Genomic DNA, 45027 nt, shown 5'->3' with positions numbered 1-45027 from the left:
ACCCAGGTCTACGTTTTGCGATCCGTGAAGGTGGTCGTACTGTAGGTGCTGGTGTTGTTGCGAAAGTAACTGCATAATCACTTTCAGTGAAAAAAAGCGCTCTTTTTAGAGCGCTTTTTTTATACTTAAGCGCACAAAAGTGAATTGTCTAACAATCACTATAAAGGCTGGCCCTAACTGATATTTCAATGTCCTTATTTCCCCTTAATCCTTTTTATTAAATTTGTATGATAAGAATCAAGAAAACGAACAATAAAGTTTGAGTAACTAGGGTTACTTACTAAGGAGCTTTGGGTATGAATGCTAAAGTGAATATTACGAATCGTGCAGGCGCAAGCTTTCCAGTACGTCGTATGAATTTTGACTTTAATGATGTACCAGAATATTGGATGAATGGTTCTGCTGGACTCACACATTTTATGACTGCATTGTCAGCATTGTTTCCGGCTGGTGAGAAATTCTTTATAGATAGTGTACGAGCAGTACGTTATCACCCAGCGATTAAAGATGATGAAGCGCTCCAAAAAGAAATTAGTGCTTTCATTGGGCAAGAGGCAATGCATACTCAAGAGCATGTAAACTTCAATGCTTCTGCTCAAAAGTTTGGTCATGATGTAGAAACGTTAGAGAAATTTACCGATACGGCAATTCAAACAGCCATTAAAACCTTTGTAAAAATTGTCAAACCTTTCGGTATGACAAAAGAAATGGTTGACTTGACTGCTACAACGGCTCTTGAGCATTTTACCGCTACTATTGCGTCGCAATTATTGGTCAATAAGCACATTCAAGAGCTTATGACAGATGAGACAATGTCAACAATGTGGTATTGGCATGCGATTGAAGAAAATGAGCATAAAGCCGTAGCTTATGATGTGTACGAAGGTGTATTTGGTAAAGGTCTAAAAGCCTATGCGTTACGTACAAGTTCTTTAGTATTTGCTATGACTTTAATCTTTTTGATCCAGTCATCTTTTGTGCTTCGTTTATTAAAGCAAGACAACAAGTTGAATTTAGATGAACTATCAGTAATTTATAAATATGGATATAGCCCATCTAAAGGTATTATTAGTGGTATGGCTAAAGAAATGTTAGCTTACTTTAAACCTGGCTTTCATCCAAATGACCTAGATACTGTTGGGCTATTGAAAACATGGAAAGCAAAATTAGGTTTATAGTTTTAATTCATAATTTATAAAGGGCCGATAGTGGCCCTTTTTTTATTTTCTATAACTATTTTAAAGAGATCGTGGGGTAGATATTGCACCTTTATGTATCTATGAATGACCTCATCTGATATTTCTCTGTCCTCATCTGCACTTAATTGGCACATCGAAAGACGTATGATTATAAATATTAAGAAAATAAATAAAGTTATAAGTGAATTAGCTATTCACTTAAAAGGAGTCTGAGATGAATGCTAAGGTAAATATTTCCAATCGTGCTGGCGCTAGTTTCCCTGTGCGTCGTATGGATTTTGAATTTGCTCAGGTCCCACGCTATTGGGCAAATTATGATGCTGCATTAACACATTTTATGACAGCATTATCGGCCCTTTTTCCAGAGGGTGAGCAGTTCTTTGTAAACAGTACGCGTGCTGTTCGAAATGATCCAAAGCTTGCTGATCCAGATCTTCAAAAAGAAATTAGTGCTTTTATTGGTCAAGAAGCAATGCACTCCAAAGAGCATTTAGCATTTAATGCTTCGGCACAGGCTTATGGTTATGACGTGCGCCATATGGAAAAGCAAACAGGAAAAGTCATTAAGATGGGTACAGCTGTTGTAACCAAATTAATGAAACCTTTTGGCTATACCAAAGAAATGATTGATTTGACTGGAACCTGTGCTCTAGAGCATTTCACATCGACCATTGCAGCAGAACTTTTACAAAATCCTGAAATTCAGGCTATGTTCCAAGATGACACTATGTATCATTTGTGGATGTGGCATGCAGTTGAAGAAAATGAACATAAAGCTGTGGCATTTGATGTATATACAAGCATGTATGGACAAGGTCCGAAAGCTTATTTTATGCGTTCAACAGCTTTGATTATTGCAATGGCATTAATCTTCGCGACTCAGTCTTATTTTACTGCAAAGTTACTTAAGACTGATGATAAATTAACTTGGAAGGATACGAATTACATGCTTAAGTTCATGTATGGTCGTAAAGGTTTTATGACTCGTCAAATTCCAGAACTACTTGATTTTTTAAGACCAAAATTTCATCCAAATGATTCGGATACCACAGCATTGTTGGCAACGTGGCGTGAAAAATTAGGTCTTTAAAATTACTTTAAAAAAGGGCAATTCAATTGTCCTTTTTTTTGCTCGTTTTTTCTCAGGAAGTTTTTATAATACGCACTACTTTAGAATCTTCATTGCGTTGAGACTCATGATTCGTATTATGCAAAATACTGATGTTGATATTGTTGTTCAAATTGAAAAATCAGTTCAGACCCATCCGTGGTCAAGACAGCAATTTATTGAATCTTTGAATTCTTATCAATGCACAGTGATTGAGTCACAAGATAAAGTCGTTGGGTTTTGTATTTTACAGCCCGTTTTAGATGAGGCGAATTTATTGCTCATGGCAATTGATCCTAAAATGCAAGGTCAGGGTTTAGGATATGAGTTATTAAATGCATCAATTGAAAAATTAGAAAATCAGCCAGTACAAATCTTTTTAGAAGTTCGTGAAAGTAATAAAGCTGCTATCGGTTTATATGAAAAAACAGGCTTTCACCAAATTGACCTGCGCCGCAATTATTATCCTACCCAAGATGGTGGACGGGAACATGCGGTCATTATGGTAAAAACCTGTACAGATGATTTCGCATCTTTATTTAATGATTAAATTATTCCATTCAGAAGGTAACGTGGTCATAAGAGACGTACCTAGCTGTTGGATTTCCTCTGGTGATAATGACCGATTTAAACGGCGCCATTGTCCATCGAGTAGAAGTTCTAAAGGTGTATATTGCGATTTGTAGTTCATTTTGGCTGAGTGCGGTACCCAATAGCCTAAATAAAGATACTCTAAACCTAACGATTTAACATATTCAATTTGGTTAAGAATAGAGTAAACACCAAGTGATCTGCGGTGCTCATCGGGATCAAAAAACGTATAGACAGCCGATAGCCCATCATCCATTAAATCACAAGTAGAAACGCTAATGAGCCGATTGTCTTTCCAAAGCTCAAGAAAAAAACTATCTGTACAGCTATGTACTAAAAACTTTTCAAACTGATCTAAGCTCGGTGGAAACATATCACCATCAGCATGGCGTTCATTAATATATCGTTCGTATAAATCATAATGAATTTGGGCTGCTTGTCGCGTAGGCAGAACAGTCATGGTGAGATCTTGATTTCGTTTCCATGCTTTTTTTTGCATGCTGTTCATTTGGAAATCGGCCACTGGGACACGACAAGACAAACATTGTCTGCATAAATGGCATTCAGGGCGATAAACAAAGTCACCACTACGGCGAAAGCCTAAACGAGAAAGTTCTGAAAGAGTGACCACATCAATTCGGTGGATGGGATCTAAAAACACCATGCGTGCAGATTTATTTTCTAAGTAGCTGCAATCATGAGGTGGAGTAATATAATACTGCAGATCATTTAAAAGGGACTTCGGGTGATATGATTTCATGATTGGTCCCTCCTGTTATCATTCCATTAATTTTGCATCTAATGCTATTGTTTTACTTGAAAATACACGTTCTTGATACTTTTTCCAATTGATAGAGGGGTGAATAATTACATCTTGTAACGATTTTAAGTAGTCTTGACGAGAAAGTGTACTGGCTCCCAGACTAATTAAGTGACTGTTTACGAGTTGACAGTCTATCCATGGTAGCTGATTTTCTTGTCCTATGAGCATTAATGTATAAAAAGCCATTTTTGAAACATCGGTTTCATTGCTAAACATTGACTCACCAAAACATCCTTTGCCAATCGTAACACCATATAAACCTCCTACAAGCTCCTCTTGTTGCCATACTTCAACGCTATAACCATAACCAGCTTTAAACATCTCACAGTAGCCTTGAATAATATCTTCACTAATCCATGTTTCGTCTGCATAACTTCTTGGCAAAGAGCAAGAGCGAATAACTTGTTCAAAAGCATGGTTAACCGTAATTGCATAGTCATGTTTTTTCATGTTTCTAAGGAGTGACTTGCTTGGCTTGTAGTTTTGAGGGTAGATAACACAACGGGGTTCTGGACTCCACCAACAAATAGGCTCATCTTCATTAAACCAAGGAAAAAGACCATGGGTGTAAGCTTCAAATAGTGTAGAAGGGGAGAGGTCTGCCCCAATACAAATTAAACCATGCCCATCTGGGTCAGCTTCAATCGGGTCAGGAAAAATGAATTGAGAAAGTGGAAGTGTATTCATAAAAATAAAATAAGATGAGCTTTAAGGTTATGCTATAAAAATTAATATATGTCAGCTAGTCATTATTCTAAAAAAAACAGCCGTTATAAGAACGGCTGTTTTAAAACTCTAGAAATCTATTAATTAAAGATTATCTAGATATTTTTCAGCATCTAGAGCCGCCATACAGCCAGACCCGGCAGAAGTAATCGCTTGGCGGTAAATGCTATCTGCGACGTCCCCAGCAGCAAAAACACCAGCTACAGAAGTTGCTGTTGCATTACCAGATGTGCCACTTTGTACTTGGATGTAGCCATCACGTAAGTTTAATTGGCCTTCAAACATTCCAGTGTTTGGCTTGTGACCAATCGCAACGAACAGACCATGAACCTCTACGTCTTGCTTAGAGTCATCTTGAGTTGATTTAAGGCGAACACTAGTTACCCCAGTATTGTCACCCAATACTTCTTCAACTTCGTGATTCCAGATAATGCTGATTTTGCCTTCTTTTTCTTTGGCAAATAAATGATCTTGCAAAATCTTTTCAGAACGTAAAGTATCACGGCGGTGTACTAAAGTTACATGTGAAGCAATATTTGATAAATAAAGTGCTTCTTCAACAGCAGTGTTACCACCACCTACAACCATTACTTTTTGGTTTTTATAGAAGAAACCATCACATGTTGCACATGCGCTTACGCCTTGACCCATAAAGTTTTGTTCAGACTCTAGGCCAAGATATTGAGCTGTAGCACCAGTTGCAATAATTAAAGCGTCACATGTGTACTCTTCCATGTCACCTTTAAGAACGAAAGGACGTACATTTAAGTCCACTTCGTTAATATGGTCATAGACGAGTTCTGTACCAAAGCGTTCAGCATGTGCTTGCATACGATCCATTAATGCAGGACCTGTTAAACCTTCAGGATCGCCCGGCCAGTTGTCAACTTCGGTTGTTGTTGTAAGCTGCCCACCTAGTTGTAAACCTGCAATTAAAGTAGGTTTAAGGTTTGCACGTGCTGCATATACCGCTGCACTATAACCTGCAGGACCAGAACCGAGAATAATTAACCGAGAATGACGAGCACTCATTGAGGGTATCCTTATTTATATCGAGAATTTTGAAAATTATACGTGAATTTGCCGACCAATAGCGTTAAATCAATGTGGATAATATTGATCAGGTCAATCGAATTAAGTTATATAACAATATAGAAGTGCCTTATGTTAACAACAACTGTAAAGAATCATGCACCTTTTTTGTAAGAACAGGTGCATAATATAAAGTTCATTCGTTGAAGATCTAAAATGTAGCTCTTCACATCTCTAAACCAATAATTAAATGGGTTACAGGACAGTATATGACTGCGGTGTCAAGTGTTTATGCACAGCGCTTATTGATGACATTATTCTTGGTTTCTTTTGGTATTTATATGTTTCTGGCAACAGTAACATATACACCATTTGACCCGGGCTGGATGCATATTTCCAGTGATACTCAGCAAGTATCCAATGCAAGTGGTATTGCTGGCGCATGGATTGCAGATTTGCTGTTTGGTTTTTTAGGATGGGCAAGTTTGCTTATTCCAATTTTCCTTTTCATTGAAGCAATTCAGGTTTGGTGGCCACGTAGTTTCCTAAACCGCCCATTTCGTTATGCTGCACAATTCTTCTTAATTTTAGTTGTATCTAGCTTACTATATTTACACTGGAATGTGCCGGCAGATACTTTAGATAATGCAGCTGGGGGAATTATTGGTTATGAGTTAGGTCAAAGCCTATCTCAATTGTTAACAATTTACGGTGCAACCTTATTTTTACTGGTTTTCGGGGTCGTGTTGTTTACTCTTGCATTTGGGGTGCAATGGAGTAAAACATGGGTTACGCTCAAAGCTACACCAAGTTATTTACAAGATTTATTTTATAAGAACGTATCTCCGAATGAATCGGATTATGACTTAACAACTCAACCTGCCAACAAAGCAGCCGCGGTTAAAGTTGCTGACAATGTAGAAACGAATGCTAATGCTTCAGATGAGAAAGAAGCATCAGTTCAATCTGAATCAACTCAACCGCAATCTACCACAACGCGACATGATGCGGTTGCTGAGCGCTTATTTGCAGATGTGCTAGCGAAAGAGCAGAGCCGACCTGAACCTGTTGCAGATACACCAGTTGCAAATACTCAGAACTTTGAGCATACGCTTGAGCAGGCTCATAAACTTGAACGAGATAGCCAACGTTTAGTTGCAACTGGCGAAGTATGGCGTGCTTTACAGCGCGATGATGCGAGTCATAAGCAAGAAATTGATGCGCTTTTAAGAGCTGCTGATGATTCGACAGAAACAGAGCAAGTTCCTGCTCATGAGCAATTCCAGCAAACAATTTCTCAAGTAAATCAAAATCAGCCTTCATCTAAACAAGACTTGCATGGTCTTGATTGGAATGATGATGAGATCTTTGATGAGTTACTTGCTGCGGTTCCAAACAGTAAAACTGCAACAGATGTGCATACACCGTTTGTTCAAGATCACCATGTAGAAACCGAACAAACTTCGCAATCTGTTAATATTGCGAATGAAACATCTTCACCTACCTCTAATTTAAATCAGTCACCTAAAAATTTAGCAAATGAACAAGTCTTTGAAGATTTTGATGATTTATTAATAGATGAAGACATTGCTCCAGCAGAGCCTGTAAGAGCAAGTAGTTATGCGCAATCTTCAGCATTTGTAAAAGCTCCTATTCAAACGACTATTCAGGCTGACAAACTTTCAAAAGAAGAGTTTATTGAGGCTTGGCAGGAGACTGCTGGGAAACCGCAGGAAAATTCTGATTTTGATGAAGATGATTTCGATTTTGATGCGCCATTAACTGATGCATCAGGTCGACCAATGTCTCGTGCAATGCAAGTTGCCAAAAAGCGTTTGGATTTGCCAACGTTACCTGGTCTTGAACTACTCGATAAGGTCGATCCGAATAAGAAAGTCAACTTTACTGAAGAGCAGCTTTCTCGTTTGTCTGAGTTACTTGAAATTAAACTGCAAGAATTTAATGTTAAAGCTCAGGTGGTAGAGGCTCAACCAGGGCCAGTTGTTACTCGTTTTGAGTTAGATTTAGCACCGGGTGTTAAAGCGTCTAAGGTAACAAATATTTCACGTGACTTGGCACGTTCAATGTCGATGGCATCTGTACGTGTGGTGGAAGTCATTCCTGGTAAACCATACATTGGTATTGAAGTGCCAAACAGTGCCCGTGAAATGGTACGCTTGATTGAGTTATTGGAAACACCGACATATCGTGACCCAAGTGCATTAATTAGTATGGCGATGGGTAAAGATATTTCAGGTAATCCTGTACTCACTGATTTGGCGAAAGCACCGCATATGTTAGTTGCTGGTACGACAGGTTCTGGTAAATCGGTTGCAGTCAACTCGATGATTTTATCGATGTTGCTTAAATACACACCTGATCAATTACGTTTAATTTTAATTGATCCAAAACAGCTAGAACTTGCGAACTATAGTGATATTCCACATTTATTAACTCCAGTCGTTACTGACATGAAAGATGCGGTAAGTGCCTTGAACTGGTGTGTGAATGAAATGGAACGCCGTTATAAGCTTATGTCGTTCCTAAAAATTCGTAAATTAAGTGACTACAACCGTAAAGTTGAAGAAGCGATTGCGAATGGTGAAGACTTAATTGATCCGACTTGGAAGCCAAGTGATTCTGCGACACAAGAACGTGCACCTCGTTTAACGCCATTACCATCTATTGTCATTGTTGCGGACGAGTTCGCTGATATGATTATGCAAGTGGGTAAAAAAGCAGAAGAAATGATTACCCGTTTGGCGCAAAAATCTCGTGCTGCTGGTATTCACCTATTGCTTGCAACTCAACGCCCATCTGTTGATGTTATTACGGGTTTAATTAAAGCCAATATTCCAACGCGTGTAGCATTACGTGTAAACAGTAAAATTGACTCACGTACTATTTTGGATGCGGGTGGTGCAGAAGACTTGTTAGGTCATGGTGATATGCTGTTCTTAGGCCCTGGTAAAATTGAGCCAGAACGTGTGCATGGTGCTTTCATTAGTGATGATGAAGTAAACCGTATCTGTGATGCTTGGCGTGAGCGTGGTGAGCCTGATTATATTGATGAAATCTTGACTCCATTTGATGAAGAACCTGCATCACGTGGCTTTGAAGAGGGTGAGGGTGGTTCTGACCGAGATGCACTCTATGATCAATGTGTGTCGTTCGTATTAGAAACTCGAAAAGCGTCTACATCTTCGCTACAGCGTAAATTTAGCCTTGGTTATAACCGTGCTGCTCGTATTATTGATCAAATGGAAGAGAACGGCATTGTGAGCTCAATGGGCCCTAATGGTAAGCGGGATATTCTAGTTTAAGACAATATAATTTAAGCCTCTTCGGAGGCTTTTTTTAAACTTAAATAAAGTGAACCTGTTTATAAATGACTTAAAGATTTTATCGTCTAGTAAAAAATGCTAATGTATTTTCCCTAAACAAATAACAATGAATTAAATCAGGAGGAAGATATGTTATTAGCTCTGATTACTTTAGCCTTTATTCACTTTTGCGCACTTATCACTCCTGGGCCTGATTTTTTTCTTGTATCTCAAACCGCCATTAGTCGTTCTCGTAAAGACGCTATGCTGGTCGTTGCTGGTATAACGGCGGGTGTTATGTTTTGGGCGTGCTTGGCGCTGATGGGGCTAAATCTTATCTTTGAAAAAATGGCTTGGTTAAAGCAAGGGTTGCTTATTGCTGGTGGCTTATATCTATGTTGGTTGGGCTATCAGATGCTACGTTCAGCTTTTTCAAAAAATGAGCAAGAGAGCAATGTTGCTGTTGAGCTCCCTAAAGCACCTTACTTATTTTTTATAAAAGGTCTAATAACTAATCTATCAAATCCGAAAGCTGTTATTTATTTTGGTAGTGTTTTCTCTTTATTTTTAGCTAATCCTCAACTTGATCAAGTTCACTGGCTACTCTTTATTATTGTCACAATCGAGACAATTTTATGGTTCTGCTTTGTGACTTTTATTTTTTCATTACCAAGTTTTAGAGCAGCTTATCGTAATTTTTCAAAATGGATTGATGGTATTTCTGGCGGTATTTTTACCGTATTTGGTATTTTCCTGATTGGTAATCGATAAGTTTAGATAAGAAAAAAGCCTCTTTTAGAGGCTTTTTATTTTTAAGCAAACTTTGCTAGAACTTCTAAAAATGGTGCCGATTGACGCGGAAACTTAGCAATCACGTCATGAATGCGTTGGCCTTCAGGGTCTTTGGCATTAATATCGCGTCCATCCGCAATAAATTGCGTTAAAAGACGCTCATAGTCTGTTGGGCGCATATGTTTGAATGCATGGTAGAGCACATGAAAATCTGCATTCACGCCACTTGGAGGAAGTTGGTTGAGGTAGGCAAAAACACGCTCATCGGACCATTCTTCATTGAAAGTTGCTGGCTGTGATAATGCCATGACAATCTCCTCATTTTAAAAAAGGCAAAATAACTTGCGTTATTTTGCCTTGATTCTGATTTATTGAATAGTCAGAAATAGAATTATCGTTCTTCAGGTAAATTGATATTCATTTCTAACATTTCGATATTAGCTTCAGAGCGAACTTGCATTTGGATATGCTGTTCACCTACACCGCTAACATAACGACTAACCACTTGCATGATTTCTTTTTTCATCTGATCAATTTTGTCTTGGCTTAAACGGCGGCCTAAACCTTGTTCAGAAGCAACAATAACTTTCAAACGATCTTTGGCAGTTTGAGCACTTGATGGTTTTTCTTCGCTGCTAAATAATTTACTCCAGAATCCTGCCATATCTACGCTCCAAATAGTCGTGCTAACCAGCCTTTAGGTTGAGCTGTGATGTGTCGATAAGGACGGTCTTCGCCAAGGAAGCGTGCAACCAAATCATCATACCCCTGACCAGCTTTAGTTTCTGAATACAGAATAACTGGCTTACCTTCGTTTGATGCTTGTAATACACTTGGACATTCTGGAATAACACCTAATGTCGGTACGCGTAAAATATCTTTAGAAATATCATCAATTGTCAGCATTTCCTGACGGTCAGCACGTTCCGGGTTAAAACGTGTAATACATAAATGTTTACGTATACGCCCTTCGTTGTGTTCAACTTTCTTGGTTTTGCTATCTAACATACCAATAATACGGTCAGAGTCACGTACTGAAGAGATTTCAGGGTTTGTTACAATGATTGCTTCATCTGCATGATACATGGCTAAAATCGCGCCACGCTCGATCCCTGCAGGTGAGTCACAAATGATGTAATCAAATTCTTGAGATAGCTCATCAATAACACGAGCAACACCTTCGTCGCTCAACGCATCTTTATCACGTGTTTGTGAAGCCGGTAAAATATAAAGGTTTTCGATATCTTTATCGCGAATAAGGGCTTGCTGCAGACGTGCTTCGTTATTAATAACATTAACAAAATCATAAACAACACGACGCTCACAACCCATAATCAAATCAAGGTTACGTAAGCCTACATCAAAATCAATCACAACAGTTTTATGACCACGAAGGGCTAAACCTGTTGCAAAAGATGCGCTCGTTGTAGTTTTACCTACACCACCTTTGCCTGATGTTACGACAACAATTTTGGCCACCGAATCCACTCCTATTATGGTCATACACCCTTAAAAGGGCTGTTTTTTGGTGATTTGCTTAATAAATTAAAGTTCTAGAGCTTCAAATTCAAGCTCTTGCTTTTCATTTAAATAAATATGTACTGGTTTTTTTACCACATGTTTAGGGATATCATCTGCGACACAATACGTTCCGGCAATGGAAACGAGCTCAGCCTCTAAAGATTGGCAAAAAATGCGTGCAGCTGCGTGCCCGCCCGCACCAGCAATGACTCTACCACGAACTGTGCCATAAATATGTATATTTCCTGAAGCGATCACCTCGGAACCACTATTCATGCCAGCCTTTAAAATAATATCGCCGTTATCTTGTACAAGGGATTGGCCTGTACGCAAAATTTCATCATGATAAGAGGTAATATGAGCGACCGCTATCTTGTTTAGTGGTTTTTTTGTTTCTGCTGAAGACGAGGCAGGAGCTGTAGCAGGTTTTTCCACAATAGCCACTTGTTCAGCTGTCGCTTTAATGCGTTGTAATGGTTGATCTGCGGGTAAAACAGGGAATTGAATAGCGCGAGCCTCATCTCCTAAAATACCGTCGATTACCGCCATTGGTTGTAAACCTAAGCTCACCAGAAGTTGAATCAATGCAATTAACTCTTGCTCAACTGTACTGTCAATAATCACTAAAGTTCCTTGATAGGAACCTTCATTTAAAATATTTGATAATTGCTGGCGGATCACATCATGATCATTGGTATCGAAGGTTATCCTGCTAAAGTTAACCATTCTGCCGGTAATCCGTATATCAGCCATAAGTCTTCCTTCAAGGCGTTAAACGAGCTGTAATATCGTTAAGTTTATTGTAAATAGGGCAAATGCTAGAACAATTCGTGCCAATTCTCTAGCGTGATTCATAAAAAATTAAATAAATGCTTATTCTTTGATTCGATCATACTCCGCAAGGGTTTGTTGCCATTGTTTGACCTTGACTTGTTTACGTACAGACTCCAGTGTCTCGAACACGACAGATTCAACCAATTGCTCAAGCTGACGATTATTAATATTGATTTCACTTACTCTTTGAGAAATTAATTGATAAGTAGGGTTCGGACTATTTGGTGAGCCCTCAATTAAAGGTTCAATTAAACCTGCACTAATATTTTCACCTAATCTTTGACCAATGCTTTGAATTTGCTGTTCAATGCGGCCCCCGACTAAAGGAATTAAGCGTAATAATTGAGTTAGCTCAGGCGTATCAATAATGGCTTGATCTACAATTTTGCCCACACCTTTTGTAATGGCAGGCTTTTGTTCTTTTAAAGCGGTGGCTAAAGATTCTTGTAATAATGCGGTTAGAGCGACAGTAAATTGCTCACGATGATGATTAACCAAATCATGAATAATCTGTTTATGACTAGAACTGGTTTCAAGTTCATATCTAATACCATCAATCACGGTAATTACAACGCGGTCAGATAATTCTTCCATTACGACACGATAATAAAATAGCCCAGTTTTCCGCCAGCTTCCCGGAACAACTGGATAGCCCAACTCATGTAAACGGTAAGCAATAATCCCAGCGCGGAATAAACGTAAAAAACGGAGCTGAGGAATAATAGCTAAAATTTCATACCAGTGAATAAAAGGAAAAAAGAACCAACGCTTATGGTGTTTGTTGATGATCGCAATAGCCCAGCGTACAAGCAGCTCAATAATTAAAAAACCAATAAACCAAGCTTCTGATGTAATCACCCACGGATGTAGTGAAGTACGATAAAAGCTGAGTACTTGGGGCAAGTGAATATGTTCGAAGAACCATGCCCCAATACTGCTCATTAAAAAGAAATTAGTCGCAAGACAGAACAAGTTAAAAATGATAATAAACACCATGAAAATGTCGTAGACCAAAAACAGCTTAAATGAAAGGCTGTTTGGGTCTACATGATGGTATTTCGTTTTTTTCCCAGAACTGTTTTGCATAATAACGGGTGCTTTCTTAAATATTTGCAGTGGTATATTGAGATTTCATTTGCTCAATAAGTTGATCTTTTTCGGTCCAAATGTCATGAACCCATTGCTGAAAACGTTCACGATAAGCCGCATCATCTTCATAATTGCCGCCAAGCACCCACTCTGGAATTTCAATTTTACGTAAGTTAACCGCAATTTTTGAAACATCTCCGAGCCAGAAATCACTATATCCCGGTACACCATCAGGATAGACGATAGTCATATCAACTAGGGCATCGATTTTGTCACCCAAGATATTTAATGCAAGTGCTAAGCCACCTGCTTTGGGTTTTAGCAAATGCTTATAAGGTGATTTTTGCTGATCATGTTTTTCTTGAGTAAAACGAGTCCCTTCCAGATAATTTAATAATGTGAAGGGCTGACTTAAAAGCTGCTCACAGGCTTTACGCGCTTCCATCATGTCACGGTCTTTAAGTTCAGGATTCTTCGCGATCTGTTCTTTGGTGTGACGTTTCATCATTGGGAAGCCTAAAATCTTAAATGCTTGACCAACAAAAGGAATAAAGATGAGTTCCCATTTAGTAAAGAAACGGGTGAGTGGCATACGTGTTAAACCAAAATATTGATTTACAGTCGTGTCTACCCAACTTTGGTGATTACAAGTCATTAGATAACGACCTTGCATATTCAGATCAAGTCCTTCATCAATGGTAATGTCCCATTTTAGATTAGGAAGAACATGGTCAATTAGCCAATTATTTACCCCTAACCAGCTATTTGTAATTTGAATATTAGTTTCATCTATTTTTGATGATTTCTTTAAAAGCTTGGTCAGACCTAATGCAAGAACAGGGGGACCATGAAAAAAAGTACTTCCTGTAATGACTGTACCTACAGTGAGTCCACGTGTAATTTTTTTTAGCGCAGATTGTTTATTGGGTGCAGTTGGCATATAAATGACCCCGAATGTCTCAAATCCATAGAAAAGTTGTTCAACTATAACTGTCATAATATGAAATACAACGATATCTTAGACAACAATGAAGAAATTGTGATGAGGTTGCATCTTAAAGTGCATCAAAATATTACAAAAAAGTAACTAAACTGTTTATTATTAACAAAATATCAATGTTTTATACTTCCTTTTTGTTTCATTATTCATTCAGACAACAAAACACACAAAGTGAGGAGGCATGCAATGCGTGCATTAGTTATTTCAACAGTGGTAGGGGCAGCAGTAGTACTTTCTGGTTGTCAAACAACTGGTAATAATCTTGGTGGCGTTGAATACGATAAAGCCGCATTAGGTACTTTAATTGGTGCAGCAGCTGGTTATGGTATTTCTAAATCAAATGCAAACTCTAGCCGTCAAAACAACCGTGCTGCGGCAATTGGTGCAGTTCTTGGTGCTGCTGGTGGTGTATATCTTGACCAGAAAGAGAAAAAATTACGTCAACAAATGGCGGGTACTGGTGTAGACGTTGGCCGTAACCCAGATGGTTCTGTTCAATTGATCATGCCTGGTAGCATTACTTTCGATACAAACAAATCAAATATCAAGCCAAACTTCTACGCAACTTTAAACAAAGTGGCTCAAACTTTGGCTGAAGATAACAAGAGTGCAATTCTTGTAACTGGTTATACTGATAACACTGGTAATGATTCAATTAACATTCCATTATCACAAGCACGCGCTCAATCAGTACGTAGTTATTTAGCGAGCCAAGGCGTATCTGCTAGCCGTATCGACGCGCAAGGTTATGGTTCATCTAACCCGATCGCAGATAACTCAACTGCATCTGGCCGTGAACAAAACCGTCGTGTAGAAATCAGCATTTATGCAAAACAATAAGATCTAGTTGATTGTTTCAAAAACCACCTTCGGGTGGTTTTTTTATGGATGCAGTACAAGAAATAATCACGACATTCTGCGGCGCATAAATTGCATTATTAGACATCATTTATACATATCCGTAGATTTACTATTGGGATTCTAAAAAAGAGATGACTATAATCATGCTCGAAAAATTAAGAGGTAATACACGATGTCATCTGCCAGTCAATTGAACAACAAGCAAGAAGAAGCCATGAAATATACTCAGGGCCCTTTATTGGTGCTTGCTGGCGCTGGTTCAGGTAAAACATCGGTAATTACGCGTAAAATTGCTTATTTGGTGCAGCATTGCCGTATTCCAGCGCATCGTATAACCGCGATGACCTTCACAAACAAAGCTGCACGTGAAATGAAAGAACGTGTGACCAAGCTTCTGTCACGTGAAGAAGCAAAAGGTCTATCCGTCTCGACCTTCCATACTTTTGGTTTAAACCTTTTACGTTTAGAACTTAAAAATTTACCTTTAAAAGCTAATTTTTCGATTTTAGATGCAGATGACTGTAAACGTATTTTGATGGATCTCATGCATCGTGACAATTTATCGGGTGCAGAGAGTAAAGAATTAATTGCTAAAGCAATGAAGAAAATTTCAGATTGGAAAAACGATCTGATTTTGCCGGAACAAGCACATTCGACTTGTGAAACACCGGAAGATGTCCAGTTTGCTCATCTTTATCAACTTTATGAACGTAATTTACGTGCCTACAATGCTGTCGATTTTGATGACTTGATTGTTATGCCAACACGTTTATTGCAAGAAAATGCAGAAGTACGTGACAAGTGGCAAAACCGCGTTCGCTATTTATTGGTTGATGAATATCAAGATACCAATACGGCCCAATATATTTTGGTCAAACTATTAGTTGGTGTAATGGGGCAGTTCACCGCGGTAGGTGATGATGACCAGTCGATTTACGCATGGCGTGGTGCTAAGCCTGAAAACATGGCATTGCTTAAACAAGACTTCCCAAATCTACATATTATTAAGCTTGAACAAAATTACCGTTCGACCAGCCGTATTTTAAAAGCTGCGAACTGTGTGATTCAAAATAATCCACATATTTTTGACAAGAAATTGTGGAGTGATAAAGGGCATGGGGAAGTCATCCGAATCATCACATGTCGTAATGATGATGATGAAGCAGAACGCGTGGTAAAAGACTTACTGACTCATAAGCTAATGAACGGTAAGAACTGGAAAGATTATGCCGTTTTGTATCGCGGAAACTTTCAGGCACGTGTATTAGAAACCCAACTTCGCCAAATGCAAATTCCGTATAAACTCTCTGGCGGTACATCGTTCTTCGCGCGTGCAGAAATTAAAGATGTAATGAGTTATTTGCGTCTTATTATTAATCCAGAAGATGACAGTGCTTTCTTACGTATTATTAATACACCTAAACGTGCGATTGGCCCAGTTACTCTAGAAAAATTAGGTTTATTTTCACAAGAGAATAATTTGTCTTTACTCGGTGCTTCTGCTGACCAGCGTTTAAGTATGGTGCTGCCTAAAAAGGCGGAAACACAGCTTCATGAATTTGCCGATTTTATCGCGACATTTACTCGTGAATTGTTGGAAGATGATGAGCCTGTGCCTAAAGTCCGTCAAATGATGAATGAAGCAGGTTATATGGATTATGTTCGAGAACAGTCAGCAACACCTGCACAAGAGAAAAGTAAGCTCGATAACATCGAGAACTTATTTACCAGTATTCAAAATCTGATTAATCGTGCTGAAGATGTTGATGAAAAGAATATTGAAAGTGTTATCCGAAAACTAGTTTTGCTCGATCTGTTAGAACAGCAGCAGGAAGAAGAAGATACAGACAAAGTTAACCTTCTTACTTTGCATGCAGCAAAAGGTCTGGAATTCCCATATGTGTACATTATGGGACTTGAAGAAGAACTATTGCCTCACAAGAACTCGATTGCAGCAGAAACCATTGAGGAAGAGCGCCGTCTCATGTATGTGGGAATTACACGTGCACGCCAAGGTTTAACGTTAACTTTAGCGGAACAGCGCAAAAATGGCGGACAGATGAAACAAATGACGCCTAGCCGTTTCCTTGATGAGCTTCCACAAGATGAGCTCGAGTGGTTAGGGCGTAAAAAGAAAATTGCGGCTAATGTTGACCCTAAAGAACAGGCTCAACAATATCTGGCAAATTTAAAAGCTTTATTAAAGCGTTAATTTTTTTAATTTTTAGGAAATCCCATGAAAGTTCAAGTGAAATTGCTCGATCCGCGTTTAGGTAAAGAATGGCCTTTACCTTCATATGCAACAGCAGGTTCAGCGGGTTTAGATTTACGTGCCTGTTTAGATGAAGCAATTGATATTGAACCAGGACAAACTGTTTTAGTTAAAACAGGTATGGCAATTTATATTCATGATGTAAATTTTGCTGGTTTAATTTTACCGCGTTCAGGTTTAGGTCATAAACACGGGATCGTGCTTGGCAACTTAGTTGGTTTGATTGATTCGGATTACCAAGGTGAATTGATGGTTTCCGTTTGGAATCGTGGTCAAACTACATTCCGTTTAGAACCAGGTGAGCGCTTGGCACAGTACGTTTTAGTGCCAGTCGTACAAGCTGAATTTGAGCAAGTAGAAGAATTTGAAGAAACTTTACGTGGTGCTGGTGGCTTTGGTCATACAGGTAAACAGTAAGTTTTTCTAAAATATTAACGAAAATCAAACGCCTGTTGAACAGGCGTTTCTTTTTATATCTTGAATGTTACAATGGATTATATTACAACACGCTTTACTCATATTCTTTTAACTTTTTTAGCAAACAAACCTTTCAAAAATTTTGAATAATCTATGTTTTTGCGATAGATCGAATTGATCTTTAAATAGAAGATACGCTATGAATGTAAGACACTCATTTCCAAAAAGTATTTTTCGTGCTTACGATATTAGAGGCAAACTTTCTTACTTAACCACGGACGTTGTCCGTTCAATTGCCTACGGATTGGCACAACAATACAAACAAGCAAAGCAAACTCAATTAGTGATTGGCTATGATGCCCGTCTCACAAGCCCAGCCTATGCACACTTAATTGAAGAAATTTTAATAGAACAAGGTTTAAAAGTGACTAATATTGGTTGCTGTTCATCACCAATGATGTACTACATTGCACGAGATTTTGGTGGCAATGGCATTATGGTGACAGCAAGCCATAACCCAAAATCTGATAATGGTATTAAGTGGATTTTAAAAGGCGAACCGCCGTCTCCGGAAATGATTCAACAGGTGGGTGAAGAAGCCCAAACTTATGTACCAAGCCATTCAATTTCTGTACTTGAGTTAACCTTACCGCAATTTAAGGCTGAATTTTGCCAGCAATACCAACAAGCCATTTTTAAAGATATTCAGTTAAAACGTCCTTTAAAAGTTGTTTTAGATGGTTTGCATGGTTCAGCTGGGCATTGTTCAAAACTAATCTTAGAAAAAATGGGGTGTGAAGTCATTGCTTTACGCACTAATCCAAATGGAGAGTTTCCAGATCACGCACCAGATCCATCACATGCAGCTCATTTAATTAGCTTGCGAAAAGCCGTGGTCGAGCAGCAGGCTGATATTGGTATTGCTTTGGATGGTGATGGAGACCGTGTTGTTTTAGTTGATGAAAAAGCACAGATATTGACCGCAGACCGCTTATTATCGCTTTTTGCCCAAATGTGCCTTGAGCAGCACCCAGAGCAAGAAATTGTTTTTGATGTGAAATGTTCGCGTATGGTGCAAGAGACCGTCGAGAAACTCGGCGGAAAAGCAAAAATGATCCGCACGGGAAGTAGTTTCCTAAGGGCTTATTTATCTCAGTCGAATGGGCGTGCCATTTTTGGTGGAGAATATGCAGGTCATTATGTGTTTAATGATGGCCGTGGTTTTGGCTACGACGATGGTTTGTATGCTGCATTACGTGTAATGGAGTATTTTACCCAATCTAATGCCGCTACAATTTCTGAGTTATTTGCCCCATATCCAGAAAGATGTTGTACAGAGGATACTTATATTGGTACGTATCAGTCTGATCCAAAGTATGTATTACAAGATATTGAGATTTTAAGTCATCGCTTAGGGGCGCGTATTAGTAAAATTGATGGCGTACGTCTTGATTTTGATGATGGTTTTGGCATTATTCGAGCATCAAATACTGGTGAATACTTTACAGTACGATTTGATGCAGATAATCCTTTACGATTAAAGGAAATCCAGCAAAAATTTGTGGATATGTTACAAGAACACTATCCGCAAATTGCACAAGAACTTTCAGAGGCCTAAGTAAGGAGAGGCGTAATGCCACAACATCAGCATATCGGTGTCGACAAAGCAAAAATCTTGATTGAAGCTTTGCCGTATATTCAACGCTTTACTGGTAAAACGCTGGTGGTGAAATACGGTGGCAACGCAATGACTGATCCGGAGCTTGAAAGTTCATTTGCCCGAGACATCGTTTTACTTAAAACTGTAGGATTAAATCCGATTGTTGTTCACGGTGGTGGGCCACAAGTGGACTCATTCTTAAAGCAGTTAGGCCGTGAATCTGACCGTATTGACGGTATGCGTGTAACTGATGCTGCAACCATGGAAGTGGTTGAAATGGTGTTGGGCGGTAGCGTGAATAAATCAATCGTTAATCTGATTAATAAACACGGTGGACGTGCGATTGGTTTAACAGGTAAAGACGGTAATTTACTTCGTGCCCGCAAATTGCTCATGGAAAAGCAAGAAGAAGATGGTTCTATCAAACATATCGACTTGGGTATGGTTGGTGAAGTGACTGGCGTTAAAACAGATGTATTGGAAATGTTCACCCAAAGTGACTTTATTCCAGTTATTGCACCGCTAGGTGTAGATGAAGAAGGCAATACTTATAATATTAATGCTGACTTAGTTGCAGGTAAGGTTGCAGAAGCATTAGGTGCTGAGAAATTAATTTTGCTCACCAATATTAGCGGTGTGCTTGATGAAAATAAAAATCTGTTAACTGGCCTTACGACACAAGAAGTTGATCGCCTCATTGAAACAGGTGTGATCTATGGCGGCATGATTCCTAAGGTAGGCTGTGCACTTGATGCTGTTAAAGGCGGCGTTGTGAGTGCGCATATTGTTGATGGTCGCGTGCCACATGCCACATTGCTTGAAATCTTCACTGATCACGGTGTTGGAACGCTGATTTCTAATCGTACTAAAACAGCTTAAGAAATCCGTTATTCTTAATAAAAAGATCACCCTAGGTGGTCTTTTTTTATACTATCTTAATTTGGTCATTTTTTTGTCATGAGCTTTGAATAGTGTAGGGGGTGTCACTAGGAGCGTTCATTATGCTGGAAAAATTTAATCAATATCGCCAAACCTGGACTTTACCTTTAAATCGTCATAAAGCAATAAATCAGACGCAATTTCGTTTTGAGTGGGTTGATAATTTAAAAGAATTACAAGATGTACAACGGTTTCGTGCACAACAATTTAGTCAACAATTCGGAATCAAGTTTGAAGATAACTTAGACCAAGATATTTACGATTTTGGTTGTGAGCACGCGGTCTTACGTGAAAAGTGGACTGGAGAAATTGTAGCGTATACGCGTCTAAAACTATTTCAAGGCCACGAAATAGCACAGAGTTACAGTGCACATGAGTTTGATATTGTACCTCAGCTTTCCCATCTTCCAAATGTGTTAGAAATAGGCCGTACTTGTGTACATCCTCGCTTTCGTAATGGTAAAGCGTTATCTATGTTGTGGTTAAACCTTGCACCCAAAGTGCTATGGTCAATGCGTGCTAAATATTTAATGGGCTGTGTCAGTATTCATTTGCAAGATAATTTGGCTAGAGCGTACTACACGCATCGCCAGATTCAGCAGTTACCAGAAAGTAAAACGATTGATATTCGTTCAAAAAAAATCTATGAACCTGAATATCCTGAGTTTAGCTTTCCACAAGATGAACGTATGCCAAAGCTGTTCCAAATGTATTTGAGCATGCAGTCAAAACTATCAAAACAGGCTTTTTTTGATGAAGAGTTTAACTGTTTGGATTATTTTGTATTTCTCGAGGTCAATAAAGTCGCAACCTCATTTGTGATGAATAAAATGGTGCAGCGTTAATCATATTTTCTATTCTGTAATAGCCAGCACATATTGAGATTTGCAAGCACTTTTACTCTCATGCACAATAGAGCAGATGGGGTAATTAGAAGTAGTTTAAAAAGCGATATGTGCCAGCTATTAGGAATGAATTGTGCAACACCAACGGATATCACTTTTTCCTTCCGTGGTTTTTCACAGCGTGCAGGAATTACCTCAGATCATAGTGATGGATTTGGCATCGCATTTTTCGAAGATAAGGCGTGCCGTTTATTTGTTGATAACCAATCAGCAGTTGAGTCTCCAATTGCCGATCTCATTCGTAATTATCCTATTAAATCACGTAATGTGATCGCTCATATCCGTAAGGCTACTCAAGGTAAAATTACTTTAGAAAATTCTCATCCCTTTATTCGAGAGTTGTGGGGACGGCATTGGATTTTTGCCCATAATGGCGATTTACATGACTTTAATCCGCCACTAAGTGGACGTTTCACGCCAGTAGGTAATACCGATAGCGAGCGTGCTTTTTGTTATTTGCTTGATCAACTCGTTGAAGCTTTTGGCTATGAAGAACCAAGTCTTGAACAGATATTTGAAGTATTAGAAAAGATTTCTCCGCAAATTGCAGAATACGGCACATTTAATTATTGCCTATCTAATGGCAAAGCATTATTTAGTTATGCCATTACTAAATTACATTGGCTCGTTCGTGAATATCCATTTAATCATGCTCATTTAATTGATTTAGATGTTGAAGTCGATTTTAGTCAGGTAACCACACCTGAAGATCGTGTGGCAGTAATAACAACTGAACCTTTAACACATAATGAAAATTGGACAGCTTATCAACCTGGTGAAATGATTTTATTTCAACATGGTAAACCAATTAAAAAGGCGATTACTTTTGTAGAAAGATTAAAACGTGAACAGGAAAATCCTGAACTAAAACGTATTACGTGCGCAGATCAGTATTAATATAAAATACATTTAAAATATATGAATAAGGATGTTTATATATTTTTATCATTTAATAATAAAATAGTTTGTTTAAAAAATACTTTATTATTTTAGTTGGTTAATTTTAATTAAATAATTTAAAAACAATAACTTGTGTTGAATATAATTTTTATGGGCTAAAGCCGACAAATTAGGTTTGTTTTTATTTATATTCTTTAAATATATCATGCAGTTTATGCAACAATCATTAAGCATCATTGGGGAGATGTATGAAAATGAAATGGGCTTCAGAATATAATACGGGTATTGATGTTATTGATGAACAACATAAACGGATACTTGATTATATTAATGAAATTGATGATGTAAAAGATGATGAAGATAGACGTCGAGTTAAAGATGTATTAGACAATATTATCGATTATACGCAATCACATTTTACTTTCGAAGAAAGTTTGCAAGAGGAAGCTGATTATAAATATCGTGTACCTCATAAACGTGTACATGATTTATTTATTAAAAAAATAGAATTATATCGTGAACGTTTTGAAATGGGTCATACGATTGAATCAGAGTTACAAGAAATTTTGGCTAAATGGTTAATTAACCATATTCAACATGATGATGCCGATTATGTAGGAGCAGTAAAAGAAAATATGATGGGAATTATTAGAGAAAAAGAAAAAAAGAAAGGGAAAAACTGGTTTGCTCGGTTTTTCTCATAACCTGAAATAAAAATAAATCATAATTTCAGTTAGCGCGGCAAACTATCGTTTCGGTAGTTTGCTTTTTTTATTGAGCAAACTTTGATTTTCAAGCATGACACGGGCAAAATATCTCTAGTCTTTTTCAAGGAATGCATAATGCAGGACATACCTATGTCACGATGGTTATCGCCCCTGATGGCGTTTTGCTTATCTTTCATCATTATGGCGACATTGGCACCCACGATGGGCATCCAGATTGATCGTCAACTCGATTTCTGGTTATTGTGGTTAGGCACAATGTTGTTATTGGCACTACCAGTTTGTTATTTGGAAATTGCGTTAGCAAAACGGTCGAAGACTACAGCCTTAAATGCTTTATCAAGTTTAACTCGTGAAGCAGATAGTTCCCCAAAATGGCGTTTGGTTGGCTGGCTTGCGGTTATTTTTATTCCATTTTTAGCAGGTAATGTATTAAGTACTGCTGGCAATTTACTGACTACACAGCTTAATAATAGTGTTTCAGGGCAACTTGTTTTTGCTGGCCTTGCTGTTGTGGCCCTCATTTTATCCCTTATTCCACGTCAGATTTTAATTTTACTGATGACGGTTGGTGTAATTGCTTCTCTTGTTTTAGCTAACACGATGGGAACGACTTTACAGCCTTGGCATTGGACCAATGTTGAGTTTAAAGAGTGGGGTAATGCAACTGTACTTGCACTTGTTGCGAGTGGGCTAGGTTTAGGGCTTTACTGGCAAAATAGTGTAGGTGCTGTTCAGCCACAAGAAGGAGCAACGAAAACTGTTCTTCCAATCTGGTTAGCTCAGCTCATTGCTGTGATTGCCTTCGGTTTCTTTTCTTTACAAGCACAGCTTCCTGTTTTTACTTGGATCTTTACCGCAGTAATGACAACAGCGTTATTTGTCCAATTGGCTAGAGAGCAGCTTGCTCAGCGTCAGCTTATGCCTATTTTACAGTGGGTGATTATTGTTGTAGCAATTGCTGTTTGGGCTGTGCCTGAGCTTCATAATATCTTTACGCTGATTTTGATGCTTTGGGGATTACTCATTTGCTTGATCTATGCCATTTTTGCTGGCTGGATTATGAAAATTAGCCATTTGCGTAAATCTATGAATTTTAGCAATGAGTTGTTTTATAACTTATGGCGCATTGCGGTACGTATTGTATTGCCGCTTTCAATTGTGATTGCCATGATTGCGGTAATTGGACAAATTATCTGATGGAAAAAGCTCAGCAAGTGTGGGTTGCTTATGCAGCTCCAGAGCAACAGTTTTTAGTTGCTATTCCATTTGAAGCTGGTATGACTGCATTACAAGCAGTTGAGATGAGTGGTTTGCAGACACAGGTCAGTTTGCCTGAGCCATTACAACTTGGCATCTTTGGTGCAAAAGTTGAAGCACATGCGATTTTGCAAGCTGGTGATCGAGTTGAGGTTTATCGACCTTTAACGATCAATCCCAAAGATATACGTCGTAAACGCGCTGAGAAAAACCCTGTGGGGCGATATATTAAAAGTAATCGTTTTAAGCAATAAGCCCCATAAACAAAACCCCTCAAAGTATTTCACTTGAGGGGTTTATTTTTATTAGAAAAAACGATTATAGTGGTGGTGCAGTTAAAATCGCTTCTTTAGAAGCAGGTAAACCTGGTTGCGATTCTGGAATAGTTTCTAAACCTTCAATTTTAGTTACAGTACCAGTTCCATCAAAGTAAATTTTTAAATGCTGACCATGTGCTGCGGGGATTTTAGCTTTTTTAGCATAAGTTCCCGGGATATAGTTGTAAATGTAGTCCCAACGTAGAGGATTTAGAGGATCAGTCACTGTTGGACTACCAAGCAAAAAACGCACTTGCTGGAAATTCATGCCGACTTGTACTTGAGAGGCTTGAGCTTTGGTCAATGGAGTCCCTTGAGGAATATCAACCTTATAAACACCAAAGATTGAACAACCAGCAAGGAGTGAAGTGACTAATAACGTCAGCACGAGTTTTTGCATTTTGCTACACTATCCCAATAAATTATGATGCATTTGATCAAAGGATAGATCATACTTCATCTAAATTCTATTGCCTATTCCAACTTGAGATTTGTTGAGAGACCTTTTTTCATGCCTATTTCCAATCAAGATTTGCGCAAAGCTGGACTTAAAGTTACCCTTCCACGAATTAAGATTTTGGAATTATTAGAAAATTCAAAACAACATCATCTTAGCGCTGAAGATATTTACAAGACTTTGTTAGAACAAGGGGAAGATGTCGGCCTTGCGACAGTTTACCGTGTGTTAACACAATTTGAAGCTGCGGGTATCATTCAGCGCCACCATTTTGAAAACAATCATTCTGTTTTTGAAATTATGCAAGAAGATCACCACGATCATTTGGTTTGCCATAATTGCAACAAAGTTATTGAATTTACTAATGATATTATCGAGAAAGAGCAGCATGCTGTAGCAGAGCAACATGGGTTTACCTTAACGGGTCACTCATTAAATCTTTACGGTTACTGTAACGAACCTGAATGTCAGGAAGTGCTGCGCAAGAAATAATCGTTTTCACACAAAGAAAACAAATAAAAAAGGAAGGTTACGTTTAACCTTCCTTTTTTTATGAAGAAATTACTGTCGGTCGAAGGTTAAATGCTGATTTGTGCCTGCAATTTGATCAGGACTTTCTTCGGCAAGCTTAATTGTTAAACGCAAATCGTTTGGTGAGTCGGCATGTTTTAATGCATCTTTGTAGGTAATTTGGCCTGACTTATAAAGATCAAACAGTGCTTGGTCAAAAGTTTGCATACCGAGTTCGCGTGAGCGTTTCATTAAATCTTTAATTTCATGAATTTCGCCTTTGCGAATATAGTCTGAAATTAGTGGTGAGTTAATGAGAATCTCAATCGCTGCACGGCGCGAATTACCATCAGGCGTTGGAATAAGTTGCTGTGCAATCATGGCCTTTAAGTTAAGTGATAAATCCATGTAGAGCTGGCTATGACGGTCACTTTCAAAGAAGTGAATAATACGGTCAAGTGCTTGGTTGGCGTTGTTCGCATGCATTGTGGCTAATACAAGGTGACCTGTTTCGGCGAAGCCAATCGCGTAGTCCATAACTTCACGAGAGCGAATCTCACCAATCAAGATTACATCGGGTGCTTGTCGCAAAGTATTCTTTAAGGCAATTTCGAATGAGTCTGTATCGATCCCGACTTCACGTTGGGTAATGATGCAGCCAGCGTGTTCATGAATAAACTCAATCGGGTCTTCAATGGTAATGATATGACCTTTAGAGTTATGGTTCCGATAGCTAATCATTGAAGCCAAAGATGTCGATTTACCTGTACCTGTTGCTCCTACAAAAATAATGATGCCGCGTTTGGTCATCGATAAATCTTTAAGCACAGGTGGTAATTGCAAGTCATCAATTGAAGGAATTTTAGTTTCAATTCGACGTAATACCATGCCTGGCATGTCGCGTTGCTGAAAAGCACTCACACGAAAGCGGGCAGTTTTATCACGGTTCATAATGGCAAAGTTACATTCACGAGTCTCAGCAAATTCTTTGCGTTGTTTTTCACTCATGATGGAATGTAATAGTTGTCCAATAATTTCGCCTGAAAGACTATTTTTTGAAATGGGAACAATTTGCCCGTTAATCTTCATCGATGGTGCAACGCCATCTGTAATAAAGAGGTCGGATGATTTTTTTTCAACCATAAGGTTGAGTAGGTCATTAAAATCCATATTTATTCTCTAGTTATTTTTATAGGAATGATTCAGGCTGTTTGGCAGCAGTACGAGCTGTTTGAGGGCTGATCACACCGCGAGACACCAGATTTTTTAAGCTTTGGTCGAGGGTGGTCATGCCATGATTTGCGCCAGTCTGAATAGCTGAGTACATTTGCGCGACCTTGTTTTCACGAATTAGGTTACGAATGGCAGGAATACCAATCATGATTTCATGAGCTGCGACACGTCCGCCACCATTCTTTTTAAGCAGGGTTTGTGAAATTACAGCCTGTAATGATTCAGAGAGCATGGCACGAACCATGTCTTTTTCTTCGGCAGGGAATACATCAATCACACGGTCAATGGTTTTCGCAGCAGAAGTGGTATGCAGCGTACCAAACACCAAATGACCTGTTTCGGCAGCAGTAAGCGCTAAACGGATAGTCTCGAGGTCACGCATCTCACCGACCAAAATAATATCTGGGTCTTCACGCAGTGCTGAACGTAGGGCCTCATTAAAGCCGTGTGTATCACGATGCACTTCACGTTGGTTAATCAAACATTTCTTAGATTGGTGTACAAATTCGATAGGGTCTTCAACCGTTAGAATGTGGTCATAACGATTTTCGTTGATGTAGTCCATCATCGCTGCAAGCGTCGTTGATTTACCCGAACCTGTTGGACCTGTCACCAGTACAATCCCGCGAGGATAGTCACAAATGTCTTTAAAGATTTGTCCTAAGCCTAAATCTTCCATGGTGAGTACTTTGGACGGAATGGTACGAAACACTGCACCCGCACCACGGTTTTGGTTAAATGCGTTTACACGGAAACGAGCAACGTTGGGCACTTCAAAAGAAAAGTCGGTTTCGAGTTTTTCTTCGTAGTCACGACGCTGTTTATCATTCATGATGTCGTAGACCAAACGATGAACATCTTTATGATCTAGAGCAGGTAAGTTAATGCGACGGACTTCACCATCAACGCGAATCATTGGTGGCATGCCAGCAGATAGGTGTAAATCGGACGCGCCATTTTTCACAGAGAAGGCGAGTAGCTCTGTAATATCCATAATTTCCCCAAGTAAATCAAAATATGTCATTATTTTGTAGAATAATATACGGCTTTCACCGAGGCTTACCAACACCTCGCTTTAGGTGAAAAGCAAAAAAGTTTTTTGAAAATGAGAACCTTGTCAATGAATTACCTGCAAGATGCGCGTCAGCACGTATTACAGCAAATCCAAAGTGCTTGTGAACATGCTCAGCGTGCGCCTGAAACTGTGCAACTTTTAGCCGTATCGAAAACACATCCAAGTGAAAGTTTGCGTGAAATGTATGCAGCAGGGCAAAGAGCATTTGGCGAAAACTATTTGCAAGAAGCTTTAGAAAAAATCGAAGCTTTACACGATTTAGATATTGAATGGCATTTTATTGGTCATGTTCAACGCAACAAGACGAAGCATTTGGCCGAGAAATTTGATTGGGTACATGGTGTAGATCGTTTAATTATTGCCGAGCGCTTATCTAACCAGCGTGGTGATGATCAATCTGACTTAAATATTTGTTTGCAAGTGAATATTGACGGGCAAGATAGTAAAGATGGTTGTGCACCAGATGAGGTTGCCGAGTTAATTGCTCAAATGAGTCAATTACCCAAAATCAGACTACGCGGTTTAATGGTCATTCCAGCGCCTGACAATACTGCTGCTTTTGCAGATGCTAAAAAGTTATTTGATAAGGTGAAAGACCAACATACTCACCCAGAAGATTGGGACACTTTAAGTATGGGAATGTCGAGTGATTTAGAAGCTGCAATTGCTGCTGGTTCAACCATGGTTCGTGTAGGAACAGCCTTATTTGGTGCTAGAGACTATTCGCAAAAAGGCTGATGTAAGCGATTTCTTACATAAATTGCGTCATTTTGCGGCTATGGCAGACAATACTTTTTTCGTACTATGAACTCATCAGGAAACAGGATGTTTCTAAGAATAACAATAAACAGTGATGAATGGATGCATACAGGTACGACAGGAGTTATACCAACGCAGAATCTAAAAAAGCCCCGACAGGATGTCGGGGCTTTTTAGTTTTAACCTACTACTTCAATGGTACTTGCACCTGCGCCGAGTGGTTTCACTTGAATTTGTACAGGAATACGTTCATGCATTTCTTGAATGTGTGAGATGAGAATGACTTGGCGTCCCTGATTTTGCAATTGGTCTAAAGCATTCATGACCATGTGCAAAGATGAGGCATCTAAAGTACCAAAGCCTTCATCAATAAACAGCGATTCAATTTTCATTGAGCCCGAGGCCATATTGGCAATGGCTAAAGACAAGGCAAGCGCTGTTAAGAACGACTCACCGCCAGACAAAGATGCAACAGAACGGGTTTCTCCATCCATGTCATGGTCAATAATCGCAAGGCTTAAAGACTGATCTAGGCGTTTTAGCGTATAGCGTTGAGACAGCATTGCCAGTTGCTGGTTGGCGTGTTCAACTAAAATATCTAAGTGATATTGCTGGGCATAGTCGCGGAACTCTTTTCCTTTGGCATCACCAATCAAGCCTGAAATTTTGCTCCAGCGATGTTCTTCTTGCTGAATATTTTGAATTTGCTCGGCATATTGTTGCTGTTTAGCCAGATTTTGCTGATGGACTTCGAGCTTAAGCTTCAGTTGATCACGTACTTCAAGCTGTGCTTTAAGCTCTGCAATATTGTCTTGAATGAGGCTAACAAGCTTTTCATGTTCAATATCTGGCTGAGTTTGTAAATGCTCACTTAATTGCTCTTGCATGGTCTTAAGGGCAGAAGAAGCTTCACTTAATAAACGCTCGGCATGATTAAGACGGTTACGAATATCTTGCTCTTGAGCTGAATTAATCTGTATGAGTGCTGTAAGATCAGATGCCTGAAAATCAGTATGGGCTTTTAACCAGTTTTGAATTTGCCCATCAATCTGCTGTTGATGTTGTTCTGTGTGTTGATGCTGATGTTTAAGTTGATCGAGCGCCTGTTTTTGTTGTTCAAAGTGTTGTCTGGTTTGTTCGAAACGCTGTTTAGCCTCATGATACGCCGTTTGTTGGTGCTGACGTTTAGCGTCATGCTCAATTAACCATTCATGCGGCTTAATATCCGAACGGCCTGTCATTTGCTGAATGAGCGATACCGCTTTTTCATTATTTTGTTGGCCTTTAAGCGTAATCTCTTGGAGATTTTGATCGATCTCATCAATTTGCTTGGTCATTTGCTCAAGGTTGGCAGCTAACATTTTAAGTTCTTGTTGTTGCTGTTCAAAACGCTGTGAAAGCTGTTCTTGTTGCTCAAGTTGCTTAGCACGTACGTCTAAAATTGACCAAGTCTGCTTAGCTGTTTGGCTACTTGCTTGCTGCCATGCGTGCTGTTCGGCTTCAGATAAACACTCAACAATATGTTGAACTTGTTGTTGCCATTGCTGTGCTGTATTAAGCAAACTTTCATTACGCTGAATAGATTGAACGAACTGATTGTGTTGTTTAATCGCTTGGGCTAAACGCACGTTTTCTGAGTCAAATGAACTTATGGCAGTTTGCGAGGCTTGTCTGAGTTCGTTCAGCGTTAGCAAGATTTGTTCAGGAGCTTGATTAAGCTCAATCTGTAACTGATTGAGGTTAAGCGCTTGCTCAAGTTCTTGCTGTAAGTTTGTTTGTTTTGCCTGAAGTTGAGTTAGATATTTCTGAACCTGTTCAAGTTCGGCACGGCACTGATTAAGTGCATGTTGTTGGGTTTGCCACGTATTAAATGTAGTTTGCTCGAGTACAATAGCTTGTTGCTCTTGCTGTTGCTGCAAATCGAATAAAGCTTTGGAAACTGCACTGTCATCCACACGATAGGGATGATGTGTGCTTCCACACACTAAACAAGCTTCACCTTCTTTAAGATTGGCACGTAACTGCTCAATATTTTCGGTGTGTAGTAAACGCTGTTGTTGCAGGATGTGCTGTAACTTTTCACGTTCAGTTTTTGCTGTTTGGTAGTCTTGTTCAGCTAACTGGCAAACAGTTTTAAGCTGCTGCTCTTGGGCTGAGACTTGGGTTTGTTTTTCAGAGAATTGCTGAAGCTCAGCGTATAGCTCATGATAAATTTTAATTTTCTGTTGAATCAGATCTAACTGAGTGATTTGAGCAAGCTTTTGATCTTTGTCTTTACGCTGTTGCTCAAGTTTTAACTCAATTTGTTCAACTGTACCTAGTGAAGCTGTGAGTTGTTCAACTTCACTTTTAGCTTCCGATAGCTTTTGGCGAGCAAGGGTAGGATTACCGAGCTGTTGTTCAATCGTTTGGTAATTTTGAATAAATTGCCCGAGTTGATGCAGATGTGCTGAAAGGCCTTTATCTAATACCGCATATTGCTGAGTCTGGGTAAGTTGTTGTTGTAGATAAACTTGGTTCTGCTCAAGATGTGCAATCTGCTGTTGCACAGTATTTTGCTGTTGTTGCAGTGGACTGAGTTTCTGCTCAAGTACATTTTTCTTTTCTTTGCACTTTTTATATTCATCGGCAATAAAGGCACGTTCTTGAATGGACTGTCGAACTTGATTTAAAGCTTGTTGATGTTGTTGCTCAAAATCGAGTGTCTGTTTGAGCTCTTGTTCTGCGAGTTGATACTGTTTTTGTCTGGTTTCAAAAATTTGCACCAACTCATTAAACTTGGTTTGCACTTGCTGAATTTGCGGCTCAAGTTGTTGTAGCGTTTGTAAATTTTGAGCTTGTTGAAAAACTTGTGGGCGTATTTCAGAGAAAACTTCGAGTCGTTTTAATTGCTCACGCTCACCAGCCAATTGCTGATGGTGATTTTGCTGGGTTTGAAACTGTTGTTGTTTCGCTTGAACCTCTTGCTCAAGTTTTGCTTTACGTTCAAACCATTGTTGCTGTTTGTCTAAAACATTTTTTTGTTGTTCTAACTGTTGATGGTTTTGCTCGGCTTGCTGATATTGTTCGGTAAAAGCCGCAATATCTTCATCAGACAAAATTTCGATATGGCCTAAAAACTCTTCAAGCTGTTTACGCTGCTTTGCAATATCAGCCGTTTTGCGAAAAGCCAGTTCACCAATTTTAGCGAAAATGCTGGAGTTGGTCAGGTACTCAAGTAACTCACCACGCTCGCTGTCTCGTGCTTTTAAAAACGCGGTCACTTCTGACTGGGCAAGTAGTACAGCACGAGTAAACTGTTCAAAAGAAAGCTGGGTAATTTGTTTAACTTTTTCATCAACTGCTTTGGCTTTGTCGGCAAGTACTACACCATCAGTTAGACATTTTAAATGGCGTTGTACGCTTTGTAATTTACCATTTGGGTTTTCACGCGCACGCTTAATTTCCCAGCGTACCAAATAACGTTTTTGATCTTGTGCAATAAAGCAAAGCTCAGCAAAACCATGTCCTGTACCACGGCGTAAGACAGTTAAAGGTGAGTTGGTCAGTAACTCAGAACCATCAACATCTTTTAATTTGCCATCACTGTCTTTCAAGCGAGGTACCCGATTAAACAAAGCCAGACACATGGCATCTAAAATGGTTGACTTACCTGCGCCTGTTTTCCCTACAATTGCAATCAGGCCTGCATGGGCGAGAGGCGCGCTTTCAAAATCAATAAAGTGTTCATCAGAAAGAGATGCCAGATTTTTTATTCGAATGGATAAAATTTTCATGACATATCCTTAAGGGGTTGCATCATTTTCAAGATGTTTTTGTGCTTCTTGTACCAGGCTTAGAAAATCTTTTAAGACAGCATCATCGGCGCTGTAACCTTGTTTTTCCCAAATATTTTGAAAGAGTTTTTCTGGTGTTGGTGGTTCAAGAGCAATGTGCTGAGTAGTATTTGAATCGGTCGCGTCTTTATTCACATATTGACGTGAAATACGAACTAAACGATAGCGGTCAGGTGGTAGGGCTGCTTCAAACTGCTGACGTAGATTAGGCTGCGGCGGCGTTAAACTATAATATTCAATATCGACATATTCACGGTGGTCAATATTTTCAATCACGCCGTGAGGCAAGGCTTTGAGTTGTTGCAGTACCTCGTTTAACTCACCACGAATACGGTGCAATTGTATGCAACGTGGAATTTCGACAGCTTCAAATTGCAAACGGCTGTCTGTGTCTTGAGTCGGATCAACTTTGACCTCAACCACTTGATGCTTATAGTTAACTTCACTAAAAGAAAGTGGAATGGGCGAACCACTATAACGAATGTGTGGCTGACCTACTTTTTGTGGTTTATGTAGATGCCCTAAAGCGACATAGTCGACAGCATCTTCAAACAAAGTTGTTGAAAGCGCCTCTTCATTACCAATAATAATTGGGCGTTCAGAGTCGGATGTTTCTCCACCTTGCATGTGGGCATGTGACATCAAAATAAGCGCTTGGTCTGGTGTCTTGCGACGTTTGGCTTCAGCAATGAGTTGCTGGTGCAAATAGGCAATCGCATTTTTACTGTTAGTGGTATGTTCATTAAAACCCGTAATTTCGGCCGAACGTAAAAAAGGTAGGGCAAGACACCACGCCACAATATCTTGATTTTGGTTATAGATAGGTAAAAGTAGTCGATCGAGGTCTAAGGTTTTATCTTCATTCCAGCGAACCACGCCCACGGTTTTTGCGTTATATTTTTCTAAGAGTGGTTCGACCTGTTCAATACGGTAGCCTGAGTCATGGTTACCCGCAATCATGAGTGTTTGCATGTGCGGCGCATGCCGATGAGCATCTGCTAAAAATTGGTAGAGTTGTTTTTGTGCTTGAGAACCGGGGTTAATCACATCAAAAATATCGCCGGCGATGAGTAGGGCATGTGGTTGTTTTTCTTGAATTTGAGTGAGTAACCAGCTTAAAAATTGTTGGTGTTCGTAGTGGCGTGAATGATTATAAAAAAACTGCCCCAAATGCCAGTCAGAAGTATGTAGAAAATGTACGGACATAGAAACAGACATCAAGCCAAAATAAACACAGATACGTTAGCATAAATTGGCAGGAGATTTTATCAAGACATTTTAAAGTGCTCGTTATTTAAGCCTAAGTTGAAACTTGAATTAAATTTTTCACTTTAAACGCCGCTTTGTTACTATCGACTCAAACCTTGAACTTTGAGAAAAAAATGACCATTCACGAATACGAAGTAAAAATACAGTGGGAAGGCAATACGGGTACAGGCACTTCATCTTATCGTTCATATAAACGAGACTTTAGTATTCAGCATCCGCAAAAGGCCACAATTCAAGGTTCATCAGACCCTGCCTATTTAGGCGATGTGAGCAGATGGAACCCTGAAGATTTATTGGTGGCATCAGCTTCAGCTTGTCATAAGCTTTGGTATTTACACCTGTGTGCAGTCAATCATATTCATGTGCTGAATTATGTCGACAAAGCACTGGGGTTTATGGAAGATGCAGATCCGGTTAAACGTGGTCACTTTACTCAAATTATTTTAAGGCCCGAGGTTGTTTTAGAAAAAGGTGCAGACCAAGCGCTTGCAGCAAAACTGCACGAAGAAGCACATCACGAATGTATGATCGCCAATTCGGTGAATTTTCCAATTACATGTGAAGCGAGTTTTAGCTTTGCTGAATAACTAATATGAAATAGCCACCGATAAAAAGGCGGTGGCTATACATTAAAAATAAATAGAGTCGTTAAATAAGATCTTTAAGCTGCATTTTCATCGACTTGGAAAATACCAAAAACGTTGTGGTCTAAATCGACAAAGTAGCCATGCCAAGCGCGGCCCGGAATAGCAAATTTATCCATTGCGACAATGCCACCTTGCGCTAAAATTTTTGCAGCCACTTCATCAAAGTTTGCCACCTGAACCGAACAGGTAAATGCATTGGTGCCATATTCCATTGGAGGTGTTTGAGCAGGGCGTTTTAATAGTCCACCCATAATTGAAGGTGTCTCTATGCGGTAATATTCAATTGGTAAGCTTTCATCGAGTTTAAATTGCCAACCAAACACAGCTTGATAGAACTGCGCATCGCGGGCAGGGTTTGAAGACTGGATTTCAAAATAGGCAATGTTGTTCATATTATTTAAAACATATTTTTATGGTGCAAAAAGTATAAGCATAGCCTTTATCGCCACGAAAGCACTATTGTGTATGGTGAGCGTAAAATAAATGAAAGTGCTAGAAAATAAAAACCGACGATTCGAGTGATGAGAGAATCGTCGGTCAAAAACTTCATCAAGGGTTTCGGCTGCTAACAAAACCTAATCCGAAGGAAGGAAAGAGTCGTAATGAAAGGTCACCGAAACAATTTTGCGGATGCCGTGCAAAGGAAGTATTCGGTTGCTGCGACCTTATTACCCTATATAACGTCAAGAGATTCGAATTGGTTGACAGAAAAATGAAAAAAAATCGAAAAAAATTTATAATTATTTTTTGAACCCATAAATTAGGCAAAAATATGACCAAATTACGTTCTTACTTTCTCTGGTTTTTTGGTTTATGCATTGTGCTTACCTTAATTGTAGGTGTTGTTGCAGCACTATTACCAGCGAGTGTAGGTGGTATTTTAACAGCCGTTCCATATTTAGGCGCAATGATTTTTGTCTTATTTAAATTTTTAAAGAAAGAACGCCGTGCCCCGACTGTACCAGAAAAAAAGAAATTTACTTTGGGTTTTACCCTGATTTTTTGGGGCTATAACTTGTGTGGTGTTTTATTTGGTCTGTTTTTATTTGCAAGAAAAGACCCTGAGATTTTGCAGAACTTTATGCTTTACCTCAAACAGCCTCAGTTTTTAAGCATTATGGTGATTATGCTTTTAATGTTAGCTATTCCGCTTTATTTAATTACCTACTGGTTTTATGGCAAGCAGGCACAGCGAATGGCTGACAAAATGTTTAACGTGTAATAGATCACTACGAAAACTCATACGATTAAATATAAATGAGTCTTATACAATTAAATAAAACTTGAATCCTCAGCTTAGGAGGAAATATGAATAAGAATGTATTAATTACAGGTGCAAGTGGTTTTATCGGAACGCATTTAATTAAGTTCCTGCTACAAAAAAATTATAACGTGATTGCTGTGACACGGCAGGCTGGAAAGGCATCTGACCATCCTGCCTTGCAGTGGGTACAAAAGTTTGAAGATATTTCGACCCGTCAAATTGACTATGTGGTGAATTTGGCAGGCGCAAATATTGGCGAGAAACGCTGGACCGAGTCACGTAAAAAACAACTCATTGAAAGCCGTGTAAATACGACCCGAAAACTGTATGCATGGCTCAAGCAGTCTGAAATTTTTCCGGAAGTAATTGTATCTGGTTCTGCAATTGGTTATTACGGAATAGATGATCAAGAAAAGTGGGCAGAAGTGTGTACTGAACAAAGCCCGCCACAGCCTATTTTTATGTCCGAGCTTTGCCAAGAGTGGGAGCGAGCAGCTTTAGCAGATCCTCAACAAAATACTAAAATTATTCGCTTAGGTGTGGTGTTTGGGCAGGGCGGTGGCATTTTGCCTAAAATGTTGCTTCCTATTCGACTCAATTTAGTCGGTCAAATTGGTCATGGCCGTCAGCCTGTGGTTTGGGTACATATTGGAGACGTGTTAAACGCAATTGAGTTTATATTTAAACATCCTCAATCTGCTCAAATTCACAATGTCGTAGCGCCAGAAAATGTGACTCAAAAAGCTTTTGTTGAACAAGCAGCAGAGGTTTTGAATAAGAAACCATTGTTGTCAGCACCAAGCACTGTTTTTCGCTGTTTGTTGGGCGAACAGTCTCAATTGATCTTAAATGGTCAGTACGTCAAACCCGCAGCCTTACAAACTGAAGGATTTGAGTTTGCTTATCCTCAGTTAAAAATGGCTTTAGAGAATATATTGGCGTCAGGCTAAGATTTTATTTTGCAAACGCTCTGGAGAATATGCTTTGGCATCAACTAAGGTCGGTTGACCTAGCATCAGCTGACGGAGCAATTGTGCTGAGCCTGCGCCCATGCATAAACCATTTCTAAAATGACCAAAGTTTGCCCAGAGATTGTCCATTTCAGGCATTTTGCCAATGTAGGGAACGCCATTTGGTGAACTTGGTCTGAGTCCTGCCCAGCGCTGTACGATCGGGAAATCGGCCAGTTCAGGCACCATTTCTAAACACGCTTCTAAGATATTGTGCTGGGTTGTTTCGTCAGTGGAAGTGTCGAAACCACGATGTGCCATGCTAGACCCACACACGATATGACCATCCATACGTGGAATCAAATACATCACTCGATTCATGCACATGGTTGGTAACCAGTGAGCAGGGGTTTTAAATAACAACATTTGACCTTGCACAGGTTCGACTGGAATTTCGAGTTGTAATTGTGAATTCCAGTAATGGCTCCATGCGCCCGAAGTTATTACAAAATGATCTGCTGTATGTTTGCGACCATCTTCGGTTTGTAAGGCCTGTATGACATCATCCTGTTGAATCAGTTTTTTAACAGGAGTGTTTTCAAAAAATTCAACATTCGGATGTTGTTTTAAATAGCGAATCAGAGACTGTAAAACGCGTGGATTACGAATATTAGACAGTTCAGGGAAATAAATCGCTTCTTGAAACTGTTCGGAAATATGCGGGTTGACTTGCTCTAAAGCATCTCTTTGTAGATATTCACAGCGCTGCATGGGTTCTTGATGCTGCTCGGCGTAGGAAAGTCCAACGTCAAAATCTTCTTCATCAAAAATCAGCATGCCTGTGTCATGAATTTCAAAATCAATCCTTGTAACAGGGTAGAGCTTTTGGTTCCATGCTTGATAAGAGGCTTTGCCAAATTGAGCAAGTTGGTTCACTGCATGCACATAGCGCCACGGGTACATCGGAGAGAGAATACCTCCGCCAGCCCAAGAGGCTGCTTGACCCGCTTGTTGTTGATCAAAAATGCTGATGGTACAGCCTTGTTCAACCAACTCCAGCGCAGACATTAACCCACTTATGCCCGCGCCAATGATTGCAATATGCATGCAGTGTTATCCTTTCTCTGCGAACTTAGTTCATTTCCTTGAGTTTTTCAGCAGCGGTTTCTGCAAAGTAAGTCCAGATTCCGTCTGCACCAGCGCGGCGGCAGCACATGAGTGATTCTAAAATGACTGAGTCTGATAACCAGCCATTTTGAATTGCGCCAGCTAACATCGCGTATTCGCCACTCACTTGGTAAATGAATGTAGGAACACCAAAGGTATCTTTCACTTCACGTACCACATCCAGATATGGCATGCCCGGTTTTACAATCACCATGTCGGCGCCTTCTTGAATATCAAGCGCGATTTCATGTAAAGCTTCGGCACGGTTGGCAAAGTCCATCTGGTAGTTATATTTATTACCACCTTTGAGGTTGGATGCAGAGCCAACAGCATCACGGAACGGACCATAGAAGCTCGACGCATATTTCGCAGAGTAGGCCATAATGTTGGTATAGATGTGACCATTGGCTTCTAAAGCTTGACGAATAGCACCAATACGGCCATCCATCATGTCACTTGGTGCAACCACATCAGCACCTGCTTCAGCATGACTTAACGCTTGTTTAATCAAGCATTCTACAGTCTCGTCGTTCAGCACATAGCCAGTGTCATCAATAATACCGTCTTGACCATGCGTGGTGTATGGGTCGAGGGCACCATCAGTAATTAACACCATTTCTGGTAATTCTTTTTTAAGCAACCGGCACGTGGTTTGGACTAAACCATCTTCATGCCATGCAGCTTCTGCGGTCAGGCTTTTATCTTCTTGCGGGGTAACTGGAAAAAGAGCCAGTTTTGATACGCCCAATTCCAGAAGTCTTTCAGCTTTTTTCAGTAACAAATCTGCCGACAAACGCTGAATGTTTGGCATACTTGGAATATCTTGGGTTTGATTTTGTCCCGGTAATACAAATACTGGATAAATCAAGTGATTGGTAGTGAGCTGTGTTTCGCTGACCATCGCACGCAACTGGTCATTTTTACGGATACGGCGCATGCGAGTGGCTGGAAATGCAGGACGATTGAACGTATAAGTCATAACAATCTCGATGTTCGGTATTACACTAGGATAGGTTGGCGGATATTCCATTACTGTCAACCGACTGCTGTATTGTAGCCCCATAATGCTGTATTTGTACAAAATTATGGGCGTTTATCATGCTTTTAAATTTAGGCAACATATGAGTGAAGAAAAGAAAAATTGGACTGGGAACATCCATTTAGGTGCAAAAACAGACCTGACTGTGGTTCTCAACCAATTATGTAAGGCGTTTAATAGCTCTCCTTTTTTTAAGCATAGTGGAATGATTATGCGTGTGGTGGACGGGCACATTGAAGGCTATATTGAGATGCAACCCAACCTGATTGGCAATTTGGCATTTCAGATTTTGCATGGCGGTGTTGCTGCAACTTTGCTCGATAGTATTGGTGGAATTGTGGCAATGGAACACCTCTATCGCCGTTCAACTCCCGAAACTTTAACTGAAACCATTAAGCAAGTGTCGCGTTTGGCAACTGTCGATATGCGTGTAGATTATTTAGCACCGGGGCGTGGTAAGTATTTTATTGCCCGTGCTGAAGTGTTACGTTTAGGTCGTAAGGGCTGTACCATGCGTATGACCATGGTCAATGATGAAGATAAAGCGATTGCTGCCGGCATTGCTTCATATGCCTATTAAGCAATGAATTGAATCATTTAAAAGCGCCAAGTGCGCTTTTTTTAGTGTTTGAAAAGCTAAAATTTTCATAAAAACTTTGAGATAAACATTAATTTAATTAGAACGAACGCATGAGTTATAAATTTTTATTCTCATATTATGAGGTTTTAGCGTTAAAATTAGCTCCTTTGACAATGCGATATGTCTTGTTTATAGAAAAATAAAAACTCTATAACAAGGTGTAGTGCGAGATTGATGGCAAAGCCAACTCATCTTTAGGAACATACCATGACTGATGCACAAAGCAATGTAGAAGAAACAGTGCCAACAACATCTGCCTCGGATGACAACAATCAAAACAAGCGCAAAAAATTTCTTGGTTTTTTTGCGCTGATTTTATTGATCGCCGCTATTTTATATGCAATTTGGGCATTATTTTTGAACAACTCCGTGAGTACGGATAATGCTTATGTCGGTGCAGAAACCGCGCAAATTACTTCAATGGTGAGCGGACAGGTCGCTCAGGTTGTCGTAAAAGATACCCAAACGGTACATCGTGGTGACGTGCTGGTTCGTATTGATGATCGTGATGCCAAAATTGCATTGGCTCAAGCTGAGGCAGAACTTGCCAAAGCAAAACGCCAATACAAACAAACTGCGGCAAACAGTAGTTCTTTAAACTCTCAGGTTGTGGTGCGTGCTGACGAAATTAACAGTGCCAAAGCACAGGTTGCTCAAGCACAAGCAGACTACGACAAAGCTGCTTTAGAACTCAACCGCCGTGCACAGCTTGCTGCCTCTGGTGCAGTGTCTAAAGAAGAACTGACTAAAGCACAAAGTGCAGTTGAAACAGCTAAAGCAGGACTAGAGCTTGCTAAAGCTGGTTTAGCGCAAGCCTCTTCGAGTCGTAAAGCTGCCGAAAGTACTTTAGCTGCAAACGAAGCGTTAATTCAGGGTGTAAGCGAGACTTCAACACCTGATGTACAAGTTGCACAAGCCCATGTTGAACAAGCTCAGCTTGATTTAGAACGTACCGTGATACGTGCACCAGTCGATGGGGTGGTTACGCGTCGTAATATTCAAGTGGGTCAACGTGTGGCGCCGGGTACGAGCATGATGATGATTGTGCCACTTAACGATTTATATGTAGATGCAAACTTCAAAGAAAGTCAGTTGAAAAAAGTCCGTCCGGGTCAGGAAGTCACGCTTACTTCAGATTTATATGGTGATGACGTTGAATATCACGGCAAAGTGATGGGCTTCTCTGGTGGTACAGGCTCTGCCTTTGCCTTAATTCCGGCTCAAAACGCAACAGGTAACTGGATTAAAGTGGTTCAACGCTTACCAGTTCGTATTGCACTTGACCCGAAAGAACTTGCTGAACACCCACTGCGTGTTGGCTTGTCGATGGAAGCAAAAGTCGACTTATCTGCGAAGTAAACGCTTATGAAAACGCAAACACCTTTTGCCGAACTAAGCGGTGGCCGTTTAATACTGGCAGCGTTTGTTATTGCCTTGTCGAACTTTATGGTCGTGCTCGATACGACCATTGCCAACGTATCTGTACCGCATATTACTGGTAACCTTGCTGTTTCAAGTACACAAGGCACATGGGTTGTTACGTCGTATGCCGTTGCAGAAGCGATTTGTGTACCTTTAACAGGTTGGCTGGCAGGGCGCTTTGGTACCGTTCGGGTTTTTATTTTTGGTCTGATTGGTTTTACCATTTTTTCTTTCTTGTGCGGTCTAGCAAACTCGTTAGGCATGCTGGTGTTTTTCCGTATTGGACAAGGTCTATGCGGTGGCCCGCTCATGCCACTCAGCCAAACTTTGCTGATGCGTATTTTCCCTCAAGAAAAGCATGCACAGGCGATGGGCCTATGGGCAATGACGACTGTCGTTGGGCCAATTTTAGGGCCAATTTTGGGTGGTCTGATTAGTGATAATCTGTCTTGGCACTGGATTTTCTTTATTAACATTCCGGTCGGCATTGTTTGTGTTTTAGCGGCAATGCGCTTGTTAAGAGTAGCTGAAACAGAAACGATTTCTTTAAGAATCGACACGGTTGGTTTAGGCTTGTTAATTCTGTGGATTGGTGCACTACAGCTCATGCTCGATTTAGGGCACGAACGCGACTGGTTTAACAGCACCAGCATTATCGTTTTAGCTTTAACTGCCGCCATTGGCTTTGTGGTGTTCCTGATATGGGAACTCACCGACAAACATCCCGTCGTGGATGTCAAAGTCTTTAGGCATAGGGGCTTTGCCATATCGGTGCTGGCTTTGTCGCTCGGCTTCGGCGCATTCTTTGGCAGTATTGTACTGATTCCGCAGTGGCTGCAAATGAACCTTTCCTACACCGCGACGTGGGCCGGATATTTAACTGCAACCATGGGCTTTGGTAGTTTGACCATGTCACCGATTGTGGCAAAACTTTCGACCAAACATGACCCACGTGCGCTGGCGAGCTTTGGTTTAATTTTGCTGGGTGGTGTGACCTTAATGCGAGCGTTCTGGACTACAGATGCCGACTTTATGGCACTGGCTTGGCCGCAAATCCTACAAGGTTTTGCTGTGCCGTTCTTCTTTATTCCGCTGTCGAACATTGCGCTTGGTTCGGTACTCCAGCAAGAGATTGCATCTGCTGCGGGTCTTATGAACTTCTTAAGAACCATGGCAGGGGCAATTGGTGCTTCAATTGCAGTGACCGTGTGGGACGACCATGCCAAAGTTGCCCGTAGTGAAATGGTGTCAAACCTTCATACGACTGAAGTACAAAACACACTTTTGCAAAATGGTTTTTCGGCTGACTCGACGCTCGGAATTATTTCAAACCTTGTCGATAAAGAAGCGATTACCATGTCGGCAAACCATGTGTTTTTACTGTTTGCGATGGTGTTTGTCTTTGCGGGGCTGGTGATTTGGCTGTGTCCAAAACCCAAACAGGTTAGCGGTATGCCTTCTCACTAAACATAAAAAAAGCATCTCTTCGGAGGTGCTTTTTTTAGGTCTACTACAAAATGAGCGGGTTTATAAATAGCAGATTTTGCCTGTATTTAAAGAAATAAAGCATGCCAGAATTGGGCAAATCAGTTATAAAAGAGTGTGATAACAAGCAAGGAGACATCACACAGAGCACAAAACAAACACCGCCAATCATTTAATATTATTAAAACTTTATTTTTATCAAAGATTAAAAAACTGAAGACCTGAAAACAAAGAAGCTTGCATGGCAATTGCATGGATAGGCAGGCGTATATATTGGAGTTATCACGTGAATAAAAGATATTCATTTTTGTTCAGTAGTTTATTAGCAGTCGGTTTATTACAAGGATGTGGAGATGATTCCTCTTCAGATCAGCCCAAGGATGATTCAAATACAACCCCGCCCAATTTAATTGTAGATAATGACCCTACCAGTTGTAGCAAACTGGCGCAAGACGGTTCAAGTGTGGTGGTTGGTTCAAACCAAAATGGTGACCCCGCCGCACCAGAGGGTGCATCGGGTTATCGACTCGGTAACACGGTTAAATACGCAGATAAATATATGGTGGTGGCAAACACGCCACTTGCGGTAAAAGCAGGGTGTGATGTTTTAAAAGCAGGCGGTAGCGCAGTTGATGCAGCCGTAGCGGTACAAGCCGTGCTTGGTTTGGTCGAGCCACAGTCGAGTACCATTGCCGGTAGTGGTTTTATGATGTATTACGATGCCAAAACCAAACAAGTCACGGCTTATGATGGCCGCGAAACCGCACCTGCCGCAGCCAACGAATTTTATTTAATTCGCCAAGATATATATGACCCAAATTCACCTGCGCCTGTACCAAGTGCGCGTCGTAGTGGTCGCTCGATTGGTGTGCCGGGTGTGATGCGTTTGCTTGAACAAGCACAAAAAGAGCATGGCAAACTCAAGTGGAACCAACTTTTTGGTGAAGCGATTGGTTTGGCTGATAACGGTTTTCGCATTCCGGGGCGTTTGGCAGATGCAATTGCAAGTAATGCAAACAATTTAGCGCTCGATGCAAATGCAATGGCGACCTATTTCTACCCAGATGGTTCACCACGTAAAGTGGGTGAAACCATGACCAATAAGGCCTATGCAAAAACGCTTGAAGCACTTGCCACGCAAGGCGCAAATGCGCTGCACACTGGCCCGATCGCCCAAGCGATTGTAGCGAAAGCAGGACAGACGTTAGGGGATGACCCAGCAAAAACTCCAATTACCCCAAGTTTAATGACCTTGCAGGATTTATCGAACTACGAGGTTAAAAAACGCGACCCGATTTGTACGACGTACCGTGACCGTTACTATGTATGTACCATGCCACCTCCATCTTCGGGAGGGATTGCAGTTGCACAGACGTTGGGTATTTTAGAAAACTTTGATATGTCGCTGTACCCACCTAAAAACCCTGAAAATGAAGGTGGTGTACCTGATGTCATGGGCGTGCATTTAGTGTCTGAAGCAGAACGTTTGGCCTACGCCGACCGCGATAAATATGTGGCAGATACTGACTTTGTTGCTTTACCAGCACAGGGTATTGCAAGCTTTATTGATAAAAATTACCTGAAACAACGTGCCGCACTGATTAACCCGAACCAAAGTATGGGCATTGCACCAGCAGGTAATTTCAATCCAGCTTCGGGTGTCGACACCACTGTTGAACACGGCACGACTCAGTTCACGATTGTAGATACCTATGGCAATGTGGTTTCAATGACATCGACTGTTGAATCTAGCATGGGTTCTTTCCATATGGTGGATGGTTTCTTGCTGTCAAACCAGTTAACTGACTTTAGTGCGAACCCTTATGACAGCACTGGGGCACCAGTTGCCAACCGTGTAGAAGGCGGCAAACGCCCACGTAGTACCATGGCGCCAACCTTAGTGTTTAAAGGCACCACGCCAGATGAATTTTATATGGCAACAGGTTCACCAGGTGGCGGTACGATCATTCAATATGTGGTTAAAACGTTGGTGGGTACATTGGACTGGAACTTAAATGCACAGCAGGCCACTTCGCTTGTTAACTTTGGCGCGACCAATAGCAAAAATACCAATGTGGATAGCTCGAATGTACAGCTTTCTTTAGTTGACCTGATTGAAGGCTTAAAAGCAAAAGGGCATGGCATTTCTAACACTGCGCAAACCAGCGGTATTTCAACGATTATGAAAGTAAATATTAATAATCAAAGTAAATACGCAGGTGGGGTAGACCCTCGCCGTGAAGGTATTGTGTTAGGCAATGGTGCTTTATAGACCCAACTTAAAAAAAGCTGTCATTTTTGGCAGCTTTTTTATGAGGGGCCTTGAAAAAAACAAAAGGCTCTCCATTATGTAAATATGTTCATCAGTAGCAGACTGTTGATAAATTGCACAGCATTTTATTTTAGTTATGCTATGATGTTCAGACATTCATGGGGATGTTATTGGCTTCGACGCCGGTGATGAAACTCATAGATGCATGCCGAGAGCGCATTTTCTCTCGTAAATAAAATTTGCATTTTAATAGTCGCAAACGACGAAACTTACGCTCTAGCTGCCTAAGGGCAGTTTGTCCGCTTCCTAGAATACTTGTGGTTTAGGAACCCGACCGTAGCGCACGCACACAAGTCCGTATAGAGTCAAGCCTCGGGGCTTTATACCAAACTTAGAGGATCGCACCTTGTACCCTGTTCGTCGGGTCACTTGGTGTTAAAACAATAGACGATATCTAAGCATGTAGTATTCTCGAGCGTAGTGCTGGCGGACGCGGGTTCAACTCCCGCCATCTCCACCAAAATTCGTGAAAAGCCCTGAAACGTAAGTTTCGGGGTTTTTTATTAATAACTGTTTACTAATAAATGATGTGATTTGAATATAAGAATTACTCTTCAAAAATTATTTAATTTAACCCGAATCCCGCTTAAGCCGATATTTCCATAACCCGAATTATCGGCTTATTTTGGTGACATATTTGATAAGCAC

42 protein-coding genes and 1 other RNA gene are annotated in these 45027 nt (G+C 40.1%); 26 read left to right on the top strand and 17 right to left on the bottom strand.

Features of this window, described 5'->3' with window-relative positions; translation table 11 throughout:
- The 4 genes from HJG58_RS16915 to rimI all read left to right on the top strand — a co-directional run.
- On the top strand, nt 1-77 hold a 77-nt coding region (locus tag HJG58_RS16915; RefSeq protein ID WP_445585612.1), incomplete at its 5' end, for an EF-Tu C-terminal domain-related protein.
- A gap of 219 nt (nt 78-296) precedes the next feature.
- Nucleotides 297-1178, top strand: a complete 882-nt coding sequence (locus HJG58_RS16910; RefSeq protein WP_078220282.1) for a metal-dependent hydrolase — start codon at nt 297-299, stop codon at nt 1176-1178.
- 235 nt (nt 1179-1413) lie between these two features.
- Entirely contained in the window at nt 1414-2289 is an 876-nt protein-coding gene (locus tag HJG58_RS16905) for a metal-dependent hydrolase (protein ID WP_170249663.1), read from the top strand.
- 106 nt (nt 2290-2395) lie between these two features.
- Complete coding sequence (gene rimI / locus HJG58_RS16900; RefSeq protein ID WP_170249662.1) at nt 2396-2857, top strand: ribosomal protein S18-alanine N-acetyltransferase; 462 nt, start codon at nt 2396-2398, stop codon at nt 2855-2857.
- On the opposite strand, the gene HJG58_RS16895 is transcribed toward rimI, so the two are convergent.
- The 3 genes from HJG58_RS16895 to trxB all read right to left on the bottom strand — a co-directional run bounded on the left by HJG58_RS16895 (nt 2843) and on the right by trxB (nt 5479).
- Nucleotides 2843-3658 carry an arginyltransferase gene (locus HJG58_RS16895; protein WP_004703325.1) on the bottom strand — a complete coding sequence of 272 codons (816 nt, stop codon included), beginning with the start codon at nt 3656-3658 and terminating at the stop codon, nt 2843-2845. The two genes, rimI and HJG58_RS16895, sit on opposite strands and share 15 nt — an antisense overlap.
- 18 nt (nt 3659-3676) lie before the next feature.
- Nucleotides 3677-4408, bottom strand: coding sequence for a leucyl/phenylalanyl-tRNA--protein transferase (aat, locus tag HJG58_RS16890; protein WP_014205972.1), 732 nt, complete (start codon nt 4406-4408; stop codon nt 3677-3679).
- Nucleotides 4409-4531: 123 nt separating this feature from the next.
- Nucleotides 4532-5479, bottom strand: coding sequence for a thioredoxin-disulfide reductase (gene trxB, locus HJG58_RS16885; RefSeq protein WP_002121722.1), 948 nt, complete (start codon nt 5477-5479; stop codon nt 4532-4534).
- 269 nt (nt 5480-5748) lie between these two features.
- Here trxB and HJG58_RS16880 point away from each other — a divergent pair, with 269 nt between their 5' ends.
- On the top strand, nt 5749-8802 hold the full coding sequence (locus tag HJG58_RS16880) for a DNA translocase FtsK (RefSeq protein WP_170249661.1): 3054 nt from the start codon (nt 5749-5751) through the stop codon (nt 8800-8802).
- A 150-nt stretch (nt 8803-8952) separates the two neighbouring features.
- Complete coding sequence (gene rhtC, locus HJG58_RS16875) at nt 8953-9573, top strand: threonine export protein RhtC (protein ID WP_170249660.1); 621 nt, start codon at nt 8953-8955, stop codon at nt 9571-9573.
- Nucleotides 9574-9614: 41 nt separating this feature from the next.
- On the opposite strand, the gene HJG58_RS16870 is transcribed toward rhtC, so the two are convergent.
- The 6 genes from HJG58_RS16870 to HJG58_RS16845 all read right to left on the bottom strand — a co-directional run bounded on the left by HJG58_RS16870 (nt 9615) and on the right by HJG58_RS16845 (nt 13978).
- Nucleotides 9615-9902, bottom strand: coding sequence for a PA4642 family protein (locus HJG58_RS16870; RefSeq protein WP_002121755.1), 288 nt, complete (start codon nt 9900-9902; stop codon nt 9615-9617).
- An 83-nt stretch (nt 9903-9985) separates the two neighbouring features.
- Nucleotides 9986-10258 (bottom strand): cell division topological specificity factor MinE, encoded by a 273-nt coding sequence (minE, locus tag HJG58_RS16865; protein WP_000896934.1) that lies wholly within the window; start codon nt 10256-10258, stop codon nt 9986-9988.
- Between the two features lie 2 nt (nt 10259-10260).
- A complete protein-coding gene (minD, locus tag HJG58_RS16860; protein ID WP_002121719.1) occupies nt 10261-11073 on the bottom strand; it encodes a septum site-determining protein MinD in 813 nt (270 codons plus the stop codon).
- Nucleotides 11074-11139: 66 nt separating this feature from the next.
- Complete coding sequence (gene minC / locus HJG58_RS16855) at nt 11140-11868, bottom strand: septum site-determining protein MinC (protein ID WP_005075304.1); 729 nt, start codon at nt 11866-11868, stop codon at nt 11140-11142.
- A gap of 120 nt (nt 11869-11988) precedes the next feature.
- Nucleotides 11989-13035, bottom strand: coding sequence for a preprotein translocase subunit SecA (locus HJG58_RS16850; protein ID WP_170249659.1), 1047 nt, complete (start codon nt 13033-13035; stop codon nt 11989-11991).
- Nucleotides 13036-13051: 16 nt separating this feature from the next.
- Nucleotides 13052-13978, bottom strand: a complete 927-nt coding sequence (locus tag HJG58_RS16845) for an acyltransferase (RefSeq protein WP_069035915.1) — start codon at nt 13976-13978, stop codon at nt 13052-13054.
- Between the two features lie 246 nt (nt 13979-14224).
- Between HJG58_RS16845 and HJG58_RS16840 the strand changes: the two genes are divergently transcribed.
- The 10 genes from HJG58_RS16840 to HJG58_RS16795 all read left to right on the top strand — a co-directional run bounded on the left by HJG58_RS16840 (nt 14225) and on the right by HJG58_RS16795 (nt 24231).
- A complete protein-coding gene (locus HJG58_RS16840) occupies nt 14225-14878 on the top strand; it encodes a YiaD family glycine zipper/OmpA-like lipoprotein (protein WP_005070886.1) in 654 nt (217 codons plus the stop codon).
- Between the two features lie 193 nt (nt 14879-15071).
- Nucleotides 15072-17111, top strand: coding sequence for a UvrD-helicase domain-containing protein (locus HJG58_RS16835; RefSeq protein ID WP_005070868.1), 2040 nt, complete (start codon nt 15072-15074; stop codon nt 17109-17111).
- Nucleotides 17112-17135: 24 nt separating this feature from the next.
- Entirely contained in the window at nt 17136-17588 is a 453-nt protein-coding gene (dut, locus tag HJG58_RS16830; RefSeq protein WP_002121799.1) for a dUTP diphosphatase, read from the top strand.
- 199 nt (nt 17589-17787) lie between these two features.
- Nucleotides 17788-19206, top strand: coding sequence for a phosphomannomutase/phosphoglucomutase (locus tag HJG58_RS16825; RefSeq protein WP_086400215.1), 1419 nt, complete (start codon nt 17788-17790; stop codon nt 19204-19206).
- A gap of 15 nt (nt 19207-19221) precedes the next feature.
- The gene (argB, locus tag HJG58_RS16820; protein WP_002121716.1) at nt 19222-20127 is read left to right on the top strand and encodes an acetylglutamate kinase; all 906 of its coding nucleotides are present in this window, start codon (nt 19222-19224) and stop codon (nt 20125-20127) included.
- Between the two features lie 122 nt (nt 20128-20249).
- Nucleotides 20250-21032 (top strand): GNAT family N-acetyltransferase, encoded by a 783-nt coding sequence (locus HJG58_RS16815; RefSeq protein WP_002121744.1) that lies wholly within the window; start codon nt 20250-20252, stop codon nt 21030-21032.
- Nucleotides 21033-21140: 108 nt separating this feature from the next.
- Nucleotides 21141-21989, top strand: coding sequence for a class II glutamine amidotransferase (locus tag HJG58_RS16810; RefSeq protein ID WP_170249665.1), 849 nt, complete (start codon nt 21141-21143; stop codon nt 21987-21989).
- Nucleotides 21990-22240: 251 nt separating this feature from the next.
- Nucleotides 22241-22696, top strand: coding sequence for a bacteriohemerythrin (locus tag HJG58_RS16805; RefSeq protein ID WP_170249658.1), 456 nt, complete (start codon nt 22241-22243; stop codon nt 22694-22696).
- A 153-nt stretch (nt 22697-22849) separates the two neighbouring features.
- Nucleotides 22850-23917 carry an SLC5/6 family protein gene (locus HJG58_RS16800; RefSeq protein WP_170249657.1) on the top strand — a complete coding sequence of 356 codons (1068 nt, stop codon included), beginning with the start codon at nt 22850-22852 and terminating at the stop codon, nt 23915-23917.
- Nucleotides 23917-24231 carry an RnfH family protein gene (locus tag HJG58_RS16795; RefSeq protein WP_170249656.1) on the top strand — a complete coding sequence of 105 codons (315 nt, stop codon included), beginning with the start codon at nt 23917-23919 and terminating at the stop codon, nt 24229-24231. The genes HJG58_RS16800 and HJG58_RS16795 overlap by 1 nt, the downstream gene beginning before the upstream one ends.
- Nucleotides 24232-24295: 64 nt before the next feature.
- Here HJG58_RS16795 and HJG58_RS16790 read toward each other — a convergent pair whose 3' ends face one another.
- A complete protein-coding gene (locus tag HJG58_RS16790) occupies nt 24296-24694 on the bottom strand; it encodes an outer membrane protein assembly factor BamE (protein WP_002121740.1) in 399 nt (132 codons plus the stop codon).
- Between the two features lie 111 nt (nt 24695-24805).
- On the opposite strand from HJG58_RS16790, the gene fur reads away from it, so the two are divergent.
- Nucleotides 24806-25243 (top strand): ferric iron uptake transcriptional regulator, encoded by a 438-nt coding sequence (gene fur, locus HJG58_RS16785; RefSeq protein ID WP_016141990.1) that lies wholly within the window; start codon nt 24806-24808, stop codon nt 25241-25243.
- 69 nt (nt 25244-25312) lie between these two features.
- Here fur and HJG58_RS16780 read toward each other — a convergent pair whose 3' ends face one another.
- Both HJG58_RS16780 and HJG58_RS16775 read right to left on the bottom strand, forming a co-directional pair.
- The gene (locus HJG58_RS16780; protein ID WP_032037409.1) at nt 25313-26431 is read right to left on the bottom strand and encodes a PilT/PilU family type 4a pilus ATPase; all 1119 of its coding nucleotides are present in this window, start codon (nt 26429-26431) and stop codon (nt 25313-25315) included.
- A gap of 19 nt (nt 26432-26450) precedes the next feature.
- Complete coding sequence (locus tag HJG58_RS16775; protein WP_002121749.1) at nt 26451-27488, bottom strand: type IV pilus twitching motility protein PilT; 1038 nt, start codon at nt 27486-27488, stop codon at nt 26451-26453.
- Between the two features lie 126 nt (nt 27489-27614).
- Here HJG58_RS16775 and HJG58_RS16770 point away from each other — a divergent pair, with 126 nt between their 5' ends.
- Nucleotides 27615-28307, top strand: a complete 693-nt coding sequence (locus HJG58_RS16770) for a YggS family pyridoxal phosphate-dependent enzyme (protein WP_170249655.1) — start codon at nt 27615-27617, stop codon at nt 28305-28307.
- 200 nt (nt 28308-28507) lie between these two features.
- Here HJG58_RS16770 and HJG58_RS16765 read toward each other — a convergent pair whose 3' ends face one another.
- Nucleotides 28508-32104 carry an AAA family ATPase gene (locus HJG58_RS16765; protein WP_170249654.1) on the bottom strand — a complete coding sequence of 1199 codons (3597 nt, stop codon included), beginning with the start codon at nt 32102-32104 and terminating at the stop codon, nt 28508-28510.
- A 9-nt stretch (nt 32105-32113) separates the two neighbouring features.
- A complete protein-coding gene (locus HJG58_RS16760; RefSeq protein WP_170249653.1) occupies nt 32114-33382 on the bottom strand; it encodes an exonuclease SbcCD subunit D in 1269 nt (422 codons plus the stop codon).
- Between the two features lie 164 nt (nt 33383-33546).
- Between HJG58_RS16760 and HJG58_RS16755 the strand changes: the two genes are divergently transcribed.
- Nucleotides 33547-34020 (top strand): OsmC family protein, encoded by a 474-nt coding sequence (locus HJG58_RS16755; RefSeq protein WP_216076597.1) that lies wholly within the window; start codon nt 33547-33549, stop codon nt 34018-34020.
- Nucleotides 34021-34094: 74 nt separating this feature from the next.
- Here HJG58_RS16755 and HJG58_RS16750 read toward each other — a convergent pair whose 3' ends face one another.
- On the bottom strand, nt 34095-34472 hold the full coding sequence (locus HJG58_RS16750) for a VOC family protein (protein ID WP_170249651.1): 378 nt from the start codon (nt 34470-34472) through the stop codon (nt 34095-34097).
- Between the two features lie 380 nt (nt 34473-34852).
- Between HJG58_RS16750 and HJG58_RS16745 the strand changes: the two genes are divergently transcribed.
- Both HJG58_RS16745 and HJG58_RS16740 read left to right on the top strand, forming a co-directional pair.
- Nucleotides 34853-35302, top strand: coding sequence for an ABZJ_00895 family protein (locus tag HJG58_RS16745; RefSeq protein WP_002121708.1), 450 nt, complete (start codon nt 34853-34855; stop codon nt 35300-35302).
- 86 nt (nt 35303-35388) lie between these two features.
- On the top strand, nt 35389-36294 hold the full coding sequence (locus HJG58_RS16740; RefSeq protein WP_170249650.1) for a TIGR01777 family oxidoreductase: 906 nt from the start codon (nt 35389-35391) through the stop codon (nt 36292-36294).
- Here the strand turns inward: HJG58_RS16740 and HJG58_RS16735 are convergent.
- Both HJG58_RS16735 and hemB read right to left on the bottom strand, forming a co-directional pair.
- The gene (locus HJG58_RS16735; protein ID WP_170249649.1) at nt 36286-37401 is read right to left on the bottom strand and encodes an NAD(P)/FAD-dependent oxidoreductase; all 1116 of its coding nucleotides are present in this window, start codon (nt 37399-37401) and stop codon (nt 36286-36288) included. The two genes, HJG58_RS16740 and HJG58_RS16735, sit on opposite strands and share 9 nt — an antisense overlap.
- 25 nt (nt 37402-37426) lie before the next feature.
- The gene (gene hemB / locus HJG58_RS16730; protein ID WP_005042595.1) at nt 37427-38440 is read right to left on the bottom strand and encodes a porphobilinogen synthase; all 1014 of its coding nucleotides are present in this window, start codon (nt 38438-38440) and stop codon (nt 37427-37429) included.
- Nucleotides 38441-38582: 142 nt separating this feature from the next.
- Between hemB and HJG58_RS16725 the strand changes: the two genes are divergently transcribed.
- The 5 genes from HJG58_RS16725 (at nt 38583) to ssrA (ending at nt 44839) form a co-directional block, all read left to right on the top strand.
- A complete protein-coding gene (locus tag HJG58_RS16725) occupies nt 38583-39080 on the top strand; it encodes a thioesterase family protein (protein ID WP_002121786.1) in 498 nt (165 codons plus the stop codon).
- A gap of 267 nt (nt 39081-39347) precedes the next feature.
- Complete coding sequence (locus HJG58_RS16720) at nt 39348-40499, top strand: EmrA/EmrK family multidrug efflux transporter periplasmic adaptor subunit (RefSeq protein WP_170249648.1); 1152 nt, start codon at nt 39348-39350, stop codon at nt 40497-40499.
- Nucleotides 40500-40505: 6 nt separating this feature from the next.
- The gene (locus HJG58_RS16715; protein ID WP_170249647.1) at nt 40506-42029 is read left to right on the top strand and encodes a DHA2 family efflux MFS transporter permease subunit; all 1524 of its coding nucleotides are present in this window, start codon (nt 40506-40508) and stop codon (nt 42027-42029) included.
- Nucleotides 42030-42333: 304 nt separating this feature from the next.
- Nucleotides 42334-44319 (top strand): gamma-glutamyltransferase, encoded by a 1986-nt coding sequence (ggt, locus tag HJG58_RS16710; protein WP_328704637.1) that lies wholly within the window; start codon nt 42334-42336, stop codon nt 44317-44319.
- 160 nt (nt 44320-44479) lie between these two features.
- Nucleotides 44480-44839, top strand: a transfer-messenger RNA (tmRNA) gene (gene ssrA / locus HJG58_RS16705).
- Nucleotides 44840-45027: the final 188 nt, after the last annotated feature.

This window comes from Acinetobacter geminorum (genome assembly GCF_013009345.1).
Taxonomy (GTDB): Bacteria; Pseudomonadota; Gammaproteobacteria; order Pseudomonadales; family Moraxellaceae; genus Acinetobacter; species Acinetobacter geminorum.
This window is presented reverse-complemented; position numbering and strand designations above follow the sequence as displayed.

What these genes read in the sequence shown, in the direction of transcription:
- HJG58_RS16910 (WP_078220282.1), top strand. Translation starts at nt 297, where the DNA reads ATGAATGCTAAAGTGAATATTACGAATCGTGCAGGCGCAAGCTTTCCA.
- HJG58_RS16905 (WP_170249663.1), top strand. Translation starts at nt 1,414, where the DNA reads ATGAATGCTAAGGTAAATATTTCCAATCGTGCTGGCGCTAGTTTCCCT.
- rimI (WP_170249662.1), top strand. Translation starts at nt 2,396, where the DNA reads ATGATTCGTATTATGCAAAATACTGATGTTGATATTGTTGTTCAAATT.
- HJG58_RS16895 (WP_004703325.1), bottom strand. Translation starts at nt 3,658, where the DNA reads ATGAAATCATATCACCCGAAGTCCCTTTTAAATGATCTGCAGTATTAT.
- aat (WP_014205972.1), bottom strand. Translation starts at nt 4,408, where the DNA reads ATGAATACACTTCCACTTTCTCAATTCATTTTTCCTGACCCGATTGAA.
- trxB (WP_002121722.1), bottom strand. Translation starts at nt 5,479, where the DNA reads ATGAGTGCTCGTCATTCTCGGTTAATTATTCTCGGTTCTGGTCCTGCA.
- HJG58_RS16880 (WP_170249661.1), top strand. Translation starts at nt 5,749, where the DNA reads ATGACTGCGGTGTCAAGTGTTTATGCACAGCGCTTATTGATGACATTA.
- rhtC (WP_170249660.1), top strand. Translation starts at nt 8,953, where the DNA reads ATGTTATTAGCTCTGATTACTTTAGCCTTTATTCACTTTTGCGCACTT.
- HJG58_RS16870 (WP_002121755.1), bottom strand. Translation starts at nt 9,902, where the DNA reads ATGGCATTATCACAGCCAGCAACTTTCAATGAAGAATGGTCCGATGAG.
- minE (WP_000896934.1), bottom strand. Translation starts at nt 10,258, where the DNA reads ATGGCAGGATTCTGGAGTAAATTATTTAGCAGCGAAGAAAAACCATCA.
- minC (WP_005075304.1), bottom strand. Translation starts at nt 11,868, where the DNA reads ATGGCTGATATACGGATTACCGGCAGAATGGTTAACTTTAGCAGGATA.
- HJG58_RS16850 (WP_170249659.1), bottom strand. Translation starts at nt 13,035, where the DNA reads ATGCAAAACAGTTCTGGGAAAAAAACGAAATACCATCATGTAGACCCA.
- HJG58_RS16845 (WP_069035915.1), bottom strand. Translation starts at nt 13,978, where the DNA reads ATGCCAACTGCACCCAATAAACAATCTGCGCTAAAAAAAATTACACGT.
- HJG58_RS16840 (WP_005070886.1), top strand. Translation starts at nt 14,225, where the DNA reads ATGCGTGCATTAGTTATTTCAACAGTGGTAGGGGCAGCAGTAGTACTT.
- HJG58_RS16835 (WP_005070868.1), top strand. Translation starts at nt 15,072, where the DNA reads ATGTCATCTGCCAGTCAATTGAACAACAAGCAAGAAGAAGCCATGAAA.
- dut (WP_002121799.1), top strand. Translation starts at nt 17,136, where the DNA reads ATGAAAGTTCAAGTGAAATTGCTCGATCCGCGTTTAGGTAAAGAATGG.
- HJG58_RS16825 (WP_086400215.1), top strand. Translation starts at nt 17,788, where the DNA reads ATGAATGTAAGACACTCATTTCCAAAAAGTATTTTTCGTGCTTACGAT.
- argB (WP_002121716.1), top strand. Translation starts at nt 19,222, where the DNA reads ATGCCACAACATCAGCATATCGGTGTCGACAAAGCAAAAATCTTGATT.
- HJG58_RS16815 (WP_002121744.1), top strand. Translation starts at nt 20,250, where the DNA reads ATGCTGGAAAAATTTAATCAATATCGCCAAACCTGGACTTTACCTTTA.
- HJG58_RS16810 (WP_170249665.1), top strand. Translation starts at nt 21,141, where the DNA reads ATGTGCCAGCTATTAGGAATGAATTGTGCAACACCAACGGATATCACT.
- HJG58_RS16805 (WP_170249658.1), top strand. Translation starts at nt 22,241, where the DNA reads ATGAAAATGAAATGGGCTTCAGAATATAATACGGGTATTGATGTTATT.
- HJG58_RS16800 (WP_170249657.1), top strand. Translation starts at nt 22,850, where the DNA reads ATGTCACGATGGTTATCGCCCCTGATGGCGTTTTGCTTATCTTTCATC.
- HJG58_RS16795 (WP_170249656.1), top strand. Translation starts at nt 23,917, where the DNA reads ATGGAAAAAGCTCAGCAAGTGTGGGTTGCTTATGCAGCTCCAGAGCAA.
- HJG58_RS16790 (WP_002121740.1), bottom strand. Translation starts at nt 24,694, where the DNA reads ATGCAAAAACTCGTGCTGACGTTATTAGTCACTTCACTCCTTGCTGGT.
- fur (WP_016141990.1), top strand. Translation starts at nt 24,806, where the DNA reads ATGCCTATTTCCAATCAAGATTTGCGCAAAGCTGGACTTAAAGTTACC.
- HJG58_RS16780 (WP_032037409.1), bottom strand. Translation starts at nt 26,431, where the DNA reads ATGGATTTTAATGACCTACTCAACCTTATGGTTGAAAAAAAATCATCC.
- HJG58_RS16775 (WP_002121749.1), bottom strand. Translation starts at nt 27,488, where the DNA reads ATGGATATTACAGAGCTACTCGCCTTCTCTGTGAAAAATGGCGCGTCC.
- HJG58_RS16770 (WP_170249655.1), top strand. Translation starts at nt 27,615, where the DNA reads ATGAATTACCTGCAAGATGCGCGTCAGCACGTATTACAGCAAATCCAA.
- HJG58_RS16765 (WP_170249654.1), bottom strand. Translation starts at nt 32,104, where the DNA reads ATGAAAATTTTATCCATTCGAATAAAAAATCTGGCATCTCTTTCTGAT.
- HJG58_RS16760 (WP_170249653.1), bottom strand. Translation starts at nt 33,382, where the DNA reads ATGTCTGTTTCTATGTCCGTACATTTTCTACATACTTCTGACTGGCAT.
- HJG58_RS16755 (WP_216076597.1), top strand. Translation starts at nt 33,547, where the DNA reads ATGACCATTCACGAATACGAAGTAAAAATACAGTGGGAAGGCAATACG.
- HJG58_RS16750 (WP_170249651.1), bottom strand. Translation starts at nt 34,472, where the DNA reads ATGAACAACATTGCCTATTTTGAAATCCAGTCTTCAAACCCTGCCCGC.
- HJG58_RS16745 (WP_002121708.1), top strand. Translation starts at nt 34,853, where the DNA reads ATGACCAAATTACGTTCTTACTTTCTCTGGTTTTTTGGTTTATGCATT.
- HJG58_RS16740 (WP_170249650.1), top strand. Translation starts at nt 35,389, where the DNA reads ATGAATAAGAATGTATTAATTACAGGTGCAAGTGGTTTTATCGGAACG.
- HJG58_RS16735 (WP_170249649.1), bottom strand. Translation starts at nt 37,401, where the DNA reads ATGCATATTGCAATCATTGGCGCGGGCATAAGTGGGTTAATGTCTGCG.
- hemB (WP_005042595.1), bottom strand. Translation starts at nt 38,440, where the DNA reads ATGACTTATACGTTCAATCGTCCTGCATTTCCAGCCACTCGCATGCGC.
- HJG58_RS16725 (WP_002121786.1), top strand. Translation starts at nt 38,583, where the DNA reads ATGAGTGAAGAAAAGAAAAATTGGACTGGGAACATCCATTTAGGTGCA.
- HJG58_RS16720 (WP_170249648.1), top strand. Translation starts at nt 39,348, where the DNA reads ATGACTGATGCACAAAGCAATGTAGAAGAAACAGTGCCAACAACATCT.
- HJG58_RS16715 (WP_170249647.1), top strand. Translation starts at nt 40,506, where the DNA reads ATGAAAACGCAAACACCTTTTGCCGAACTAAGCGGTGGCCGTTTAATA.